Raw genomic sequence first — 55,921 nt, forward strand, 5'->3', positions numbered from 1 at the left:
TTGTCCGATGTCGATGAGCCGGATCTGTGGCAGAAGGACCTGACCGGCGCGATCGACCTCTGGATCGACGTTGGCCAGCCGGATGAACGTCGCATGCTCAAGGCCTGCGGCCGCGCCAGCCAGGTGGTGGTGTACAGCTACAGCAGCACCAGCGCGATATGGTGGGGACAGATGGGTAGCCGCGTGGAGCGGGCGCGCAATCTGTCGGTCTACAACCTGGCCAGCGAAACCAGCCTGGCGCTGGAGGCCATGGCCAGCCGCAGCATGCAGTTGCAGTGCACGGTACAGGATGGCCAGATCTGGATCAGCAACGGCAGCGAGCCGCTGCAGGTCGACTTCACGCTGCTCAAGGCGCCCGGCTAGCTTGCCCGCGCCGCCTGGTGCCGAGCCAGATGCAGGACAGCGCCGGAACCCCGAGCGCGATGGCGGCCAGCAGATCCCAGCCGCCATCGCCGACCAGGCCTGCGATCAGGCCTGCGAGCGTCGAGACCGCGATCGCAATCGGCCAACCCCACATTTGCAGGAACGAGCGCTTCATCGGCTTTCCCTGGAAAGCAGCGGCGATTGCGCCGGCGCGCCGCGCGGCATGCTCCCCGGCTGTGCTTGCCTGCTGTTTTCTGCCGTACGGGTGCCGCGGCGCAGCCAGAGATACAGCCCGCTGCCGAGCACGATGATGGTGGCGAGATCGAGCAGCGCCCAGAGTATCTGCATAGTCGTGCCGCCATAGTCGCCGAAGTGCAGCGGCTGGGACAGCAGCAGGGCCGTCACGTACCACGGCAGTGCGCGGCTGTCCGTCACCTGCGCGGTCTGGGCATCCACCAGTACCGGCTTGAACAGGCGTGCGGTCAGCGGCGATTCGCCGCGCAGGAAAACGCCGTAATGGTGCGGGCTGGAAAACGAGGTGCCGGGGAAGGCGATGAAGCGGATCTTCATTTCCGGCTCCAGCGCCATCGCCGCATCGACCGCCGTCTGCAGCGAACCCATGCGCGCCGGCGGCGGCAGCCCCTTGTACTGCGAGGTCATCTCGCTGACCTGGTCGGAACGCCACAGGTCGATCAGCGGGTCGGCCAGGGTGTTGATGATGCCGGTCAGCGTGACCACCGATGCCCACGCCAGCGTCACGATGCCCAGCATGTTGTGCATGTCCAGCCAGCGCGTGCGCGGCGTGCGGTCGCGCCGGACCGTGCCGAAGTCCAGCTTGCGCATGAAAGGCGCGTACAGCACCACGCCGGACACGATGGCCACCATCAGCAGCACGCCCATGAATCCGAGAAACAGGGTGCCGGGCAGTCCGGCGAACAGGTCCACATGCAGGCTGTGCATGACGTGCATGAAGCCTTCGTCCAGCTTGGGTTCGGCCAGCGGCTGGCCGGTGCGGGCGTCAACCGCCACCTGTTTCAGGTCCTTGTCCGAAGTGGGCGTATCGGCCAGCGTCACATACCAGACCCGGTCATCGTCGGGCTCCTGGGAAACAAACATGCCCTGCTTGCCGGGATGGCGGGCAATCGCCGTTTCCATTACCCGGTCCAGGCTGATGCGCGGCGTGGCTGCCGGCAGTTCAGGCGCTTCGACCTCCGTGCCCAGCAGATGGCCGATTTCATGATGGAAGATCAGCGGCAGGCCCGTCAGGCAGAGCAGGAGCATGAACAGGGTGCAGATCAGGCTGCTCCATTTATGGATCCAGGACCAGCGGCGGATGGCGGTGGGTGTCATTGGGTTTTGGAAATTTTATGTGCGTTCACCGCAACATTGGCGATAGAAAGTGATTGCCAACATCAAATGCGTTCATGCAATAATAATCATTCTCATTTACATTTACAATTGTTGCATTATTAACCAGGTCAACTTTTCATGTCCGCTTTTCAATTCCAACGTTCCAGAATCAGCCTGGCCGTATTGATGACGCTGTGTGCCAGCGCGCATGCCCAATCGCAGGAAACCGCCGCGACGCAGACCCTGCCCACGGTCAATGTCAATGCCTCCGCCGATGCATCCGCCGGCGGCCTGCCGGCCGAGTACGCCGGCGGCCAGGTGGCGCGCGGCGCGCGTCTGGGCCTTTTGGGCAACGTCGACCAGATGAACGCGCCGTTCAGCAGCACTGCCTACACCCAGGCGCTGATCCAGGACCAGCAGGCGCGCAGCGTGGCGGACGTGCTGCAAAATGATCCGACGGTGCGGGTAGCGCGCGGTTTCGGCAACTACCAGGAGCTGTACATGATCCGCGGCTTCCCGGTCAATTCCGATGACCTGGCCTACAACGGACTGTATGGCCTGTTGCCGCGCCAGTTCGTGGCGACCGAACTGCTGGAGCGGGTGGAAGTCCTGCGTGGCGCGAACACCTTCATCAATGGCGCAACGCCGGGCGGCGGCGGCATTGGCGGCGTGATCAACCTGGTGCCCAAGCGCGCACCGAACACGCCCCTGACCCAGGTCACTGCCGGCGTCGACAGCGGCGGCCAGGGCTACCTGGCAACCGACCTTGCCCGCCGGTTCGGCGAGGACAATGCCACTGGGGTCCGCCTGAACCTGGTGCGCCGCGACGGCAATACCGCGATCGAACGGGAAAAGCGTGAACTGAGCGTGGCTTCGCTGGGCCTGGATCACCGCGGCCGGGATTTCCGCCTGTCCGCCGATGTCGGCTTCCAGGAACACAACCTGAAGCAGGCGCGCCCCAGCGTGCGGCTGGACGCCGGCGTGCCGGTGCCGGACGCACCGAATGCCTCGTCCAACTTCGCACAGCCATGGTCTTATTCGAACGAACGTGACACCTTTGGCACGGTGCGCGGCGAATTCGACCTGTCGCCGGATGTCACCGCGTGGGCCGCCGCCGGCGCACGCCACGGCACCGAGCGCAACAGCCTGGCCAATCCCACGGTGATCAACGCCGCCGGCGACACCAGCACCTACCGTTTCGACAATGCCCGGCGCGACACGGTGCGCACCGGTGAAATCGGTATCCGCGGCAAGCTGCGTACCGGCGACATCGGCCATACGCTGAGCGCCACCGCCTCTAGCTTCGACCAGAAGGCGCGCAATGCCTATGGCCTGAGCGACTTCAGCGGCTTTGCATCCAGCCTGTATGCACCGGTAGCAGTCGGAGCGCCGGCATTGAACCTGCCTACCGCTGGTGCGTTCGGCAATCCCTTGCTCACGCAGCGCACCGAGTTGTCCAGCGTTGCGCTGGCCGACACGATGTCGTTCGCGCAGGAGCGGGTGCTGGTCACCGTCGGCGCACGTCACCAGAACATCAAGGAACGCACCTACGACTACGCCACCGGCGCGCAGAACGGCAGCTACGACAAGAGCGCGGTGACGCCAATCGCCGGCCTGGTGGTCAAGCCGATGCAGAACCTGTCGCTGTATGCGAACTATGTGGAAGCCCTGACGCGCGGCGCGGTGGCGGGCGGCTCCGTGCGCAACGCCGGTGAAGTGTTTTCCCCGTACCGTTCGCGGCAAAAGGAAATCGGCGCGAAATACGATGCCGGCCAGTATGGCGTGACCCTGGCGCTGTTCTCCACCTCGCAGCCGATGGGCATGATCAACAACGCCACCAACCTGTTCGGCATCGATGGCGAGCAGCGTAACCGCGGCGCCGAACTGACGGTATATGGCGCGCCGATGCGCGGCCTGCGCCTGCTGGGTGGCCTTACCCTGCTCGACGCGGAACAGAGAAAGACCGCCGACGGCGTCAATGATGGCCGCGACGTGATCGGCGCGCCCAAGCTGCAGGCCAACCTGGGCGCGGAATGGGATGTGCCCGGCGTGCGTGGCCTGGCGCTGAATGGCCGCATGCTGCATACCGCTTCGCAATACGCCGATGCGGCCAATACGCAGAAGCTGCCGTCCTGGAACCGTTTCGATGCCGGCGTGCGCTATGTGACGAACTGGGGCAAGCAGGCAGTCACGCTGCGCGGCCAGATCGAGAACCTGACCGACCGGGATTACTGGGCATCGGCCGGCGGCTATCCGGGCCAGGGTTACCTGGTGCTGGGCGCGCCGCGCACGCTGACGGTGTCGGCGACGATCGATTTCTGATCGCTCATGTGAATCCGCCCCGCCATGGCAATCCATGGCGGGGCGGGCTTGGTGTGTTTCAGTATTTGCCTTGCCGGTGTCGTCTCCGCGGCGCCGGCAAGGCGGCATCGATATCAATCTTCCTTCTCGCCCATCTGCGATTGCAGGTAGTTCTGCAGCCCGATGTCCTGCATCAGGCGTTCCTGGGTTTCCAGCCAGTCGATCGCGTATTCGCAGTGTTCCAGCAGTTCTTCCAGCAGGTCGCGGGTCACGTAGTCCTGGGTGGATTCGCACAGGGCGATCGCCTGGGTCAGCACCGGATGGAAGCTGCGCCCGTATTGCAGGTCGCAATTGAGGCATTCGGCCGGGTCCTCGCCGATCAGCAGCTTGCCCAGGTCCTGCAGGTTGGGCAGGCCATCGAGGAACAGGATGCGCTCGATGAGCTTGTCGGCTTCCTTCATCACCCGGATCGACTGCTTGTATTCATACTTGTCCAGCCGCTCCAGCCCCCAGTTGCGGAACATGCGCGCATGCAGGAAGTACTGGTTGATGGCGGTGAGTTCGTTCTTGAGGACCTGGTTGAGCGTGCTCAGGACCTGGGGATTGCCTTTCATGTTCTTTTCTCCTGTTTAAGTGGGGGAGGACGCATCCATCTGGCTCTGCTGGTAATTCTGCAGGCCGACCAGCCTGATCAGTTCCATATGCTGTTCCAGCCAGTAGGCATGGTCCATCTCGGTGTCTTCGAGTTGCACCAGAAGCATGTCGCGGGTGACGTAGTCCTTCACGCTTTCGCAGGCGGCGATGGCCTTCCTCAGTGCGTCGGCGACATGGTATTCCAGGTCGAGATCGGCCTGCAGCATGTCGGGCACGGTGCGGCCGATGTTGAGCGGGTCGCGCTTGCTCAGGTCGGGCGTGCCGTTGAGAAACAGGATGCGCTGGATCAGCGCGCGCGCATGCTGGCGTTCATGGTCGGACTCATGCAGGCTCATGTCGGCCAGGCGGTTCAGGCCGAGATGCCGGTAGATCTCGCCATGGATCAGGTATTGATCGACCGCGGTGAGTTCGCCGGTGAGCAAACTGTTCAGGATACCGATGATTGCTGTATCACCCTGCATAACACTCTCCACCTTGAAATGACGACATGGACATGTTGCGGCCGATCCAGGATCGGGCAACGCCGGTATTGTAATTGCTGGAGCGCGGCGCATTGCGCCAAAGCGCAAGGAAGCTTGCGTAAGCCCGTGCGTTTGCGATCTTGAGGCACCGCGCAATACCGCTTATCGCTTCAGATAATTAAAATTTCGCACGTATGTACAGGAAATTCTTTTGAAGCAATTTCTTTGGTGACGGCCCTGGCGACGCTGTTCAAATACCGCGCGCGGTGCGGACTGCCCGCCCCAAGTCGATGACCGACATCGCGTAAAAGAAGCTGCGGTTGTACTGGGTAATGGCAAAGAAATTGTTGGCGCCCAGCCAGTATTCGGTAGGCGCGGCGCCATTTTGCAGATCGACCAGGCCGAACAGCATGTCGCTGGGCGGCTCCACCGGCGTCTGGACGCCGGCCGCGCGAATCTCATCCAGGCGGAACTTGGCCTGCAGTCCCTGGTTCAGGAACATTTCCCAGCCGCTTCCCGATGATGCGTCGAGCGCGGCCGGGAACACGGTGGGTTCGCCCCGCTTCCAGCCATGCTGGACCAGGAAGTTGGCAATGCTGCCGATGGCGTCGACGGGTGAATTGCGCAGATCGATTCTGCCGTCGCCATCGAAATCGACCGCGTACCTCCGGATGCTGCCCGGCATGAACTGCGGCCAGCCTACGGCGCCGGCATAGGAGCCGCGCAGCGAAAACGGATCGATGCCGCTGTCGCGTGCAAACAGCAGGGTGTTGGCGAGCTCGCCGCGGAAATAGTCCATGCGGGCTTGCCGGGTGGGCGTGTCCGGATAGGCAAAGGCCAACGTGGTGATGGCGTCCATCACGCGGAAATTGCCAGTGTTGCGGCCATAGACGGTTTCCACGCCAAGGATGCCGACGATGATCTCGGCCGGCACGCCGAACTGTTCTTCCGCGCGCTGCAGCGCGTCGGCATGCTCGTTCCAGAAACTGACGCCGGCATTGATGCGCACCGGTTCGACGAAGCGGGCGCGGTAGGCCGCCCAGTTCTTCGGCTTGCTGGCCGGCGCCGGCTTCATCAGCTGGATGGCGCTATCGACGAAGCGCACTTTCGACAGCGTGCCTTCCAGCTCGGCGCGGGAGTAGCCGTGCCGGGCCACCATGTCGTCGATGAAGGCGCTGACTTCGCGCCATTGGGCAAAGCTGGCGAACTCGCCGGCGTCGTCCGCTGCGACGGCCGGCTTGCGCGCCTTGGCCGCGCGCTGCGCGGGTTCTGCAGCCATGGTGTGGCAGCCGCTGAGAAAAGTGGAAGCAAGAAACAGGGAAAGAAAAAGCCGGGTGCAAGTCATCTGGATTGAATCAGTAAGTTCTTGAGTTGTTGGATCGGTGTGCCATAGCCAGTGCGACGCAGCGCATCGACCGTGGCTGGAGAGCCGTAACGTATTGTCTCGTAAAGTTCGAGGAAGGCCAGCACGGCAAGCCGGCGCTCCGCCGACAATCCGCTCTGCTGCAGGCGTTTGCGGTATGCCAGTGGCCCTTCGTGGGCTGCGCGCGGCAAGCCCTGGCGCGCCATTTCCTCGCACAGCCTGCGATACAGCATGTCGGCCGGGTCAGTCTTTTCACGGTGGCGGATCAGGGGCAGCGCAACCAGCGCGGTCACTGCCGCGCCCAAAGTCAGCACCAGGATTGCCAGCGTGCTCCAGTCGGGGTTGTCGATGCCCAGCGACTGCAGGAAACCGCGCTGCTTCGCCGGGGTGTAGTTCAGCACCCACTGGTTCCAGGCATTATCGATCGCGTCCCGGTTGTCGCGCAGCTTGCGCAGCGCCGTCAGCCAGGGACCCTGCGGCCCTTGCAGGGACCAGAAATTGCCGAATGCTCCCGGCGCCAGCGCCGCCGACAGATTGCGCTCGACGCGGTCCGGCGCCACGGCGGCGGTAGGGTCCACGCGAACCCAGCCGCGTCCGGCCAGCCAGACTTCGGTCCAGGCATGCGCGTCCGATTGTCGAACAGTCAGATAGCCATCGACCTTGTTCAGTTCCCCGCCCTGGTAACCCGTGACGACCCGCGCCGGGATGTCGAGGATACGCATCAGCACCACGAAGGCGCCGGCATAGTGTTCGCAGAATCCAGCCCGGGTGGCAAACAGGAATTCATCCACCGCATGCCGGCCCAGCGTGGGCGGACGCAGGGTATAGCGGAAATTCTGCTCGCGAAACATCTGCAGCACCGCGTTGACCATTTCCATGTCGCTGGAGGACCGTGCCCGCAGACGGGTAGCGAATTCATGGGTTTGGGGGTTGTAGCCTGGCGGCAGATCCATCCAGTCGCGCAGCGTCACCGGCGATTCATTGGCCTGCAGCCGGTAGGTCAGTGAGGAAACGGCGTCGTAGCGTACGCGCTGGCCGATCGGCTGGCTGGCCAGCAGTTGGAAGTCCGGCTGTATCCGTACCGGATTGTTTTCCAGTTGCGGCGGTCCGGCCGGCAGGTCGAGCGCGAACAGCGAACGCCGGCCGCTGGCTTCCAGGGTGACCTGGTAACGCACCGGCTTGCCGCGGCCAAGCACCTGGCGCGAGGAGGGTGATGCGTTCGTCAGCGGCGTCCAGCGGCGTCCGTCGTACTGGCCCAGCACCGGACCGCGCCAGTACAGCGCGGACGGAGGCGGTGCGGCGTCGTCGAAGCGTACGCGAAAGGCGATTTCCGGCGACAGCGTCAGTTCGGAAATGCTGCCCGGCTCCATGCTGTCGGAAAGGCCGGTTCCGTTGCGCACCGCATCCTGCGGCATGCCCCAGAGCGGCCCCTGTATGCGCGGGAAAAACACGAACAGCACCACGGCCAGCGGCGCGGCCAGCAGGAACAGCTGGGATGCGGCCGCCAGGCGCTTGCGCAGCGGTGGATGAACGCCCGTGTACTGGAAGGACATCAGCGCCATCAGGATTGCAATCACGCCGGCGCTGGCCAGCAGTGCGCTGGCGATGGTCTGCGAATAGAAGAAGGTGGTCAGCAGCACGAAAAAGCTGAGGAAGGTGACCACGAACAGATCGCGCCGCGCCCGCATCTCCAACAGTTTCAGCGCCAGCAGCAGCACCAGCATGCACACGCCCGCCTCGCGCCCTAGATAGGTGCCGTAGCTGCCATACACGCCCAGCATCAGCAGCGCCACCACCGGCAGCAGCAGGAGGCGCGGCGGCATGCGGTTGCCGTGGAAGGTGATCCAGCCGCGCCACAGCAGCAACGCAGCCGCCGCCAGGCTGGCCCAGGCCGGCAGGTGCCAGGCATGCGGCATCATCACCAGCGCGCAGGCGCCGAGCAGCAGCAGGGTGTCGGACTTTTCGCGCGGCAGGCCGCGCATCAGGCGTTCGTGCCATGTGCCCATGCGCGCAGCGGGGCGGTTCATGATTCCTGCCCGTACAGCGCAAGCGCGCGCAGGCAGCTTTCGCGGTGCGCGCCGCCCAGCGCGGACGGATGGCTTGCCGCTCCCAGGCGAAATGCGTAGGGCAGGCCGCGTGCCTCGGCTTCCAGCACCCAGCGCGTCATGCGGGAAAGCCTGGCCTCGGTATCCATGGCAACGGGCAGGGCGGCGAAGTCGATGCGCATCTCGCTGGCGGCGCCGCCTTCGAAATGCTTGCTGACCAGTGCGCCGTCATTGCCCAGGCGGGCAATCTGGCGCCATGCCAGCCGCTTCATCGAGTCGCCGGTCTGGTAGGCGCGCACGCCGGCAAAATCGTCCTCGCCGCCGACGCCATGGCCCTCGTTCAATAAGGCTTCGGCAAGCGGCAGCGGCGGCGCATGGTCTTCCGGGCGCGGATAGACCAGCACCTTCTGTTCCGGCTGCCAGTAGCTCCAGGCGCGCAGCAGCCCGAGCGGAAAGCTGGTGTGCAGCCGCATGCGCGGCGCGGCCAGCCAGCCGCGATGGGTGGCCGGCGCCTGCAGTGCGATCACGCAGTCGCCCTTGGCCGGGATGTCGCAGGGCTGTTCGCGCGCCGGCAGGCCGTCGCCGGTAAAGCCGATCCAGATCGCATGGCGCCAGTAGGGGCGGCGGTTGGACAGGTGCAATTCGAACTGCGCTTCTTCTCCGGCGAACACCGGGCTGGCGCGCCCGGGGTTCAGATGCAGATAGGCCAGGTTGCGAAAGCTCAGGTGCATGGCGATCAATGCACAACTGAGCAGCAGGAAAGTCAGGCCATAGCCCATGGCCAGGTTGTAGTTCAGCGATCCGACGAACAGCAGCATCAGCAGCACTGCGAACGCCAGGCCAGGCCTGGTTGGCAGGATGAAGACCCGGCGCTGGTTCAGCACCACTTCGCCGCGTTCGGCGCCGTGCAGCCTGAACAGCCAGCGCTCGGTGGCGCCGCGCAAGGTTTGCGTCATCGTCATGCGCATGCGAACCGTCAGACGGGAACGGTTTTCATCAGTTGCAGCACGAGGTCGCGGCTGGACGCGGCGCTGCCGCCGGCCGAGCGCAGCGGCCGCAGCCGGTGCGCCGCAACCGGCAGCAGCACTGCCTGCACATCCTCGGGCAGCACATGGTTGCGGCCTTCCAGCGCCGCCCAGGCGCGTGCCGCCTGCAGCAGTGCGATGGCCGCACGCGGGCTGAGGCCTTCGGCGAACAGGCCGCCCTGGCGCGACGCCTGCACCAGCGACTGCACGTAGCTCACCAGCGCCGCCGATGCATGCACATCGCGCAGCCCGGCACGGGCATCGGCCAGTTCGCCCGGCGTCATCGCGGGACGCATGGCCTTGACCATCGCGCGCCGGTCCTCGCCCATCAGCAGCGCCCGCTCCGCCGCCGCATCCGGATAGCCAAGCGACAGGCACATCAGGAAACGGTCCAGTTGCGACTCGGGCAACTGGAAGGTGCCGATCTGGTGGGTGGGATTCTGGGTGGCGATGACGAAGAAGGGGTCGGGCAGCTCGCGGGTCATGCCGTCGGCCGACACCTGGCGTTCTTCCATCGCCTCCAGCAAGGCTGACTGGGTCTTGGGCGTGGCGCGGTTGATTTCATCGGCCAGCAGCACCTGGGTGAATACCGGGCCGGGGTGGAAGGAGAAACCGTTCTTTTCGCGGTCGAACACCGAGATGCCCACCACGTCGGCCGGCAGCAGGTCGCTGGTGAACTGTACCCGGTTGAACTTGAGCCCCAGCGACGTTGCCAGCGCATGCGCCAGCGTGGTCTTGCCCACGCCCGGCACATCCTCGATCAGCAGATGCCCACCCGCCAACAAACAGACCAGCGCCTGCCGTATCTGCATTTCCTTGCCAACGATGACTTCTCCGACCTGCGCGGCAACGGCATGAATTCTGGAATACATAGTGTTCCTGTTGGGAGGTGAGGCGAAATGGAAAACGGGATGCAGGACCTTATTGTAGTATGGCAACGCCCTGTTTTATTGCTTTGAATAAACCATTTGTTCCCGCAGCAGTGAATAAAATGGCATGCAAAAACCGGTTTTTCGTTAAACTAGGGGCATTCTATGCGAGAACGTGCGTGCAGCGTTCCTCAACATGACCACTGCCATTTACTGTCACACCGACTGCCTGGCCCATGAAATGGGCGGCTGGCATCCCGAGTCTCCAGCCAGGTTGCAGGCGATCGAAGACCAGCTCATCGCCAGCCGTATCGACAGCTGCATCGACCACCGCGATGCGCCGCTGGCCGACGTCGAGGCCATCGCCCGGGTGCATCACCAGGACGCCATCGCCAGGGTACGCGACAACGTGCCGCCGCCCGGCAGCCCCGCCGACGCCTATTACCCGATCGACGGCGACACCCTGCTCAATGCGCACAGCTGGAAAGCGGCGCTGCGCGCCGCCGGCGCCGCGATCGCCGCCACCGACGCGGTGATCGCAGGCGACCTCGACAATGCCTTCTGCGCCGTGCGTCCGCCCGGCCACCATGCCAGGCCGTCTGAACCCATGGGCTTCTGCCTGTTCAACAATGTCGCCATTGCCGCCCGCCATGCGCTGGAAATGCATGGCCTGGAGCGGGTGGCGATCGTCGACTTCGACGTCCATCACGGCAATGGCACCGAGGAAGCCTTCGTCTACGAGCCGCGGGTGATGATGGTGAGCTTTTTCCAGCATCCGTTCTACCCGTACAGCGGCGTTGGCGGCGAGTCGCAATTCAATCCCAACATGGTCAATGTGCCGGTCGCTGCCTACAGCGGCGGCGAAAAGGTCAGGCAACTGGTCACCGAGCTATGGCTGCCGGCGCTGCGCGCTTTTCGGCCGCAGATGATCTTTATTTCCGCCGGCTTCGACGCCCACCGGGAAGACGACATGGGGCAGATGGGCCTGGTCGAGGCGGATTACGCCTGGATCACGCGCCAGATCATGGAAGTGGCCAAAGAACATGCAGAAGGCCGGATCGTCAGTTGCCTGGAAGGCGGCTACAACCTGTCGGCGCTGGGCCGCAGCGTGGTGGCGCACCTGAAGGCGCTTGCCGAACTTGAGTAAGCGCGGCCGGCAGAGTCGCTGCGGGTAGAATACGGCCTTCATTTTCAGAGAAGCGCCCTATGTCTATTCAATGGTTCCCCGGTCACATGAACGCCGCCCGCAAGAAGGCGGAAGAATCCATGGAGAAGGTCGACATGGTGATCGAAGTGCTGGACGGGCGCATACCCCAGGCCAGCAGCAATCCCATGATCGAAAGACTGCGCCTGTTCCGGCAGCGGCCCTGCCTGAAAATCCTGAACAAGGCCGACCTGGCCGACCCGGCCGCCACCAGCGCCTGGATCAAGCATTACAACCAGCAGAAGGACGTCAATGCGGTGGCCCTGAGCTGCAAGAAGCCATCCGACGTCGCGAAAATCCCGCAACTGTGCATCAAGCTGGTGCCCAACCGCGGCACTGCGTTGAAGCCGCTGCGCATCATGATCATGGGCATACCGAACGTCGGCAAGTCGACGTTGATGAATGCGCTGCTGAAAAAACGCGTCGCCAAGGTCGGCGACGAGCCGGCGGTCACCAAGACCCAGCAGCGGCTTTACTTGGGCAACAACATCGTGCTGATCGACACGCCCGGCATGATGTGGCCAAAAATCGAGCATCCGAGCGATGGCCTGATGCTGGCCGCCAGCCATGCGATCGGCAGCAATGCGCTGATCGAGGAGGAGGTAGCCACTTTCCTCGCGGAGATGTTGCTGGCCCGTTATCCGGCGCTGGTGAGCGCCCGGTATGGCTTTCCAACCGAGGGCATTGATGGCGTTGCCGTGATCGAGGGTATTGCCAAGCGTCGGGCTTATCGCCTGAAAGGCGGCGAGCCGGATTTGGAAAAGGCGGCGCATACCTTGCTGCAGGATTACCGCAGCGGCGCGTTGGGCAGAGTCAGCCTGGAGACGCCGCAGAGCAGGGTGGAATTGCTGGCTTCCTATCAGCCGCCGCCTTCCCTGTCGCTGGGTGAGGCACAAGACGATCCAGACATTACGGACGAAATGTAAATTAATCTTAGGGCTATTTAATTTACATTCATTCCGCTGTCGAGTTAAGGTTTGGTTTTGGGGTTGTTAAGGAACGAACATAAAGCCATCGATACTCATTTTTCAAACAATACGCCGATTTACCAGCAATCAGTATTGGATTGAAAAATGGAGACACCATGGCGGCATCCGAATTTCAGCAGATTGTAAAAAGCTTTTGTAAGGACGCTTGCTTGCAAGATCATGAATCGATTCTTGCCGGCAAACCGTTCATCATCCATCAGTGTCCCACTTGGTTGTGGTTTATCGAAATCGCTGACTTGTGCAGGATCGTAATCGATCTTGGCATGCCTGCCGACGGCATTTCTCCCAGACTTGGAAAAATGATGCTGGAGTCGAATTGCTCCAGCAAATCAAAATATCTTCCTTTCTTTGGTATTAGCGAAAAAAACGGCCATGTGCTGTTAATGCTGCACATTTCCCTCTCTATTCTGCGTGAAGAAATAAGCTTGTATTTTATTCTTGATCAGCAATTATTGCCTGTTATTGCAGCTTGGCGAAAACGCTTAGAGCACGAAGGTAAGTTTTTGGATGAAATGGGAAAAGCCTTGGTAAGTTTTAATTTTGCGTAAGGAATGAAAATTGGGAACTCCAAATATTGCTTTTTTGAAAAATGGCATAGGTTGTGGGCCTCAGTACGGCGGTTATAGCGAACGCAATGAGAAAGACTTAGAAAATTTCAAACGCCTTTCGGAACTGCCTTTGGAGCAGGGAGATTCAGAAATTCAACGCGGCCTGAATCCTGATAATTGTATGAAGAGGACAACAGGATCGGAAGTAGAGGAAGGATTGCAGTCTGTTGATACCTATTCCGGGGTAAACGCCTCTACGGAGACGGTAAAAACCACTACGAGTAACCCCAGCATTTTCGACAAAACTGCATCAAGGCAGATTTGGGGAGGAAGCCAGGCAGCAATTAATGTGCTCCGCACAGTAAGCACTGTCCTTAATGAGGTCGACGGAATAGATAGTGATGTCAGGTTTGCGTTAAACCTTGCTAAAGTAGCGCTCGGCTTATTTCTGTCAACTTATGACTTGGCCAATGGTGTCCACGTCACTGAAAAATTTGAGAGGAATCAGGATTTTTATAGAAAGCAACTTGAAGATTCTATCGAAAAAGCATCACGTGCGCTCGACCGTATTAAACCTCGCAATAATGCGGCTTCGGCTTTGGGTGGAACCTTGATTTTAAGTGGAGCCTTGAATTCAACGACTACCGAAGCCACTTTGCTGGACGAAATTAACGGATATGTCGAATCTCGTGAGGCATTGGAAAAACTTGCAAAGTACTCACCGTCAGACAAAGGCCAAGACTTAATTAATAAATTGGGAAACGCAAAAGACGTCATGTCACTCGTTTCCTCATTAAGTAATATTTTTCGCTCCTTGCAAGGCTGGGTTCCCGTTCTTGCTACCGGCGCTGGCGCAGCGGTTGCTGGGACAGTTGCTGCAGGATTGACGCTTGGGATAGGCGTTGTATTCAGTTCTTATGAGATCGTTCAGGGCTTTACAGCAATAGAGAGTGCAACTAAAGAGCGTTCAAAATTTTCTGAAATTAAAGCGAGATTAGAAATTTCAGAAAATTTTGCCAATCTCTCAGAAGGCTTCAAGGCGGGATTAAGTAATTTTTTTTCGCGTAAAATTGAAAATGCCAATGTCAGTTTAGCGAGTGCCGTTTCGCGTGTTATAAGAGGCGTAGTTGGAATTGTGGTTGCTGTTGTCGGAATTGCTGCCTTGGTCGCGAGCGTGGGGAATGCAGGTTTTGTGGCTGCCATTGCCGGCGGGATATCCTCTGCGTTGTATTTCGTTGGAATAGTGCTTCGTATTAATAGGGATATTGGTCAGGCTGAGGCGAATAAAGCTGAAAAAGCCGCGGCGGAAAATCTAAAGTCGAATTTTGGTAATGCCGTTATATTTCGCAATCTAACAAGTTTGGATAATCCGAATGATAATGACGCTGACCATGTTCCAGGTTCAATCGGATTGGATGATGCTTACCAAAACAAGTATTTCATGGCATGGTGTTTGGCGAAGCAGTTCAATAAAGAATGCATTGATTCTGTCGCTGACGCGAGCGCTGGGGATGGTGGTCAAATCGAAGTTTTGTTGACGTCTTTGGGTCTAACCGACGACGACATCAATGTGATGAAATTGCTTCCTAAAGGCGAATCGGGGAATGCTGCTGTGATCGAAAAGTTGATTGGGTTACGAATCGGTATTTATTAATTACTCTTAATCCAACCCATAAAAAAGCCCTCGAAAATATCGAGGGCTTTTTGTCGAGTGCGTCACCAAAATCTGCTGACGCATTCAGTACAAGGTCGACAGCAATTACATCATGCCGTCCATGCCACCCATGCCGCCCATGCCGCCCATACCGCCCATGCCCGGGCCGCCGGCCGGCTTGTCTTCAGCCAGTTCGGTGACAGTGCAGTCGGTGGTCAGCATCAGGCTGGCGATCGATGCCGCGTTTTGCAGCGCGGTGCGGGTTACCTTGGCCGGATCCAGCACGCCTTGCTCAACCAGGTCGCCGTAGGTGTCGTTGGCGGCGTTGTAGCCGAAGTTGCCGGTGCCTTCCAGCACCTTGGCAACCACCACCGATGCTTCCTCGCCGGCGTTCTGAACGATCATGCGGAGCGGCTCTTCGATGGCGCGCAGAACGATCTTGATGCCTGCGTCCTGGTCGCTGTTGTCGCCCTTGATGTTCAGGTTGGCGCGGGCGCGCAGCAGAGCTACGCCGCCGCCAGGAACGATGCCTTCTTCCACTGCGGCGCGGGTAGCGTGCAGCGCATCTTCCACGCGTGCCTTCTTCTCTTTCATCTCGACTTCGGTGGCGGCGCCAACCTTGATCACTGCAACACCGCCTGCCAGCTTGGCAACGCGCTCCTGCAGCTTTTCACGGTCGTAGTCGGAAGTCGCTTCTTCGATCTGCACGCGAACCTGCTTGACGCGGGCTTCGATGGAAGCGGTCTGGCCTGCGCCGTCGATCACGGTGGTGTTTTCCTTGCCCACTTCGACGCGCTTGGCTTGGCCGAGGTCGTTCAGCGTGACCTTTTCCAGGGTCAGGCCGACTTCTTCAGCGATGACTTGGCCGCCGGTCAGGATGGCGATGTCTTCCAGCATGGCCTTGCGACGGTCGCCGAAGCCAGGGGCCTTGACTGCGCAGGTCTTCAGGATGCCGCGGATGTTGTTCACCACCAGGGTTGCAAGCGCTTCGCCTTCGATGTCTTCGGCGATGATCAGCAGCGGACGGCCAGCCTTGGCGACTTGCTCCAGCACCGGCAGCAGGTCACGGATGTTCGAGATTTTCTTGTCGAACAGCAGGATGAACGGGCTTTCCAGGATGACGCTTTGCTTGTCCGGATTGTTGATGAAGTACGGGGACAGGTAGCCGCGGTCGAACTGCATGCCTTCCACGATGTCCAGCTCGTCGTTCAGCGACTTGCCGTCTTCCACGGTGATCACGCCTTCCTTGCCGACTTTTTCCATCGCTTCGGCGATGCGGTCGCCAATGGAGCTGTCGCTGTTGGCGGAGATGGAGCCGACCTGGGCGATCTCGCGGGTGGTGGTGCAGGGACGTGCCAGCTGGCGCACTTCATCGACCAGGGCGGTGACAGCCTTGTCGATGCCGCGCTTCAAGTCCATCGGGTTCATGCCGGCGGCAACGTACTTCATGCCTTCGCGCACGATGGCCTGGGCCAGAACGGTTGCGGTGGTGGTGCCGTCGCCGGCGTTGTCGCTGGTGCGGGAAGCCACTTCCTTGACCATCTGGGCGCCCATGTTCATGAGCTTGTCTTTCAGTTCGATCTCTTTCGCGACCGACACGCCGTCCTTGGTCACGGTCGGGGAGCCGAAGGAGCGCTCCAGAACCACGTTGCGGCCTTTCGGGCCCAGGGTCACCTTGACCGCGTTGGCCAGGATGTTGACGCCTTCGACCATCTTGTGGCGAGCGCTGTCGCCAAATACGACTTCTTTAGCAGCCATGTTCATTACTCCTTGAGTATTCTTGGATAGGATTGCAGGGGAGGGCCTATCGCCATGGCCTGCGGCTTGCGCGGCGCATGGCGGTCCGCATTACTGCTGAACGATGGCGAGAATGTCTTCCTCGCGCATGACCAGCAGTTCTTCGCCATTCATTTTGACCGTCTGGCCGGAATACTTGCCAAACAGCACGCGGTCGCCAACCTTGACGTCCAGAGGACGCACCTGGCCGCCTTCGAGGATTTTGCCGTTGCCCACAGCCAGGACTTCACCCTGATCCGGCTTCTCAGCCGCGGTTTCAGGGAGAACGATGCCGGACGCAGTTTTGGTTTCCTGGTCGAGGCGCTTGACGATGACGCGATCGTGCAAAGGACGAAGTGCCATACAAACTCCTAAATGTTGTCAGTAATTAATATAAAAACGGTTGACTTCAGCGTTTTTCGGCTGCTTTCAACCGCGGGGATTCGACGGTCCGAGGAAATTATTAGCACTCTCCGTCGGCGAGTGCTAAGTATAGGGGCGGTTACACCCCTTTTCAAGACCGGCAATTGTCGAAAATGGAAGACTCGGGGTCGGAGAGGCCGGCGAGTCGACCGTTCAAAGACCGATTTCATCAATTCGATCGCATAACTGCCGGGATTCCTACAGTCTTTCAAGCTGTTCTCCGACCTGTACCCCAGCCCGGCAATGATTACGATGAAATGCTTTACTGCCCTGTTCTGCAGAAACCGCGGACAGCGTACCTTTTCCTTTCCGGAGCCAAGCACCATGAATAGTCCCGATGACCGCGCCAGGTCGGCGCAGAAGGCGTCCTATGCGCAATCTTGCACAATCAGCCTGACCCTCAATGGCGTCCCGCGTGAAATTCGGACGGCGCCCTGGACCACGCTGCTCGACCTGCTGCGTGAGGAATTGCAGCTTACCGGCACCAAGAAGGGTTGCGACCACGGCCAATGCGGCGCCTGCACGGTGCTGGTGGACGGAAAGCGCGTCAATGCCTGCCTGACGCTGGCGGCAATGAAGGACGGCTGCGAGATCACGACCGTGGAAGGGCTGGCGCAGGGCGAGGCGCTGCATCCGGTGCAGCAGGCATTCATTGACCAGGATGCATTCCAGTGCGGCTATTGCACCCCAGGGCAGATCTGCTCGGCGGTTGGGCTGATCGGCGAAGGCCGGGCGAAGAGCGATGACGACATCCGCGAACTGATGAGCGGCAACCTGTGCCGCTGCGGCTGTTATCCCAACATCGTCGCCGCCGTACGCCAGGCAATGCCAACGGACGGGAAAGGCGGCCAGCCATGAACCAGTTCGAATTGTCGCGCGCTTCCAGCGTGGCCGATGCTCTTGCCATGCTTGCCGGCGACAGCCAGGCCCGCTTCATCGCCGGCGGCACCAATCTGCTGGACCTGATGAAGGAAGACGTCGCCCGTCCGACGCGCCTGATCGACATTACCCATCTCCCGCTGGCAGCCGTGGAGGCCGGCAAGGAAGGCGGACTGCGCATCGGCGCACTGGTGTCGAATGCGGACCTGGCCTATCACGGCGAAGTGGAAAGCCGCTACCCCCTGCTGTCCCAGGCCATACTCGCGGGCGCCTCGCCACAGCTGCGCAACATGGCTTCGACCGGCGGCAACCTGTTGCAGCGCACCCGCTGCTATTACTTCTATGATGCCGCGATGCCGTGCAACAAGCGCGAGCCGGGTTCGGGCTGTCCGGCGCGGGAAGGCGTCAACCGCATCCACGCCATTCTTGGCGCAAGCGAACAATGCGTTGCGGTGCACCCCTCGGACATGTGCGTGGCCCTGGCCGCGCTCGACGCGACCGTGCATGTCAGCGGGCCGGCCGGCGACCGCGCAATTCAATTCGATCACTTTCACCAGTTGCCAGGGGATACGCCCGATATCGATACCAGCCTGGCGCCGGATGAAATCATCACCGCGGTCGAATTGCCGGCAGAGGGTTACAGCAGCCATTACAGCTACATCAAGGTCCGCGACCGCGCCTCGTATGCCTTCGCGCTGGTATCGGTGGCGGCCGGCCTGGTGCTGGATGGCGAGACGATCGGCAGCGCGGCCGTGGCGCTGGGCGGAGTCGCCCACAAGCCGTGGCGCGACCGCCAGGCAGAGCAACTGCTGATCGGCAAGCCGGCGAACGAAGCATCCTTTACCGCCTTTGCCGACGCGCTGCTGCAGCCGGCGCAGCCGCTTGCCCACAATGCCTTCAAAATCGGTCTAGCCAAGCGCACCATCGTCCGTGCATTGAGCCGGGCTGTCGCCATGGAAGAACAATCATGAGTACAGTGCAGAACAAACAACAGGGCAAACAACAGGGCCGCATCGGCAAGGCGACCAGCCGTGTCGACGGCAAATTGAAAGTCACCGGCCAGGCGCGCTATGCGGCCGAATTTCCGGCCGAGGACCTGCTGTATGGCGTGGTGGTTTCCAGCGGCATCGCGCGCGGCAGCATCAGCAGCATCGATACCGCGCGCGCGCTGGCGGTGCCAGGCGTGATCCATGTGCTGACCCATGAAAACCGGCCCAGCCTGCCGTGGTTCGACCGCAGCTACCAGGACGACGATTCGCCTTCCGGTTCGCCGTTCCGGCCGCTCTACGATGCCAGCATCATCTTCAGCGGGCAGCCGGTCGCGCTGGTGGTGGCAAGCAGCTTCGAGGCGGCCCGCCACGCATCGGCTCTGGTCGACATCCGCTACAAGGCCGACAAGCACCAGACCGACCTCGATGCCGAGCGCGACGCAGCCTATGCGCCCAAGCAAGGCAAGGACGGCTTCGAGCCGCCGCCCAAGCCGCGCGGCGATGCCGATGCGGCCCTGAAGAAGGCCGAGATCAATGTGCTGGCCGACTATGCGACGCCGGTTGAACACCACAATCCGATGGAAATGCACGCCACCACGGTGCTGCGCGATGTTGACGGCAACCTGACGATCTATGACAAGACCCAGGGCGTGCTCAATACCCAGCAGTACGTGACCGGTGTCTTCGGCCTGAAGCAGGAGCAGGTGCGGGTGCGTTCGCCGTTTGTGGGCGGCGCCTTCGGTTCCGGCCTGCGGCCACAGTACCAGCTGTTCCTGGCCGTGATGGCGGCGCAGGAACTGAAGCGTTCGGTGCGCGTGGTATTGACGCGCCAGCAGATGTTCAGCTTCGGCCATCGTCCTGCCACGCGGCACCAGATCGCGCTGGGCGCCGACAAGAGCGGCAAGCTGCTGGCCATCAAGCATCAGACCGTATCGGAAACATCGCGCTTTGAAGACTATATCGAAGTGGTGGTCAACTGGTCCGGCTCGGCCTATCAGTGCGATAACGTCACGCTTGATTACAAGGTGGCGGCGCTGGATGTCTATACCCCTCTGGACATGCGGGCACCGGGCGCCACCCTTGGCGTCTATGTGCTGGAGTCGGCGATGGACGAACTGGCCCATGCCACCGGCGTGGATCCGCTGGCGCTGCGCATCCTGAACTATGCCGAGCAGGACCAGAATACCGGCAAGCCCTTTTCCAGCAAGGAGTTGAAGGCCTGTTATGAACAGGGCGCTGCAAAGTTCGGCTGGGACAAGCGCAATCCGGCGCCACGCTCGATGCGGCGCGGCAAGACCCTGGTGGGCTGGGGCATGGCGACCGGGTTCTGGGATGCAATGCAGCAACCGGCCAGCGCCAAGGCAGTGCTTTCGGTGGACGGCAAGCTGCAGGTGTCGTCCGCCACCGCCGACATCGGCACCGGCACTTACACCGCGATGACCATCATCGCGGCCGATGTGCTGGGGCTGGCAATCGAGGACGTGAACTTCACGCTGGGCGACTCGTCGTTGCCGCAGGCGCCGCTGGAAGGCGGCTCGTGGACTGTTTCTTCCGTCGGTTCAGCGGTCAAGATGGCATGCGAGGCCATCAGGGATGAATTGCTTTCAATCGCACGCGCCATGCCGGATTCGCCTCTGGCCGGCGCCAGCGCGGAAGACGTCGAGTGGACCGAGGGCCGGGTGCAGCGCGTCGGTCAGCCGGCGGCATCGCTGGAAATTGCCGACATCATGCGCAGCAAGGGCTTGCACAGCATCGAACATGCGGTGGACCAGAAGCCCGAGAGCAAGCAGAAGAAGTACACCATGCATACCCATTCCGCGGTGTTCGTCGAGGTCGAGGTGGACGAGGACTTCGGCACGGTGGCGGTCAAGAGAGTGGTCAGCGCCATCGCAGGCGGCCGCGTGATCAACCCGAAAGCCGCCCGCAGCCAGATCATCGGCGGCGTGGTCTGGGGCATAGGCATGGCGCTGCATGAGGAAACCATGGCCGACCATGCGATGGGCCGGTTCATGAATCACAGCCTGGCGGAGTACCACATCCCGGTCAATGCGGACATCCATGACATCGACGTGATTTTTGTCGAGGAACATGACGACATCGTCAACCCGCTGGGCGCCAAGGGCATGGGCGAGATTGGCATCGTCGGCGTTGCCGCGGCGATCGGCAACGCGGTGTTTCACGCCACTGGCAAGCGGGTGCGCGAACTGCCGATCACGCTGGACAAGGTGATTTAAGCCGCGGTGTCGCCATGCGGCCGCGCAGTGGCATGGCGGCAGTGGTGATCCCAGGCCAGGTCGGCGGCGCACAGGTCTTCCAGCGCGACGCCAACCGACTTGAACAGGGTTACCTGCCGTGCGTCGCTGCGTCCGGGATGTCGTCCTGCGCACAGGTCAGCCAACTCGGCCCGCAGCGCGGCCCGTTCCAGCTTGCCGGCTTCCATCGGCTGCACCAGGTCGCCAGCTTCCGCGAGTGCGCCATTCCAGGTGTCGACGAACACGGCTGCGCTGCACATCAAGGCGTCATCGGCTTCGCGCATGTTGGGACGGAAGCCGCCGACCAGGTCGACGTGCGTGCCCGGCCTGACCCAGCCGCCCTGGACGATGGGGGTGGTACTCGTGGTGGCGCAGGTAATGATGTCGGCGCTCCGTACGCCGGCTTCCAGGTCGGTCGTGATGCTTACTTCCGCCTGGCTGCCGTTTGCTTCCAGTTGTTGCCGCAATAAAGCAGCGGCGTGCGCCGCCTTGTCCGCCGAACGTCCCCACATGGTGACTGTGCTTATCGGACGTACCGCGCAGTGCGCGGCTGCCATGTAAGGCGCCAGCGAACCGGTTCCGACGACCAGCAGGTGGCTGCTGTCGGGACGCGAGAGATATTCCGACGCCAGCGCCGAGGCTGCCGCTGTGCGCCGCAAAGTCAGTTCCTCGCCATCCATCAGGCAAATCGGGGCGCCGGTGGCGCTGTCGAGCAGCATGAAAATGGAGTGCACCGAGGGCAGGCCGCGCTGCGGATTACGCGGCGCCACCGTGACGATCTTGACGCCGGTATGGCGTTCGGGCTGCCATACCGGCATCAGCAGCAGTACTGCGTCGTTGTCCGGAGAAATGGGATGAACATGACGCCGCGGGGCTTGCGCGCCGGTGCGGAATGCAAGGCGGAGTGATTCGACTAGCGTTGGGTAGGGAAGGGCAGCACTGATCTGCCCGGCATTCAGAAACGGAACCATGCTGCCTCCTGCTTGATGGAGGCAACAGGGTAAGCAAGAGGCCGCCTGCCGTCAATTCGACACAGGCCCCCGGCCGTCAGGCGATACGCAGGCCGACGTCGATATTGTTGCGGGTGGCGTTGGAGTAAGGGCAGACTTCATGCGCCTTGTTGACCAGTGCCTGTGCCGCGCCAGCTTCCATGCCCGGCAAGGCGACGTTCAGGCTGACAGCCAGCCCGAAACCGCCGCGGTCATTCGGTCCGATGCCGACTTCGGCACTGACGCTGGTGTCGGCCGGGAGCTGGGCCTTGGTGTGTGCTGCGACGAACTTCAACGCTGACAGGAAGCATGCTGCATAGCCTGCTGCGAACAGCTGTTCCGGGTTGGTACCCGCGCCGCCGGCGCCGCCCAGTTCCTTAGGGGTGTTCAATGGCACGTCCAGGCGATTGTCATCGCTGGCGGCACGACCGTCGCGGCCGCCGGTTGCCGTGGCATGGGCTGTGTAGAGTATCTGCATGTCGTTCATCCTTAAAAAAGTTGGCGGATCGCGGCGCGACTCCAAGGCCATCACGATAAGTCAGAATTAAATTGCGTGCAATTTAATTTTTCTACAATCCCGATTGATTTTCGTGCGATGGCAAGGTGGGATGCGGGCATGCCTGCCTATTCGTCCGCCTCGTCCACCTCGTCCGCTTCGTCTGCACCTGCCAGGCTGGCCCTCAGCTGCACAAGCTGATTGCGCAGCGTGCCCAGGGCCTGCGCCGATTGCCCGCTCGCACACATGACCTGACGAGGAATGTCTCGCGCGCGGCGCTTGAGGGCGCGGCCTTCCGGGGTCAGGGTAATGCGGACCTGGCGCTCGTCCCTTTCGTCGCGGGTACGGGCCACCAGCCCCGCTCCTTCCAGACGCTTGAGCAGCGGGGTCAGCGTGCCCGAGTCGAGAAACAGCTTCTCGCCGATATCCTTGACCAGCAGGTCATCTTCCTGCCACAGCACCAGCATGGCCAGATATTGTGGATAGGTCAGGCCAAGATTGTCGAGAAGCGGCTTGTAGGCCTTTGTCATGGCCAGCGAGGCCGAGTAAAGTGCGAAGCAGAACTGGTTATCCAGGGCCAGCATCTTGTCCGAGCTGGTGGAAGATCTAGACATCTTGATTCCTTGGGTTGAACGTCAGACAGGAGGCGGGCGCCAGCCACCGCCTGCGATGTCAGCGTTGTCATATTCATTAGCTATCGATCGTATGCGAATTATCCTCAGACTCCAAGTCAGTATCCTTCTCCTTGCCACGAGCGCCGTCTGCTGGGCGCAGGAATTGCCGGCCAGCGTAAGTCGCTCCTTGCGGCAGGCCGGCATCCCCGCCAGCGCGGTAGGGGCCTATGCGCAGGAAGTCATTGCCGGCCGCACGCTGGTGTCGATTAATGCGCTGGTGGCATTCAGCCCCGCTTCAACCATCAAGCTCGTCACCACCCAGGCGGCGCTGCAGGTGCTGGGGCCGACCTACACCTGGAAAACGGCCGCGTACGCAAGCGGCAGCCAGTCCGGCGATGTGCTCAACGGCGACCTGGTTCTGCGCGGCGGCGGCGATCCGCGTCTGACCATGGAAAGCCTGTGGCTGTTCCTGCGGCAGATCAGGGAGAAGGGAATCAGGCAGATCAACGGCGACCTGGTGCTGGACCGCAGCCTGTTTGCCGCGCGCGCATTCGATGCTTCGCTATTCGACGGCGCGCCGCAAAAGCCCTACAACGCCGGGCCCGATGCGCTGCTGCTGAACTATCATGCCTTCGCCTTGCGGCTGGCACCCGACCAGTCGAGCGGCACGGCCCGCGTCAGCGTCGAGCCGCCGGTAGCAGGCCTTGCGGTGCAGGGGCCTGCACTGGTGGACGGCGAGTGCGGCGACTGGAAGGCCGGGCTGGCACCCGATATTACCGATAACGGCATCGTTGTGGCTGGCAATTATCCGTATGCCTGCGGCGAGAACACCCTGTACGTGCATCCGTACCAGATGAGCCGCGCCGCTTATTTCGGCGCCGTGTTTCGGCGCCTGTGGGGTGAACTGGGCGGCACGTTGAAAGGGCAGGTGCGTGACGGTGCGCTGCCCGAGCAGGCGCGCCTGCTGGCACAGTGGCAGTCCGCGCCGCTGACGCAGGCGATCCAGGACATCAATAAATTCAGCAATAACGTGATGGCCAGGCAATTGCTGCTGACGCTGGCCAGCCAGAGTCCGGGCGTGCCGGCCACGCCCGAAGACGGCGAAGCGGTAGTGCGTTCATGGATGCGGGAACGCGGCATCGATGCGCAGGAGATGGTGCTCGACAATGGCTCCGGCCTCTCGCGCAGCACGCGCATTGCCGCGCTGACGATGGCGCGTGTGCTGCTGGCAGCGTACAACTCGCCGGTGATGCCCGAATTCATCGCTTCCTTGCCCCTGGCCGCCTATGACGGCACCATGCGCAACCGCCTCCGTGAAAAGTCGGTTGCGGGACGGGCCCATATCAAGACCGGCAGCCTGGAAGGCGTACGGGCATCGGCCGGCTATGTGATGGCAGCCTCAGGCAAGTGGTATGCGGTGGTCTGCATGGTGAACCATCCCAAGGCAGCGGCGGCCGGCCCGGCGCTGGACCAGCTGGTGCAGTGGATTTACGAAAACGGCTGAGTCCTGCTACAGGATGATGGGCTTGTCCGACAGCTGGTTCGGGCGCTGGCCGTTTGCCGGCAGCTTCATATGGAGCAGCGCATTCAGTTGTTCCAATGCGGCGATGGCGCCATCGCGGTAGGCGCCGCGCTGCAATTGGCCAATCATGGTGTCGCAGATTGCCTGCCATTCGCCAGCCTGCACCAGTCGCCCGACGCCGCGGTCCGCGATGATTTCGACCTGGTGGTCGGCCAAGTCGAGATAGATCAGCACGCCCGAGTTTTCCTCGGTGTCCCACAGGCGATAGTCGGAGAACAGCTCGCGGGCGCGGGCGCGGGGATGCATGCCATCGAGAATGTCGCCAAGCGAAAGCGCCGGTTCAATGATCATGCGGACTTCCGCGCGATGCAGGGTTTCGCCTTGGGCGATGGTTTTCTGTATCTCGTCGAGAACCTTCCTGGGGAAAGCGCGCTGGCCGGATGCGCGGGTCGTGGTCAGGTGCCGCCAGAATCGTTTAAGCTTATTCATTACCAGTTCCCCGAGGCACCGCCGCCGTCAAAGCCGCCACCGCCACCTGAAAATCCGCCGCCTCCGCCTCCGCCAAATCCGCCACCGCCGAACCCCCCGCCGCCGAAGCCGCCCCGGCTGCCTAAGCCGCTGCCAAGGATGATGCCGGCATTGCGGCCCCAGTCATTGCCGCCGAGCCGGCTGCGACGACGGCCGCGGCGCGTGAACATGGGCAGCAGGATGAACAGCGCGAAAAACAGGAAAGGCAGCCATGATCCCAGGTCGTCCTCCTGCTGGCCCGATGGGCGAGCCGTTGGCGCCGGCAAATTTTCCTTGTCGATCAGGGCGGCGATGGCGGAGACGCCGGCAGCAAGTCCGCCATAGAAGTCGTTCTGGCGGAAGTGCGGCGCAATCACGTCCTGCAGGATGCGCTTGGACTGCGCATCCGTCAGCGAACCCTGAACGCCGCGGCCGGCTTCGATGCGCAGGCGCCGCAGCGAACTGGAGTTGTCGCGCGCGACCAGGAGTATCACGCCGTCGTCGATGCCCTTGCGCCCGAGCTTCCAGGCGTCGGCCACACGGATGCTGTACTGTTCGATCGCTTCCGGCGCGGTCGATGCCACCAGCAGAATCGCAATCTGGTTGCCGGTACGGTCCTCATGCTCCTTCAGCACATTTTCCAGCGCATTTCGCTGATCCGGCGTCAACATGCCGATGGTGTCGGTGACACGGCTTTTCAGCAGTGGAACCGGCGTGAAATCCTGCGCGCTTGCCTGCAGCGCGCCGGCCAGGAGCAGCAGGGCGAGCAGCCAGCGCAGCGCTCGCACAACGCTATTTGCCAAAATTGACGGCAGGCGCATTGGAAATGGCTTTTTCATTGTCCACGGTAAACGACGGCCTGACCGGATAGCCGAACATCATGGCGGTCAGGTTGGTCGGGAAACTCCGCGCCAGCACGTTGTACTCTTCCACCGACTTGATATAACGCTGGCGCGCCACGGTGATGCGGTTTTCCGTGCCTTCCAGTTGCGATTGCAGATCGCGGAACAGGCCGTCAGCCTTGAGCTGCGGATAGTTTTCCGACACGGCCAGCAAACGTGAAAGAGCCTGCGTCAGCTGGCCCTGCGCCTGCTGGAAGCGCTGGAATGCCTGCGGATCGTTCAGCACCTCAGGCGTTACCTGGATGCTGGTGGCAGCGGCGCGCGCCTTGGTGACGGCTTCCAGGGTTTCCCTTTCATGCGAGGCGTAGCCCTTGACCGTATTGACCAGATTGGGCACCAGGTCGGCGCGTCGCTGGTACTGGTTGACCACTTCGCCCCAAGCGGCCTTGACCGCTTCGTCCCTGGCCTGGAACTGGTTATAACCGCAGCCCGACAGCAGCAGGCTCAGCAGGCCGAGCGTCATCCACGATAACCATTTTTTCATTATCTTTCCCTTCCATATAAGTTTGATCCGCCGTTCGGCTTGCTGGCTCACATTGATATGCAGCGCATTCTCCGGAGATGCAGCCGATGCCGGCAAGGTGCAATCCGACCAGTACCGACGCAGGCGCGAGCAGCGATGCCTGAAACATAACATGGCAAGTTACAATATGTTCGCCTGATGCATTAAAGCTTGATCGCACACATTTTTTCTCTTTCCACAAGGTTTCCCCGTGAGTTTCACAGCAAAGCTGGCGTCCGCATGGCGCACCCAACAATCCCTGTTATGTGTAGGCCTGGATCCCGACGTCTCGCGGTTTCCACCGCATCTCCAGTCCCAGCCGGATGGCATCTTTACATTCTGCAAAGCCATTGTCGACGCCACTGCCGAGGCTGCGTGTTGCTTTAAACCGCAGATTGCCTACTTCGCCGCCCTGCGTGCCGAAGACCAGCTGGAGGCCCTGTGCGCCTATATCCGCAATACCTATCCCGCGCTGCCCATCGTGCTGGATGCCAAACGTGGCGACATCGGCGCCACTGCCGAGCAATACGCGCGGGAAGCCTATGAGCGTTACGGCGCCGATGCAGTAACGGTCAATCCCTATATGGGATCGGACTCGATCGCGCCTTACACGGAGTGGCAGGACAAGGGCGTGATTGTGCTTTGCCGAACTTCCAATCCCGGCGGCTCCGACCTGCAATTCATGCAGGTCGACGGCGTGCCGCTGTACCGCCATGTGGCAAGACTGGTTGCCGAAAAATGGAATCGCAACGGACAGTGCGGATTGGTGGTTGGCGCGACATTCCCGGAAGAGCTGGCGCAGGTAAGAGCCATTGTCGGCGATATGCCATTGCTGGTGCCGGGCATCGGCGCGCAGGGCGGTGACATCGCCGCGACTGTGGCTGCCGGGCGTAGCATCGACGGCACCGGCATGATGATCAATTCATCGCGTGCCATTCTGTATGCACAACCGCAAGGTGAAGCCGAAACGCATATCGAAGCAGCGCGCAGGGTAGCCTGCGAAACGCGCGACGCGATCAACAGCCATCGCGGCCTTGCAGGCTGAGCGCCATACCGTCTTGGTCTTACTGTTCAAGAAAACGCAGGAGGCCTGCCAGTGAGTGCGCAACTGTCTGTTGTCTCACCGCGTGCCGGTCTCCCTGAAATACCAGCCTTTCGCTGAAAGTGCGGTGCGCCATCGCCCATGCGAAACAGATGGTCCCCACCGGTTTGCCAGGGACTGCACCGCCTGGACCGGCGATGCCAGTGGTGGACAAGGTAATCGTCGCATTGCTGTTAGCCAGGGCACCTTCCGCCATTGCTTGAGCGACTTCGTCGCTCACCGCACCATAACGTACGATTAGCGCTTCCGGAACGTCCAGCATGTCTGACTTGGATGCATTCGAGTAGGTGATGAATCCGCATTCGAACCACTCCGACGAGCCGGCAACTTCGGTGATGGCTTGAGCGACGCCGCCTCCGGTACAAGACTCGGCCGTAGCCAGAATGAGGCCCTGCGACTTGAGCACACTACCGACCTGCGTTGCCAAATCATTGATATCTCTCATGGCGTCTCCTCTCGTTAAATTTGTTTGAACAGCGGTTCCGTCCCGGACTTATACCTAGACTTACTTTACCACCCAGGGGAACAAGCATCCACAGGCGTGATGCGATGTCATCACATTCGGGCATGTTCGTCACTGCGCTGAATTGTTACTAAATTGTTTTAAAAACATGGTTGTAATCTCGATAAAAGCTTCTATAATTCGAGGCTTCTGTAACTTTTGGTTAACATGAAATTTAACCTTTGCGAGCCAATGACCAAGCTAACAGTATTCCTGTTGCCTCATCTTCGCCGCGTGATCGTGCTGGTTGCGATGAGCTTGGTTTGCATTGTGTTTACAGGACAGCTTCTTTTTGTTCATGCGGCTGCGCCAGCGATTGACATTGACCTAGCGACTGGTTATGCGGCGGATAACTTTCAAACTCGTAACATCCAGCAATTTGCGGAAGATGTGAAGGTAGCAACGGACGGGCGCGTCAACATCCGTGTGCATTCGGGCGGACGTCTCCTAAAGCCGGCGGAAATCTTTGCGGGGGTGCGTGAAGGCAGGGCAGAAGCAGGTGAAGTCATCATGTCCAGTCTGGAAAAGGAAGAACTGCTGTTTGGGCTGGACTCGCTCCCTTTCATTGTTTCGGGCTACGAGGATGCTAGGCGTATGTGGCAAGCCTCGCGGCCGGCAGTCGAGAAGGCACTGGAAAAACGCGGATTAGCTGTTTTGTATGCTGTTCCATGGCCTCCTCAAAATCTTTACTCGTCCGATGAGGTCAACACGATTCGTGATTTCAGCGGACGTGCGATGCGGGTCTACAACCCAACTACACAGCGTATTGCAGAGTTGATCGGTGCAAGGCCAGTAACGGTGCAGGTCCTTGATCTTGCCAAAGCCATTTCCGCAAGGCGGGTGGAGTTAATGCTGACCTCAAGCTGGACAGGGGTAGATACCAAATCCTGGCGGGCGATGAACTATTACTACAAAGTAAATGCCTGGCTTCCCAAGAACATGGTCTTCATCAGGGCAGACACGCTCTCGCGGATAGCTGAGGCCGACCGCAAGGTGTTGATGGATGCCGCCCGTGTAGCAGAGGCAAGAGGGTGGCAGCTCAGCCAGGAAAGCGATCAGATTTACGAAAAGCAGTTGAGCGCCAATCACGTAAAGGTATTCGGCATGGATTTCATGATCCGCAGCTATCTTGACCGGATAGGCGAAATTGTTGCGCGCGAATGGCTAAAGAAGGCCGGTGTTACCGAACTGCAGGTGCTTCTGAAATACACGACAGACAGATCGATTAAATAAGTCAGCGTAACCACATAAACACTCTCAATGGCGGCATTAGTCGCTCTGCTGGACACACGGTAGTCATAGTTATTTGTCGACTTTGCGAATGACTAAAGGATCTGCCGTTTGCGTGATGCGTCTTGAAATTCAGGCTAAACCTCAGGCAAGACGGTAATGGAATTTGGGTCAGCATTTGCCCCAAGAAGGGTCCAATTGGGCGTCGCGTGACGCAGGTTTGGCATGAAATAGTCATTCGTCTTAACTGGTTCGGCTGTCGTTGTACAAGCAAACTTGGTTGAAATATTGCTCTTTATGCATCTTGCATGGAGCGCATTCCCCACACTTAAAGGAGATGCCCAATGCGGTTTCCATTGAAAGCGTTAAAACGAACGACCTTTTTTCTGACCGCATTCACTCTCAGTGGCGCGGCCATGGCGCAGCAGGAAATCAAGATCGGTGTTCTTTATCCGCTTACCGGAGCTGCGGCATCGACTGGCGCGGAACTTAAAGGTGCACTCGAATTAGCCGCTGACATCGTGAACAACGGAGCCAAAGATATACCAGACCTCCCTTTCTCCGGCGGAGGCGGATTACCTAACCTCAAGGGCGCAAAAATCAAGTTGGTATTTGCGGATCATCAGGGCAATCCTCAAATCGGCGCTACAGAGACAGAACGGTTGATAACGCAGGAAAAAGTTGCTGCAGTGGTTGGGGCGTATTTCAGCAATGTGACCGCAACCTCGAGCCAAGTCGCGGAGCGATACAAGATTCCTTACCTGAACCCAGACTCATCATCAACATCCTTAACCGCAAGAAACTTCAAATGGTTTTACCGCATCACGCCGCATGATGATTTATTTGTTCATAACTTTTTTGAGTTCTTCAAAGATCTGGAGGCCAAAAAAGGAATAAAAGTGGGGCAGGTCGCACTGTTTAACGAGAATACCCTGTGGGGTAATGAAACTTCTAAACTAGAAAGTAAACTTGCAGAAGAGCGTGGCGTAACTGTCGTAAAGTCAATATCTTATCCTGCAAAAAGCACTCAGCTGACATCGGAAATTCAATCCTTGAAATCCGGGAAGCCACAAGTCGTACTGCAATCTTCCTATTTGGGAGATGCGATTCTGGCAATGAAAACATATAAGGAGCTTAATTTTTCACCCGATATGATTTTGGCCAATAATGCCGGCTTCACGGATACCGAGTTCATTCGGACTTTAGGTCAAGACGCCGACCATATCATCACGCGAGAAGTATGGTCATTAGATCTGGCGAAGAACAAGCCTATTATTGGACAAGTTAATGAACTATTCCGCAGCCGTTATAAAGTTAATTTCACTGGTAATTCTTCACGTACATTTACAGGATTGCTAACGCTTGCTGATGCTATAAACCGTGCAGGCTCCACTGAGCCGGAAGCGATCAGGAAAGCCCTTTCAGAAACCAATATTGACGGCAAAAACACTATTATGCCGTGGAAGGGCATAAAGTTTGACCAGCAAGGTCAGAATGCTTTGGGTTCGGGAATTCTGGTGCAGATTGTCAACGGAAAATATCACACGATCTGGCCCTTTAATTTGGCTACACGTGAAGTGATTTGGCCCATGCCAAAGTGGGTGCAGTGATAAATTATTGATCTTTTAAGTCTAACAGTGGCGCCTTGGCATTTAAAAAAACCAAGGCGCCACTTGTACAGAAAAGCTGTTATAGATTTTTGCCAGGAGTATAAATGACGTCAGAAATTATCATCCAGACTCTCGCCTCGGGGCTACTAATTGGCCTAATTTACGCATTGATTGCCATAGGACTAACGCTGATTTTCGGTGTTATGGATATCGTGAACTTTTCACATGGCGAGTTCTTGATGCTAGGGATGTATTCCAGTTTCTGGCTCTATGCGATTTATCACTTGGATCCGATTTACACCCTTCCTCTTACGGCTGTACTTCTTTTTGGCGTCGGCGCCATGGTCTATCGGGTAGTTATCAAGAAGATTATAGATGCTCCCATGCTTGCTCAGATTTTTACTACATTTGGCTTGATGATCCTGTTTAGAGGTCTGGCTCAATTTCTATGGAAACCTGACTTCAGGACGGTAGGGAATTCAGTCGTCAGCGGCACGGTTTCCCTGTCGGGAATTCAAATCGGATTGCCCCAGCTTACCGCCGGGGTAGGTGCAATATTGGTAACCCTCGGGATTTACTTGTTTTTAACCAAAACAAGAACCGGCGCAGCCTTGGAGGCTACTGCAGCAGACAAAGAAGCCGCGCGTCTGATGGGAATAGATTCACAGCGCATGTTTACGTTGGCATGGGGTGTAGGCGCGGCCTGTGCAGGCGTCGCCGGCGGATTACTATCCACTTTTTTCCCCATCTTTCCTGAAATTGGTGCCAATTTTATTTTAACTGCCTTTGTTGTAGTAAATCTTGGTGGATTTGGTAGCGTCGTAGGTGCTTTGCTAGCTGGCATTTTGGTTGGAGTAATTGAAGTAATGGGCGGGTTTTTTCTTGGTCCGCAATACAAAATGGGGATAGTGCTTTGTCTCTTCCTTGCAGTATTGATGTTCCGACCACAGGGTCTGATGGGAAAAGTTTAAACCGTTAATAAAGGCCTCAGGGAGAATTATGAATCAGTTGAATCAACAACCGGTCGTCAGCGCCTCGTATGGATCGGCAGGATATAAATGGCCTACCCGCCTTTTCTTCGTCGTTTTGCTCGCCGTTGTCATTTTTTTTCCATTTTTTGAAAAATCTCCATCGCATCAGAACTTTGTAATTCTTGTACTCATGGCCGCGCAGCTTGGCGTGGCATGGAATATTATTGGTGGATATGCTGGGCAGATATCATTGGGGCAGGTGGCGTTTTATGGGCTGGGTGCCTATACTTCGACTCTTTTGTTTACAAAATTTGGTATTAATCCCTGGTTTGCCATTCCTATCGGTGGACTGCTTGCTGCCTGTATTAGTCTGGCTGTTGGCTGGTCCTGTTTTCGTCTGAAAGGACATTATTTTGCAATGGCCACTATAGCCGTTGCTGAAATTATCCAAATTGTCTTCACTAACTGGGATTTCGCAGGCGGTGCAGTTGGTCTCAACCTTCCTATGGAAGGCGGCTGGAAATTTCTTATCTTTGCAGACAAAGAGCCATATTATTATCTCGCTCTTGGATTGTTATTGCTGACATTGGGAGTCAATTACGCGATTGAAAAAAGTTATTTTGGATATTATCTTAGAGCAATAAAGGATGAGCCTGATGCTGCCCAAAGTCTGGGTGTTAATCTTAGTCTCTATAAACAGATTGCCTTCGCCATCAGCAGCTTTTTCACGGCATTGGGTGGCAGCCTATATGCGCATAAAGAGCTTTACATCGATCCCGGGTCAGTTCTACATACAGGCCTCTCGATAAAAATGGCTCTCGTATCTATTCTCGGCGGTGTCGGCACGTTATCAGGGCCTGTCATTGGTGCGGCCGTGCTGACGTTTATCGAGGAAGGTACGCGCATGCTATTCGGCGGATCCGGAAAAGGCACGGACCTGGTCATTTATGCCGCCCTGATCGTAGTAATTGCCGTCTATTATCCGGCCGGGGTTGTCGGCTGGATCCGCGGATACTTGTCCAGGCGGACTGCGATTCGCCAGATGCGATTGGAAGGGAGAAGCGCATGACTCTTCTTCGGGTGGAAAACGTATCCAAGCATTTCGGCGGGATCTGCGCCAATGAAGATATTTCATTTGAACTGGATGCGGGACAGATAGTTGGATTAATAGGTCCGAATGGCGCAGGAAAAACGACGATGTTCAATTGCATTGCCGGCTATTCTCACCCTAGTTGCGGGAATATCTGGCTCGACGGGAAGGAGGTCAGTGGCTTGCGACCGGACCAATGTGCTCGCATTGGAATAGGCCGGACTTTCCAGGTGGCACGCACTTTTCACAGTATGAGCGCACTGGAGAACGTGATGGTCGGCGCGGTACTAGGAAACAGGAGCATCCCAACTGCACGTGAATATGGCTGGCAATTACTCGAATTGGTTAGCCTTGCAAAATTTGCTGATAAACCGGCCGCAAGCATGACGATCAGCGAACAGCGCCGATTAGCCGTAGCCCGGTCTTTGGCGATCAAGCCCCGTCTTCTGTTAATGGACGAAGTCATGGCTGGCCTTAATCCGTCCGAAGTAAAGGAAATGGTGGATACGGTAAAGAAGATCCGCAATCAGGGCATATCTTGCCTGATCGTCGAACATGTTCTTGAGGGGATCATGCCCATTGCTGACAAAATCGTTGTTCTTGATTATGGAAGAAAAATCGCCGAAGGCCCGCCGCAGGTCGTTTCAAATGATCCCGTGGTGATCGCGGCTTATCTGGGAGACGAATAATGCTCCAGCTTCGGAATTTGAAAGTCAGTTATGACGGGGTTCTTGCTGTTTCCAAGGTGGATCTAGATGTACGTGCAGGTAGCATCGTTGCGCTCGTAGGGGGCAATGGAAACGGAAAATCGACAACGCTGAGAGCAGTCGCTGGCTTGAACGCCGTTGACCAAGGCTCGATTTTTTTCAAAGGCGAAGACATTTCAAAAGTTCCTGCCCACAAGCGCGTAGGACTTGGCTTGTCGCTCGTTCCGGAAGGGCGGCGCATCTTTGCGAGACTGACCGTTGAGCGCAATTTGGAACTGGGCGCTTACAGCCGCAGCAACAAGGAAGAAATCGCAGAGTCCATCGACACGATGTATAACCTGTTTCCGATTCTCAAGCAGCGGCGAAAACAGCTAGCCGGCACAATGAGCGGAGGCGAGCAACAAATGCTTGCCATTAGTCGCGGACTCATGGCGAAACCGGAGATGCTGCTGCTAGACGAGCCCTCATGGGGTATTGCGCCCAAGTTTGTCACCAAGGTGCTCGACACAATCCAGTTGATTAATGCCCAGGGCGTTTCGATATTGCTGGTAGAGCAGAGTTTGCATAAGGCGCTTGCAATCGCGCATTACGGTTATGTTATCCAGACCGGCCGCATTGTCATGGAGGGCACCGGGACAGAATTGCTGAATGACCCTGATATCAAGAAAGCGTATCTCGGATTATGAACATTTCTATTCAAAGCGCCGAGCCTGCTGAAATACGGGCGCTATGTCGCACCGGCGCGTTTGCGGGGCAAACCGCAGGTCTGGCAAATGGCTACGTTCAAACGAATCTGATGATTGTGCCTGCCGAGTATGCATTCGATTTTCTTTTGTTTTGCCAGCGCAATCCGCAGCCGTGCCCGCTAGTTGAAGTACTGGAGCCAGGCTGTTTTGCGCCTGCCTGCGCAAAAGGTGCTGACTTGCGCACGGATGTGCCTGGCTATTGCGTGTACAGGAATGGCGTGCTTACCGAACAACCAGAAGATATCCGCGCCTATTGGCGAGACGATCTGGTTGGCTTCATGCTGGGATGCAGCTTTTCATTTGAAAATGCGTTGATGCGTGAAGGCATTGCACTGCGCCATGTCGATCAAAAGACAAACGTTGCAATGTATAAAACCAATCTCGCATGTCATTCAGCGGGATGCATGCGAGGGAATATGGTCGTAAGCATGCGCCCTATAAAAGCTGCGGATGTGTCGCGTGCGGTCCAGATTACTGCCCGTTATCCTCGCGTGCACGGTGCCCCTGTCCATATTGGTTTTCCGCAGGGGTTGGGAATTGCCGATTTATCCAAACCAGATTTTGGCGACCCCGTGCCCCTGATGGATGATGAGCTGCCAGTATTTTGGGCATGCGGTGTCACCCCGCAGTATATTGCCGAGTTGAGCAAGCTACCTTTCTGTATCACTCATTCACCGGGGAAGATGCTGGTAACTGATTTGAAGAATGAAGAATTTGTTTAGGCAGCCTCGGTTTGCTCGTTTTATCTTGTTTTGCTTCCACCGGCTTCTAGCCGGCAAGTCAAGTGGCGGCGGGCGATAGAGCCACCTGACAAAGTTTTTGGGTCAGGTGTTTCCGCTCTGCAAAATTAAAGCAATCGCTATCCCGCGACACCAGTTTAAGCAGCACGCCAAAAAGCAAATAGCAGCAATGTGTAGAACGCTGCCACGATGTCATCCCACATCACGCCAAAGCCGCCCTTGACATGCCTGTCGAAGAAACGGATAGGTGGAGGCTTGACCATGTCGAAGAAACGGAACCACAGGAAGGCCGCGCACTGGGTAGAAAAGTCGGCTGGCGTCAGGAAAAGCATAACCAGCCAGAATGCGATTATTTCATCCCATACCATGCTGCCGTGGTCGGCGACACCCATGTCGCGCCCGGTCCGGTCGCAGGCCCAGATACCGACCGCGAAACCCGCGAGTATGGCGACTACCCAGAATAACGGTGTAAAGATGGCGGGCCAGAGACCGGTCGGTACGGCGAACAGAGCCCAGCCCATCAAGGTGCCTGCCGTGCCAGGCATCACCGGCGACAAGCCGCTGCCGAATCCCTGGGCCAGCCAGTGCGCGGGATGGGCGAGCATGAATTGCGTCAGAGCGGCGGTGGACTGCGATCCGACTGGCGAGCGCAACGGTGCAGTCATGGGGTGGAAAAATGGTCGAAGGACTGGAGCTGCAAGGACAGCGGCATGCCCGAGTGATCAGTAAGTCGCAGCCCTGGCACGTCCTCGATGGCGCCGATCCGTGTGACTTCGCACGCTGCGCGTTGCGCGGCCGCGTGGACTTCAGCGCGTGCCGCCGGTGGCGCGGTGAAGCATAGTTCATAGTCGTCCCCACCCGCCATGACGTAATTTCTACGTATGGCGCTTGCCTGCGTGCGCAGCACAGGGCCGGCGGGGACTGCATCCACGTTCACGGTTGCGCCAACGCCGGAACGTTGCAGGATATGCCCGAGGTCGCCGACAAGGCCATCGGAAATATCGATGGCGGCATGGGCGATGCCCCGCAGCGCCAGGCCAAGCGGAATGCGCGGCGTGGGCGCATGCATGCGAAGTCCGGCTGCTGCAAGGTCGGCATCCGACAGGTTGCATTCCTTGCGGTAGCCAGCCAGGGCCAGGCGTGCTTCGCCCAGGGTGCCGGAGATCCAGATGTCGTCGCCTTCCCGGGCCTGGTCACGGCGCAGCGCGAGGCCGGGCGGGACATGGCCGAATACGGTGATGCACAGGGTAAGCGGGCCCTTGGTGGTGTCGCCGCCAATCAGTTGGCAGCCATGTTCTTCGGCCAGTGCAAACAGGCCGGCCGAGTACCCGGCCAGCCAGGATTCATCCAGGGTGGGCAGGGCCAGTGCCAGGGTGAAGCCGACTGGCTTTGCGCCCATGGCGGCCAGATCAGACAGGTTGACTGCCAGGCTCTTGTGTCCAAGCAGTTTCGCATCGGCGCCCGGGAAAAAATGGCGTCCTTCCACCAACATGTCGGACGAAATGGCCAACTGCATGCCCGGCGCGGGCGCCAGCAGCGCGCAGTCGTCGCCTACGCCGAGATCGACGCCGCTGCCTGCAGACGGCGCGCATGTGAAGTAACGGGAGATGAGGCTGAATTCGGAAAGCATGCCGGATTGTACTTGAGCTGCTTCCGGCCAGGCTATGCAGCAAGGCTGAAACGATGCCAGCCAAGTGGTTCACGCGGGCGTGGCGGGACGAGCTTGGGCACAAGCAGGGCAACGCGATGCGACGGCGCCACGGCAGTCAGAATCCATCGTCGGCGTCAATGCCTCCGGTAGTCATGAAGAAATCGAGCGGAGACCGCTTCGCCGCCCCTAAGCAAAAAACGATTACAGCACCGCACTAATCAGCGAAAATCGATCAGGGCATACCCCGCAAGACCACGCTGCAGGCCCCGCGGAGTAAAGGTCAGGACACATTCTTGCCTGCGATGGTGGCCCTGTTGACCGTAGTGGGGCTGAGGGTGCTGAAGCCGGCTGTCAGCCAGCGTTACCGGTTGCCAACGTCTTGCCGAGTTCTGCCATTAACACCTGGCGGCTCGCGGCCTCGTGATGCGACAGGCCGAATCCCGCCACCACGCCTTCCGCATCGATGAAGCGGCATACGGTGCGACCGCTTTCCTCGGTGGTATGCCATTTGCCGTCCTGCAGCGCCTTTTGCGGCGGCGGCACCAGTGCCAGCGGGTAGCAGGGCGTCTTGACGATGACAGCCGCCGGCTTGAGATCGATTGCGGTCGGGGTGCCGGTCAGCGTTTTGGCAATGGCGCGCCCGGCGTTGAGCAGCGGTGCGATATACGGCAGGATGCGGGTGGCGCCATCGGCTTCCGTGTACTCGGCGCAATCGCCCAGTGCATAGACATCCGGCGCGCTGGTCTGGCCGTAGGCATCGACCACGATGCCGCGATTGATCTTCAGGCCGGCAGCCTGGGCCAGCGCGGTGCTGGGCCGCAGGCCGACAGCGGAAAGCACGATGTCGGCTTCCACCGTCTCGCCATTGGCCAGCGTGGCTGTGATGCCTTTTTCGCCGCGATCGATCCGGCTTGCCGTGGTGCCCAGGCACAGCCGCACGCCGCGGTCTAGCAGCGCCGCCTGCAAGCCTTCGGACAATGCCGGCGCGGCCAGCGCCGCCAGGGGCAGCGGATTGGGGTCGATCAGGGTGACGGCGTGGCCGCCGCTGGCCAGGTCGTCTGCGAACTCGCAGCCGATCAAGCCGGCTCCCAGGATCATCACCCGCGCCTGGCGTCCGGCTTCGGTCGCATCCAGCAGCGCGCGGAAGCGGGCATAGTCTTCCACGTGATTGACCGACATGACCTGTTCGGCGGCGTCGCCCTGCAGCGGCAGCCGGATCGGCTGGGCGCCGATGGCAAAGATCAGCTTGTCATAGTCCAGAACGCCGGCGCTGGTGGAAAGGGTCTTCGCGGCGGTGTCGATGCCGTCCACCTTGGTGGAAGTAAGGATGGTGGCGCCTATCTGCGTGGCGAGCTGGGTGGCGCTCTGCGTCACCAGCTGGGCCGGCAGCTTTTTCTGGGCATAGGCGTTGGACAGCATGGGCTTGGAATAGAAGCCGCCATCGTCCGCGGTGATGATGGTGATCGGCACTTCCTTGTCGAGCTTGCGCAGTTCGCGGGCGGCGGTATAGCCAGCCATGCCGGCGCCAATGATGATGATGGGTTTCATGAGCATCCTTGCAAAAAATGCGCGCCATGCCGGTAGCCGGGATGGCGCGCTTCAGTATCTTATTGTTTCGCAGCGAGAACGCAGGTTCGGCAACCGGCAACCTGCGTGTTCCGGAGCGCCAGTATAGCGGCTGCGTCAGGGGCTGGCTTCAGCCTGGCAGGCCACGCACTGTGGCTGGGCAGGCTGATGGCGGCCTGCGTCCGGCTGGCGTCAGATTTCCACCATTTCGAAGTCGGCCTTGGAGACGCCGCAGTCCGGGCATTCCCAGTTGTCGGGAATGTCGTTCCAGCGGGTGCCGGCGGGGATGCCTTCTTCCGGCATGCCGATGCTTTCATCGTAGACAAAGCCGCAAACGACGCATTGATAAGTTTTCATTGGATTCCCTTTCTTGAGATTAAATTCGGTATGCCGTCAGGCGGCCTTGTCGAGCGCGTTCAGCACGTCGCGATAGTGGTTGGCGTGGCGCTCCTCGACCTTGGCCAGCGCGGCGAAGCGCTTGGCCGCCATTTCCAGGGTGCGACGGAAATTCTCGGCATGTTCCTTGGATTCGGCAATCTGCTCGTCGAACTCCGCCACGGCCGCCTGGTTGCCTTCTTCCACGGCGAGGTGGCGGAACTTCGGATACATCTCGGTGTACTCGTAGGTTTCGCCCTCGATCGCGATTTCCAGCGCCTTCGCAGGGGTCATCTTCGCCTTTGGATAGAGCAGGTCGAGATGGCCGAAGGCATGCATCACTTCCTGATCGGCGGTGGCTTCGAAGGCTTGCGCGACATCTTCGGCGCCGGCAGCGCGCGCCAGCTTGGCGAAATAACGGTACTTGATATGCGCCATCGACTCGCCAGCGAAGGCGGCTTCGAGGTTTTGGACGGTAACGGAATTGTGGTCAGCCATGATGTACTCCCTTGGAAAATTAAATTGGCAAATCAGAATGGAGTGAATCATAGCGAAACTAAATCGATCTGCGAAATTGATTGTAGTTATCGAAGGGATAGCTTTCAAGAATATTCTTGGTAGAAATATATTGAACCTTATTAACCAACTCTTGATTCGTGAAAATACCTATTAGTTCAATGTCAAGCGTCTGCTAGAATCGTCAGCTTTCCGTAAGAATTCACAGGAAGGTTGCAATGGATACGCCGAACGACCAGAAAGAAGAAATTCGCCAACAATTGCGCCAGGCGGCGCTTGAATACCATGAATTTCCGACACCCGGAAAAATTAGCGTTACTCCCACCAAGCAACTGACCAACCAGCGCGACCTGTCGCTGGCCTATTCCCCTGGCGTTGCGGCCGCCTGCGAGGAAATCGTGGTCGACCCTGCCAATGCCTTCCGCTACACCGCACGCGGCAACCTGGTTGCCGTCATTTCCAACGGTACCGCCGTTCTCGGCCTGGGCAATATCGGCGCGCTGGCATCCAAGCCGGTGATGGAAGGCAAGGGCGTGCTGTTCAAGAAATTCGCCGGCATCGACGTGTTCGATATCGAAGTCAACGAAACCGATCCCGACAAGCTGTGCGACATCATTGCCGCGCTGGAGCCGACCTTTGGCGGCGTCAACCTGGAAGACATCAAGGCGCCCGAGTGCTTCTACATCGAGCGCAAGCTGCGCGAGAAGATGAAGATCCCGGTTTTCCACGATGACCAGCATGGCACCGCCATCATCGTCGGCGCCGCCATCCTGAATGGCCTGAAGGTGGTCGGCAAGGGCATGAAGGAATGCAAGATGGTGGTCAGCGGCGCCGGTGCGGCCGCGCTGGCCTGCCTGGACCTGATGGTCGACCTTGGCTTCCCGATCGAGAACATCTGGGTAACCGACCTGGCAGGCGTGGTGTATTCCGGACGCGTCGAACTGATGGACCCGGACAAGGCGCGCTTTGCGCAGCCGACCGAGGCCCGCAGCCTGAACGACGTGATCGCCGATGCCGACATCTTCCTCGGCCTGTCGGCCGGCGGCGTGCTGAAGCAGGACATGGTCATGAAGATGGCGCCGCGTCCGCTGATCCTGGCGCTGGCCAACCCGAATCCGGAAATCACGCCGGAAGACGTGAAGGCGGTGCGCAGCGACGCCGTGATCGCGACCGGCCGTTCGGACTATCCGAACCAGGTCAACAATGTGCTGTGCTTCCCCTACATCTTCCGCGGCGCGCTCGACTGCGGCGCCACCACCATCACCCGCGACATGGAAATCGCCTCGGTGCATGCGATCGCCGGCCTTGCCCAGGAAGAGCAGTCCGACATCGTCGCCACCACCTACGGCATCACCAATCTGTCGTTCGGCCCGGAATACATCATCCCCAAGCCTTTCGATCCGCGCCTGATGGAGCGCATCGCGCTGGCGGTGGCCAAGGCGGCCGAAGCGGGCGGCGTTGCCGCGCGTCCGATCCAGGATGTGCAGGCCTATACCGAGCGCCTGCAGCAATTCGTCTACCGCAGCGGCACTTTCATGAAGCCGATCTTCGCGGTGGCCAAGAAGGCGCCTGCGGAACTGAAGCGCATCGTCTATGCCGAGGGTGAGGAAGAGAAAGTGCTGCGCGCGGTGCAGGTGGTGGTCGACGAGACCCTGGCCAAGCCTATCCTGGTTGGTCGTCCTGCCGTGCTGGCGCAGCGCATCGAGAAGTTCGGCCTGCGCCTGCGTCCGGGCGTGGACTTCGAGGTGATCAATCCCGAGTTTGACGAGCGTTTCCGCAGCTACTGGGAGACCTACCTGCAGATGACGATCAGGAAGGGCATCAGCCAGCAGTACGCCAAGCTGGAAATGCGCCGTCGTCACACCCTGATCGGCGCCATGATGGTCCACAAGGGCGATGCCGACGGCATGATCTGCGGCACCTACGGCACTACCGACGTGCATCTGCGCTACATCGACCATGTGCTGGGCAAGCGTGAAGGCGTCAATGTCTATGCGGCGATGAATGCGCTGCTGCTGCAGGACCGCCAGATCATGATCGTCGACACCCATGTCAACGAGAACCCGAGCGCCGAGCAGATCGCCGAGATCACGCTGCTGGCCGCCGAGGAGATGCGCCGCTTTGGCCTGATGCCGCGGGTGGCGCTGCTGTCGCATTCCAACTTCGGCACCAGCAACAGCGAATCGGCCAGGAAGATGCGCCAGGCGCTCGCGCTGCTGCGCGAGCTGGACCCGCAACTGGAAGTCGATGGCGAAATGCATGGCGACACCGCGCTGAACCCGGCGCTGTTGAAGCGCACCATGCCCGACAGCAGCCTGAGCGGCGAAGCCAACCTGCTGGTGATGCCCAATATCGACGCCGCCAACATTGCCTACAACCTGCTCAAGACCACGGCCGGCAACGGCATTGCGATCGGGCCGGTGCTGCTGGGCTGCGCCAAGCCGGTACACATCCTGACGCCGTCAGCGACCGTGCGACGCATCGTCAACATGACGGCGCTGTGTGTGGTAGATGCGGTGTATCAGCGCTGAGCGCTTTAAGCTTTGATTAAAAACCGCTGCTGATGGCAGCGGTTTTTTTTCGGGTCGATTTATTTGGGGAGGAGGGCGGTCGGTAATTGCTGTGGCGGTTGCAGTTGCCGTTGCGGTTGCAGTTGCAGTTGCCGTTGCGGTTGCTTCTGAAGTTGCCTTTAAGTCCCGTTGAGCGCGCCGTGACGTCGGTGCGTGGAGCGGGAAAAGGTGCGGCGTCTGTCTGAGTCAAGCGCAGCTTGGCGAGTTTAGCCGCGCCCCGCTCCATGCACCGACGGCACGGGGACCCTCGCGCAGCGAGGGCGCGATCACCGGGTCGCCTTTTTTTGCCTACTTTTTTTGGCGAAGCAAAAAAAGTAGGTCGCCCGCCGGGGCGAACTCCCGGCCTGGTCATGACGATAGTGCAGTCGGCTTGTTTCACCAGGGGTAAGGCGTCACTGCGAAGCAGCAGTTGCTTTTGACGTTTGAAGTTTCAATACGAACGTCAACAACAACCCCGACAGTACTGCCCGTGCCTTGCCGGGTGACGCAATACGGCTGCACTACCGTGGAGACAAGCCGGGAGTCCGTCCCGGCAGCCGGGTTACTTTTTTGCTTCGCCAAAAAAGTAACCAAAAAAGGCGACCCGATGATCGCGCCCCCGCTGCGCGGGGGTTCCCGTGTCAGCGGTACCCGGAGCGGGGCGCGGCTAAACTCGCCAAGCTGCGCTTGACTCAGACAGACGCCGCACCTTTTCCCGCTCCGGGCACCGCTGACACGGCGCGCTCAACGGGACTTCACTGCAACGGCAACGGCAACGGCAACGGCAACGGCAACGGCAACGGCAACGGCAACGGTCACTTCAAAAGCAGCTGTAAACACATCAGCTGTCGCTACGGGTACTTCAAAGGCGGTTTCAACAGTAACGGTAACCGCGTCCGCCTCATTCGCCAGCCAGCTTCAAGCCAATGATCCCCGCCACAATCAACCCCACGCTGACCAGCCGTGCCGCGCTGGCCGACTCGCCGAACAGCACAATGCCGAGTAACACCGTGCCGACCGCACCCACCCCGACCCAGACCGCATAAGCCGTCCCCACCGGCAGCCCACGCATCGCAATGCCAAGCAATCCTATGCTGACCAGCATCGCGGCGGCGGTGCCGAGGCTGGGCCAGAGGCGGGTGAAGCCCTCGGTGTATTTCAGGCCGATGGCCCAGGCCACTTCGAACAGGCCGGCGATGATGAGGAGTATCCAGTTCATGGAATTGCAGGGCGACGGGCGCCATCAAACACAAAGCCTCAACACTACGCAGTCTGCGGCGTCCGGTGAAGAGCGCAAGCAAGGCTTTTGCTTGCACTGCGCCCAGACCTGCCGATCATGGCCAAAAAAATTAAAGATTTGGCATCGCTTGCCGTTAAAGCCGGGCCACCAAGGTCATCGAGTCTGCTGTCAAGTCTTTTTCAAAAAAACTTCAAAAAGTTCCTCAAGGTTTTTCAGGGCCCTCCGTTAAGTAACTTGTAACCCGCAGGGAACGCCGAACAGGGCACCGAACGGGCTGGCTGAGCGGCCAGATTTCTTAACCAGTTTCTTAGGAGAACAGCATGTCCGTTATCAATACCAACGTCGCTTCCCTGAATGCACAACGTAACCTGAGCAGCTCGTCGGCTGGCCTGACGACCTCCCTGCAGCGCCTGTCTTCCGGCCTGCGCATCAACAGCGCCAAGGACGACGCTGCCGGCATGGCGATCTCGGAGCGCATGACCGCCCAGATCCGCGGCTCCAACCAGGCAGCCCGCAACGCCAACGACGGTATCTCGCTGGCGCAGACCGCCGAAGGCGACCTCGGCTCGATCTCCAACAACCTGCAGCGCATGCGCGAACTGTCAGTGCAGGCAGCCAATGCTTCCAACAGCGATTCCGACCGCGCCGCGCTGCAGACCGAAGTCACCGCACTGAAGAGCGAGATCGATCGCGTTGCAAAGAACTCCTCGTTCAACGGCGTGAAGCTGCTGGATGGCTCGTTCAGTGCGCAAACCTTCCAGATCGGCGCAAACAATACTGAAAACGACCGCATCACTGTCGACAAGATTGGCAGCGCCAGAGCTTCCCAACTCGGCAGTGCCGGTGCGACGTTCAAGGCGGAAGCAAAAGGCGGAGCAATGACCGACGATACAAAGCTTGCTGCCGGTGACCTGACGCTGAATGGCGTGCAAGTTGGAGCAGCCCAAGCTGGCGCCGCCCCTGGCCAGAGCGCGACCAGCGCCTGGGCAAAGGCAGCTGCAATCAATGCCGTGTCTGCACAAAGTGGTGTAACCGCAACTGCACAGCCAGCAAAGGTTGAGAGCGATGAGACTGGCGTTACCGCAGGCGCTCTTGTGGCTGGCGCAAGTCTGATGATCAATGGCGTTGACATTGGCGACATAGCCGACGGTGGTGACGAAATTGGGCAGGGTGCAAACACGGCGGCAGCTATTAACAAGAAAAGTACCGAAACGGGTGTGACTGCGACCGCAGATGCTAAGACCGGCAAGCTGACACTGACTGCTGCCGACGGCCGCGATATCCAATTGGGGATTTCTGGCGATGCTGCTGACACTGACGCAACAAAAGTAGCTTCTGCAGCAGCGGTTGCATCGGTCACAGGTCTGACCGTAGGTACGCAGGCAGATAGCGCCACAAACGCCAAATCGGCACCTGTGACCACCCAGGGCACCATTAATCTGACCAGCACCAATAAGGATGGGATCGTTATTTCGGGGGGTAACGCCGCAGCCGCGACCGGCCTGGATCCAACCGGAACCTATGACGCAGACATGGTGTCCGAGGTGAACAGTGTCGAGAGCATCGACATCTCCACCGCCGCCGGCGCCCAGAAAGCCCTGGAAGCCATCGACGGCGCGCTGAAGTCGATCAACGACAGCCGCTCCGACCTCGGCGCCCTGCAGAACCGTTTCGGCTCCGTGGTCTCCGGCCTGGCGACCACGACCGAGAACCTGTCGGCATCGCGTAGCCGCATCACCGACACCGACTTCGCTTCGGAGACCGCGAACATGACCCGCAGCCAGATCCTGCAGCAGGCCGGTACCGCGATGCTGGCCCAGGCAAACCAGCTGCCCAACAGCGTGATGTCGCTGCTGAGGGGTTAATACCCGGACTCGCCCGGTAACGTTTCAGGACGTTCTCTCGAATAAAACGGAAAACGGGCGACTGTTTTCCGTTTTGTCATTAGCAGAAAGGGTGCATCATGAACATCGCTCCAGTATCAGGCGCCGGTTTATCGCCGCTCGCCGCGCAGGGAGTCAACAACAGTCAGGCGGATATGCAGCTGCGCGCAGCACGGCAGCCGGAGGCTGTGAAGCAGCAGGAAGCGGGGAGCCTTGGCGCCGAGGCGGCCGAGGCCGATCCGAAGGAAGTCAAGCAGCGTGTGGAAGAACTCAATGCCGCGATGAAGCAGCATGCCAGCAGCATCCTGTTCTCCATCGACGAGGAATCCGGACGCACCATCGTCAAGGTGGTCGATACCGATACCGATACCGTGCTGCGGCAATATCCGTCCAAGGAACTGCTGGCGATATCGAAGCAGATCGACAAGTTCCAGGGCATGTTCATCAAGACGCAGGCATAACACGCAAGGAGTATCGCAAATGGGCTTGTCCGCTCCCGGCATCGGTTCCAACCTGGATATCAATACCATCGTCACTCAGCTGATGTCGGTGGAAGGACGCAAGCTGACCACGCTGCAGACGCAGGAAGCGTCCTACCAGTCCAAGGTGTCGGCCTTCGGGCAGGTGCAGAGCGCATTTTCGAGCTTCCAGACCGCGGTCAATTCGCTGTCCACGGTGCAGCAGTTCCAGGCCGCCACCGCCACGGCGTCCGACACGGCCGTGCTGTCGGCCAAGGCCACCTCCACGGCCACGCCCGGCGCCTATGCGCTGGAAGTGAGCAAGCTGGCGCAGGCGCAGAAACTGGCGACGGCAGGCCAGGCGTCGACCACCACGACGGTCGGCACCGGCACCATCACCTTCCAGTTCGGCACCATTGCCGGCACCGTTGAAACCCCAGCCGGTTCCGGCATCTATCCCGCGCCGGCCAGAAATGCCGACGGCACCTATACCGGCGCGACCTTCAAGCCCGGCACCGCCGAAAGCAAGACCGTCACCATCGGCGCCAGCAACAATTCCCTGGCAGGCATACGCGATGCCATCAACGGCGCCAAGATCGGCGTGACCGCCACCATCGTCAACGACGGCGGCGCCCAGCCCAACCGGCTGGTGCTGACCAATAGCGCCACCGGCGAAGCCAGCAGCATGAGGATCTCGGTGTCGGACGATCCGGACGGCGGCCTGTCGGGGCTGCTCAACCACGATCCCGCAACGGCAACGCAGAACCTGAAGGAGACGGTGGCCGCGCAGGATGCCGAATTCACGCTCGATGGCCTGAAGGTGAAGAAGCCATCCAACACCGTGACCGACGCCATCGCCGGCGTGACGCTCAACCTGACCAAGACCAATGCCGGCAGCCCGACCACGCTGACGGTGGCACGCGACAGCGCCTCGGTGGTGTCGGCGGTGAACAAGTTCGTCAGCGCCTACAACGCCATCGCCAAGACGCTCACCGATGCCTCGGCCTACAACGCCACCACCAAGACCGGCGCCATCCTGAATGGCGATTCCTCGATACGCGGCGCGCAGAACCAGTTGCGCGGCCTGCTGTCGAGCTCGATCGGCGGCGGCTATGGCGCTTACAGCCGGCTGTCAGATATTGGCGTGACGATGCAGAAGAACGGCACGCTGGAACTCGACACCACCAAGCTGACCAAAGCGCTGGAGACCAACTTCAATGACGTCGCCGGCCTGTTCGCCGCGGCCGGCAAGGCCAGCGACAGCCTGGTGTCCTATACCACCTCGACCGCAGCGACCAAGGCCGGCGCCTATGGCCTGAACATCAGCCAGATGGCCAGCCAGAGCACGGTCACCGGCGCAGGCGTACCGACGCAGCTGACGTTCGCCGCCCCGGACAACAAGCTGTCACTGGGCCTGAACGGCGTGCAAAGCGAGATCGCGCTCAATGACAGCTATGCCGACGCCGGTGCGCTGGCACTGGACCTGCAGTCGAAGATGAATGCCAGCAAGGCCTATGCCGGTTCGCCGGTGAAGGTGGCGGTGGTCGACGGCAAGATTGCGATCACGTCCGACGCCTATGGCAGCGGCTCGATGTTCTCGGTGTCGGGCGCCGCCGCGGCACAGGTGTTCGGCGGCAGCCCGGTATCGGTGGCGGGGCAGGACGTGGCCGGCACCATCAATGGCGCCAGCGCCACCGGCAAGGGCCGCATGCTGACCGCAGGCACGGGCGATGCCGAAGGACTGCAGGTCTCCATCACCGGCGGCACCACGGGAGACCGCGGCACCGTCAATTTCTCGCGCGGCTATGCGTCGCAGTTCAGCGCGCTGGTGGGCACCATCATCGGCGAGAACGGCAGCCTGGATGCGCGCACCAAGGGCCTCAATTCCTCGATCACCAGCCTGCGCAAGCAGCAGGAGGCGGAGCAGAACCGGCTGACCAACCGCGAGGCCGCCCTGCGCAAGCAGTTCACCGCGCTCGATACACAGATCAGCAAGCTCAATTCGGTGAGTTCCTACCTGACCCAGCAGCTGGCGCAGATTGCGTCGCTGTCCAGTTCGTCCAACTGAACATGATGCACCACGATCAGCCCATGCTCGACGACAACCAGCTGCTGGATGCCTACCAGCAGATGGCCGACCTGTCGGCCAGGATGCTGGCCGCCACAGGCGAACGGGAATGGGAGGCGCTGGACGAGCAGGAGCGGCAGCAGGATGCGCTGTTTGCGATCCTGCAGCGGGCCGATGCCGGACAGCGGCGTCCGGCCGACGTGCTGCGCAGGCAGCAGGCATTGATCCAGCAGATACTGGACAACCAGAGCAAGCGCCGCGAGCTGGCGCTGGAGTGGCGCGCAAGCGTCGGCGCACTGCTCGACAGCGTCGACTCGGCCCGGCGCATTGCCAAGGCTTACGGCTAACGCAATTTTCCATGACGGCCCGCTGCCATGGCGGGTGTTCTGCATGAGGCCACCGACTCTGCGCTGGCTTGCCCATGCTTTCTTTCCTCCCCTTCCCAAAGCAAAATTTTTATCAGAATTCCTCTACGCAAACGCTAATGATTAATGCGGATGTGCCGATAAAGAAAGTGAAATTGCAAACAGACCGCGCCGGCAAGGCAACGATGCAGGCGAGCGCAGGCGGCACGGCTGGCCATGGCTTCATGGCGCAGGGACTTCAAGGAGAAAGCAATGTTTGGTTCGATGAACAAGGGCGCAAACGCCTACGCGAGTGTGGGACTGGAAACCGGCGTGGCCGCAGCCAGCCCGCACAAGCTGATCGTGATGCTGTTCGACGGCGCGCTCACTTCGCTCAATATCGCGCTGATTGAAATGCGCGCCAACAACGTGGCAGCCAAGGGCCGCGCCATTTCCAAGGCGATACGCATCATCGAGGAAGGCTTGCGCGCCAGCCTGGACAAGTCGGCAGGCGGCGCCATCGCGGGCAGCCTGGATTCGCTGTACGAATACATTTCTGGCCGCCTGCTGCGGGCCAACCTGGAAAACCGCACGGAAGACATCGAGGAGGCGCAGCGCCTGCTGGGCGACCTGCGCGGCGCCTGGCTGGCGATCGATCCGGAAGCCGCTGCGCGCAACCGCGCCGCGGCAATCCAGCCGCCGGCAGCCGCTGCGCAAGGTTTGCGCGCCTACGCAGTCTGAACCGCGCCGACGCCGGGCTTGGCGGTTGCGCTGCACCATCGCCGCGCTTTTGCGCAGAGCCGCACCGGCGTTTGGTTCCGCTGCTGCAAGGCGCACAGCCATGCTATAAGACAGGCGTGCCGACTTGATGAAAGGTGACGCTATGGCCAAGAAAGAGGAACTCGACGAGGAAACCCTGGCGCTGATTCACTGGTGCATCGAAGTGGAAGGGTTTCTGGTGAAGGGCGGCGCCACGGTGGAAGAGGCGCAGGAGCATATCGAGGAACAGATCGAGTGGTTTACCGACCAGTTCTACGATGGCCTGACGCCCGAGGAAGCGGCAAAGGAAGCGCTGGCCTGACGGCCGGCATCGCCATACGGCGCCTTCATTGAAGGCGCCGTTTTTCTGTGACTTGCGATAACAAGGAAAATTCATGAGACAAACCGCATTCCACGCCGCCGCCGCGCTTGCCGCGCTGCTGGCAGCCGCTCCCCATCTGCATGCGCAGGACAAGGCGGAGAGCAAGGCCGAAGGCAAGACGGAGATCCAGTGGCTGGGCCAGGCCACCACCCGCATCACCACGCCGGGCGGCAAGGTCATCGTGATCGATCCCTGGGTCACCAGCAATCCGAAGACGCCCGAGCAGTTCAAGTCGCTGGAGGCCATGGGCAAGGTCGACCTGATCCTGGTGACCCACGGTCACTTCGACCATTTCGCCGATGCGCCGGCATTGTCGAAGCTGACCAATGCACCCGTCTACGGTCCGGCGGGACTGATGCAATCGGTGGCGGCGCTGGGCATTCTGCCGGCCAGCCAGGCAGTGCGCTTCGGCAAGGGCGGCACGGTGACGCCGATCGGCGCCGACATCAAGATCACCCAGGTCCACGCCGAGCACAGTTCGGAGCTGGCCCACAAGAATGCCGCCACCGGCAAGGACGAGGTGCATGTCGGCGGCGAGCCGGCCGGCTTCATCATCGAGCTGGAAAACGGCTTCAAGATCTACCACATGGGCGACACCGGCCTGTTCGGCGACATGGCCATGATCGGCTCGTACTACAAGCCGGACCTGGTGATGATCCCGATCGGCGGGCACTTCGTGATGTCGCCCAGGGACGCAGCCTATGCGACCAAGGAAATGATCAAGCCGCGCTTCGCCATTCCGATTCATTACGGCACCACGCCGCAGCTGAAGGGCACCACAGCCGAGTACATCGGCGCGCTGGGGCAGGGCCAGGCCAAGGTGTTTCCAATCAGCCCCGGCGAGAAGCTGACGTTCTGACCGGCGGGCAAGGGCGTGCGGCGCTATGGCCCGGGCTGCATCGCCTTAATCCGTCACCTTGCCGCGCAGCGCCTTGATCTGGCCGCGGCTGGACTTGGTTTCCAGCCGTTTCCTTTGCGAGCTGCGGGTCGGGCGCGTTGGCCGCCGCACCCGTTGCGGCACTGCCATCGCCTCGACAATGTCCTGCAGCCGCCGCAGCGCATCCTCGCGGTTCTGTTCCTGGCTGCGATGGGCCTGCGCCTTGAGCACCAGCACGCCGTCGCGCGTGATGCGCTGGTCGCTTGATGCCAGCAGCCTTTCCTTGATGGCTTCGGGCAGCGACGAGGCGCGGATGTCGAAGCGCAGGTGAATGGCGCTGGACACCTTGTTGACGTTCTGCCCGCCGGCGCCCTGCGCCCGCACTGCGGTGATCTCGACTTCGCTTTCCGGTATCGGCGGTGCATGCAGCATGCTCACTCCTTGCTGTCCGGGACGATGCCGCGGATCACATCCACCAACTCACGCGCATAGTGCGGCAGGCCCTCCAGCGTCTGCACCACCACGCTGCGCTCGCGCAGCGCCCACGGCTCGGTCAGCTCCAACAGCGACAGCCGCATGGTGCGGCTGTGCCGCAGCGCCGCCGACTGCGGCAGGATGCCGATGCCGACCCGGGCCTCGACCATGCGGCACATCGCCTCGAAGCCGCGCACCTGGATGCGCAATTCCAGCCGCTGGCCTGCCTCCGACACGATGCGGTTCAGGAAATGCCACAGCGTGCTGCCTTCATGCAGGCCGATGTGGGGATAGGCCAGGGTGTCGGCAAAGGCCACGCTGCCGGCATCGGCCAGCGGATGGTCCGGCGCGGTCGCCAGCACCAGCCTGTCGGTGGAGAAATTGATGATCTCCAACCCCTGGCCCTGCACCGGCCCGGCGGCGATGCCGATGTCGGCCGTGCCTTCCTGTATGCCGCGCACGATGTCCTGGTTCAGCCTTTCCTCCAGCGCCACATTGACCTGCGGATGGCGGGCCAGAAAGGCGCCCAGCACTTCGGGCATGAACTCGGTAACGGCGGTGGTGTTGGCGAAGATGCGGATATGGCCCTTGATGCCATTGTTGTACTGCTGCATGTCGCTCTTCAACCGTTCCACCTGCTGCATGAACTGTTGCGCATGGGCCAGCAGCGTCTCGCCGGCTGGCGACAGCTGCACGCCCTTGTTCTCGCGGTAGAGCAGGCGCATGCCGAAGCGCGATTCCAGCTCCTTGATGCGGTTGCTGGCAGCGGCCAGCGACATGTGGCTGCGTTCGGCCGCGCGGGTCAGGCTCTTCTGTTGGGCAATGTGGATGAACAAACGCAGGTCGGTCAGGTCGAACAGCATGATGGCTTCCAGGTGGGGCAGGCCGATATTTTACGGCGCGCGGCAATGCTTCACGAAAATGATAGCCCCCCTTAGAAAATTGCAGATTGCGCAAGACGGCATCAGACAGCACACTGGCCGCCATTCCGATATGACAGGGAACGCAATGACAGACCATGCTTTCGACCTGCCCCTGCTGCAGCAATGGGTGGGCAGAACCGAGGTGAAGGAAGACCTGATCCAGCCGGCCATGGCGTCGGCGCTGGCCGCCACGCTGGACCAGGCCGCTCCGGCCGCCGAACTGCCGCCGCTGTGGCACTGGATCTATTTCTGGACCGTGGCGCCGGCCTCCGAAGTGGGCGCCGACGGCCATCCGCAACGCGGCGGCTTCCTGCCGCCGGTGCCGCTGCCGCGCCGCATGTGGGCCGGCGGCCGCCTGACCTTCACCGCGCCGCTGGCCATCGGCCGTGAGGCGACCCGTACCTCGCGCATCCTCAATGTCGAGGCCAAGGCCGGCGCCAGCGGGCAGCTGGCCTTCGTCACGGTGCGCCACGAGATCGCGCAGGACGGTCGCATTGCCGTCACCGAAGAGCATGACATCGTCTACCGCGACCTGCCGCAGCCCGGCGCCGCTGCGCCGGCCGGCAAGCCCGCGCCGCAGGAGGCTGCCTGGACGCGCGAGATCGTGCCCGACCCGGTGCTGCTGTTTCGCTATTCCGCGCTGACCTTCAACGGCCACCGTATCCACTATGACCGCAGTTATGTGACCGGCGTCGAGGGCTATCCGGGCCTGATCGTGCATGGCCCGCTGATTGCCACGCTGCTGCTGGACCTGCTGCGCCGCAATATGCCCGAAGCGGTGGTGAAGGAATTCAGCTTCAGGGCAGTGGGCCCGCTGTTTGACATCGAGCCCTTCACGGTATGCGGCCAGCCCGGCGCGGACGGCCGCGTGAAGCTGTGGGCAAAGAACCAGCGCGGCGAACTGGCGATGCAGGCCGAAGCAGTCATCAGCGCATAAGCCCGGCAAGCATCGCAGGGCGCATTGCGCGCAGCGCAATGCGCCGCTCCCGCCGCAGCCCCACCGCGCATCGGCACCGCGCGTTGGCGTCGATAACGACAACAGGAATCCATCATGCACAAACATAACGACCCCTACCAGGACATCCGAGACGCGGTGCGCGCGCTGTGCGCGGAATTTCCTGCCGAGTACTTCCGCAAGATCGACGAGGAGCGCGGCTATCCGGAAGCCTTCGTCAATGCGCTGACCAAGGCCGGCTGGCTGGCCGCGCTGATACCGCAGGAATACGGCGGCTCCGGACTGGGCCTGACCGAGGCTTCGGTGATCATGGAAGAGATCAACCGCTCCGGCGGCAATTCCGGCGCCTGCCACGGCCAGATGTACAACATGGGCACGCTGCTGCGCCATGGCTCGGAGCAGCAAAAACAGTTCTACCTGCCCAAGATCGCCAGCGGCGAACTGCGGCTGCAGTCGATGGCCGTGACCGAGCCTTCCACCGGCACCGACACCACCAAGCTCAAGACCACCGCGGTCAGGAAGGGCGACAAATACGTGGTCAATGGCCAGAAGGTATGGATCTCGCGGGTGCAGCATTCCGACCTGATGATCCTGCTGGCGCGCACCACGCCGCTGGCCGAGGTGAAGAAGAAGTCCGAAGGCATGTCGATCTTCGTGGTCGACCTGCGCGAAGCGGTGGGCAAGGGTCTGAGCGTGCGGCCGATTCCGAACATGGTCAACCACGAGACCAACGAGCTGTTCTTCGAGAACCTGGAGATTCCGGCGGGAAACCTGATCGGCGAGGAAGGCAAGGGCTTCAAGTACATTCTCGACGGTCTCAATGCCGAGCGCACCCTGATTGCCGCCGAATGCATCGGCGACGGCTACTGGTTCATCGACAAGGTCACCAGATATGTTTCCGAACGCGAAGTGTTTGGCCGGCCGATCGGCCAGAACCAGGGCGTGCAGTTCCCGATCGCCAAGGCCTTCGTCAACATCGAGGCGGCCAACCTGATGCGCTACAAGGCCTGCGAGCTGTTCGATGCGCACCAGCCCTGCGGCGCCGAAGCCAACATGGCCAAGATGCTGGCGGCCGATGCTTCCTGGGAAGCGGCCAATGCCTGCCTGCAGTTCCACGGCGGCTTCGGCTTCGCCGCCGAATACGATGTCGAGCGCAAGTTCCGCGAAACCCGGCTCTACCAGGTTGCGCCGATCTCGACCAACCTGATCCTGTCCTACGTGGCCGAGCACATGCTCGGACTGCCACGTTCGTTCTGAGGAAACGCCATGCGACCCCTTGATGGCATCACCGTCGTTACCCTGGAACACGCGATCGCCGCGCCGTTCTGCACCCGCCAGCTGGCCGACCTTGGCGCCCGCGTGATCAAGATCGAGCGCCCCGGCGTGGGCGACTTCGCGCGCGCCTACGACGAGCGGGTGCGCGGGCTGGCCTCGCATTTCGTATGGACCAATCGCTCCAAGGAAAGCCTCACGCTGGATGTGAAGCACGAGGAAGCTGTGCCCATCCTGCACCAGTTGCTGGAGAAAGCCGATGTGCTGGTGCAGAACCTGGCGCCCGGCGCCGCCGCACGGCTGGGCCTGTCATATGAAGCGCTGAAGGCGCAATATCCGGGCCTGATCGTCTGCGACATTTCCGGCTATGGCGCCGATGGCCCGTATCGGGACAAGAAGGCCTATGACCTGCTGATCCAGAGCGAATCGGGTTTCCTGTCCATCACCGGCTCGCCGGATGAGCCGGCGAAGGCGGGCTGCTCGGTGGCTGACATCGCCGCCGGCATGTATGCCTATACCAATATCCTTGCGGCGCTGATCCAGCGCGGCAAGACCGGGCAGGGCTGCAACATCGACGTGTCGATGCTGGAGAGCATGGCCGAATGGATGAGCTATCCGCTGTACTACGCAATGGACGGCGCCGAGCCGCCACCGCGCGCCGCCGCCTCGCATGCCACCATCTACCCGTATGGCCCGTTCCCGGCCGGCGATGGCAAGGTGGTAATGCTGGGCCTGCAGAACGAGCGCGAATGGACGGTGTTCTGCAGCAAGGTGCTGCAGCAGCCCGAGCTCGCCACCGATGCGCGCTTCAGGACCAATGCCTTGCGCAGCGCGTCCCGCAAGGAACTGTATGCGCTGATCGTCGGCGTGTTTGCCGGCCTGACCGCCGAGCAGGTGATCGAACGGCTGGAAGAGGCGCAGATCGCCAATGCCCACATGAACACCATGCACGACCTGTGGGAGCATGCGCAGCTGAAGGCGCGCCATCGCTGGACCGAAGTGGCTACCCCGGCCGGCCCGGTGCCGGCGCTGCTGCCGCCCGGCATGCCCAACGGCTATGCGCCGCGGATGGACCCGGTGCCGGCCTTGGGACAGCATACGGATGCGATTTTGGCTGAACTTGGGTTTGAGGCGGAGCGGATTGGCAGGCTGCGTGCGGAAAGGGCAGTGTAGGTTTTTTGGCGTGACTCAGTAGGAGAGTGGTAGATGTAATGGCAGTTGCAGTTGCAGTTGCAGTTGCAGTTGCAGTTGCAGTTGCAGTTGCGGTTGCGGTTGTCGTTGCGGTTGCGGTTGCGGTTGCGGTTGCAGTTGCGGTTGTCGTTGCGGTTGCGGTTGCGGTTGCGGTTGTCTTTGACCTTGCTTTTGAAGTTGCCGTTGCAGTTGGTCCCGTTGAGCGCGCCGTGACGTCGGTGCGTGGAGCGGGAAAAGGTGCGGCGTCTGTCTGAGCCAAGCGCAGCTTGGCGAGTTTAGCCGCGCCCCGCTCCATGCATCGACGGCACGGGGACCCTCGCGCAGCGAGGGCGCGATCACCGGGTCGCCTTTTTTTGCCTACTTTTTTTGGCGAAGCAAAAAAAGTAGGTCGCCTGCCGGGGCGAACACCCGGCCTGGTCATGACGACAGTGCAATGGCGTTGTTTCACCAGGGGTAAGGCGTCACTGCGAAGCAGCAGTTGCAGTTGCCTTCAGCAGTACGCTGCGATCACTGCTAAAGGCAACAGCGACAGTGCTGCCCGTGCCTTGCCGGGTAACGCAAGACGGGTGCACTGCCGTGGAGACAAGCCGGGAATCCGTCCCGGCGGCCGGGTCACTTTTTTTGCTTCGCCAAAAAAAGTAACCAAAAAAAGGCGACCCGGTGATCGCGCCCCGCTAACGCGGGGTGCCCGTGCCAGCGGTACCCGGAGCGGGGCGCGGCTAAACTCGCCAAGCTGCGCTTGGCTCAGACAGACGCCGCACCTTTTCCCGCTCCGGGCACCGCTGACACGGCGCGCTCAACGGGACTTCACGGCAACGGCAGAAGCAACGGCAACGGCAGAAGCAACGGCAACGGCAGAAGCAACGGCAACGGCAGAAGCAACGGCAACGGCAGAAGCAACGGCAACGGCAGAAGCAACGGCAACGGCAACGGCAATGGTAGAAGCAACGGCAACTGCAACCGTGGCTTCCGATGGGATCGACCTCGACGCGCACTACGCCATGTCTGCAAAACCGAAAGCTCACGCAATCAACGCGTTGATGCCTTGCCCGCACCGCGCACT

55 protein-coding genes (1 of these 55 running past the window's edge) are annotated in these 55,921 nt (G+C 60.3%); 30 read left to right on the plus strand and 25 right to left on the minus strand.

Translation table 11 applies throughout. The annotated features are described in order from the left end of the window. A protein-coding gene (locus ABC383_RS00250) for a YaeQ family protein (RefSeq protein WP_413010886.1) crosses the window boundary here: on the plus strand, window positions 1-363 show its 3' portion. 180 nt of this gene lie to the left of the window's left edge; only the last 363 of its 543 coding nucleotides appear in the window; its start codon lies beyond the left edge, outside the window; it ends in the stop codon at window positions 361-363. Here the strand turns inward: ABC383_RS00250 and ABC383_RS00255 are convergent. Both ABC383_RS00255 and ABC383_RS00260 read right to left on the minus strand, forming a co-directional pair. Continuing rightward, entirely contained in the window at window positions 347-538 is a 192-nt protein-coding gene (locus ABC383_RS00255; protein ID WP_413010888.1) for a hypothetical protein, read from the minus strand. The genes ABC383_RS00250 and ABC383_RS00255 overlap by 17 nt on opposite strands. Beyond that, window positions 535-1,713: a PepSY-associated TM helix domain-containing protein gene (locus ABC383_RS00260; protein WP_413010890.1), complete on the minus strand. Its 1,179-nt coding sequence runs from the start codon at window positions 1,711-1,713 to the stop codon at window positions 535-537. The genes ABC383_RS00255 and ABC383_RS00260 overlap by 4 nt, the downstream gene beginning before the upstream one ends. A 138-nt stretch (window positions 1,714-1,851) precedes the next feature. On the opposite strand from ABC383_RS00260, the gene ABC383_RS00265 reads away from it, so the two are divergent. Beyond that, entirely contained in the window at window positions 1,852-4,035 is a 2,184-nt protein-coding gene (locus ABC383_RS00265) for a TonB-dependent receptor (protein WP_413010892.1), read from the plus strand. 113 nt (window positions 4,036-4,148) lie between these two features. Here ABC383_RS00265 and bfr (ABC383_RS00270) read toward each other — a convergent pair whose 3' ends face one another. The 6 genes from bfr (ABC383_RS00270) to ABC383_RS00295 form a co-directional block, all read right to left on the minus strand. After that, window positions 4,149-4,628: a bacterioferritin gene (gene bfr / locus ABC383_RS00270; protein WP_413010894.1), complete on the minus strand. Its 480-nt coding sequence runs from the start codon at window positions 4,626-4,628 to the stop codon at window positions 4,149-4,151. Between the two features lie 15 nt (window positions 4,629-4,643). After that, window positions 4,644-5,129 carry a bacterioferritin gene (gene bfr, locus ABC383_RS00275; RefSeq protein ID WP_413010896.1) on the minus strand — a complete coding sequence of 162 codons (486 nt, stop codon included), beginning with the start codon at window positions 5,127-5,129 and terminating at the stop codon, window positions 4,644-4,646. Window positions 5,130-5,379: 250 nt separating this feature from the next. Next, window positions 5,380-6,408 (minus strand): lytic murein transglycosylase B, encoded by a 1,029-nt coding sequence (mltB, locus tag ABC383_RS00280; RefSeq protein WP_413010898.1) that lies wholly within the window; start codon window positions 6,406-6,408, stop codon window positions 5,380-5,382. Window positions 6,409-6,470: 62 nt separating this feature from the next. Further along, on the minus strand, window positions 6,471-8,519 hold the full coding sequence (locus ABC383_RS00285; protein WP_413010900.1) for a transglutaminase TgpA family protein: 2,049 nt from the start codon (window positions 8,517-8,519) through the stop codon (window positions 6,471-6,473). Further along, a complete protein-coding gene (locus tag ABC383_RS00290) occupies window positions 8,516-9,493 on the minus strand; it encodes a DUF58 domain-containing protein (protein WP_413010902.1) in 978 nt (325 codons plus the stop codon). Before ABC383_RS00290 ends, ABC383_RS00285 begins: the two co-directional genes overlap by 4 nt. A gap of 20 nt (window positions 9,494-9,513) precedes the next feature. Next, window positions 9,514-10,434 carry an AAA family ATPase gene (locus ABC383_RS00295; protein ID WP_413010904.1) on the minus strand — a complete coding sequence of 307 codons (921 nt, stop codon included), beginning with the start codon at window positions 10,432-10,434 and terminating at the stop codon, window positions 9,514-9,516. A 193-nt stretch (window positions 10,435-10,627) separates the two neighbouring features. On the opposite strand from ABC383_RS00295, the gene ABC383_RS00300 reads away from it, so the two are divergent. The 4 genes from ABC383_RS00300 to ABC383_RS00315 all read left to right on the plus strand — a co-directional run bounded on the left by ABC383_RS00300 (window position 10,628) and on the right by ABC383_RS00315 (window position 14,826). Next, entirely contained in the window at window positions 10,628-11,578 is a 951-nt protein-coding gene (locus ABC383_RS00300; RefSeq protein ID WP_413010906.1) for a histone deacetylase family protein, read from the plus strand. A 59-nt stretch (window positions 11,579-11,637) separates the two neighbouring features. Beyond that, window positions 11,638-12,561: a ribosome biogenesis GTPase YlqF gene (gene ylqF, locus ABC383_RS00305; RefSeq protein ID WP_413010908.1), complete on the plus strand. Its 924-nt coding sequence runs from the start codon at window positions 11,638-11,640 to the stop codon at window positions 12,559-12,561. A gap of 158 nt (window positions 12,562-12,719) precedes the next feature. Next, entirely contained in the window at window positions 12,720-13,172 is a 453-nt protein-coding gene (locus ABC383_RS00310; protein ID WP_413010910.1) for a type III secretion system chaperone family protein, read from the plus strand. 10 nt (window positions 13,173-13,182) lie between these two features. Further along, a complete protein-coding gene (locus tag ABC383_RS00315) occupies window positions 13,183-14,826 on the plus strand; it encodes a hypothetical protein (protein ID WP_413010912.1) in 1,644 nt (547 codons plus the stop codon). 105 nt (window positions 14,827-14,931) lie between these two features. On the opposite strand, the gene groL is transcribed toward ABC383_RS00315, so the two are convergent. Next, window positions 14,932-16,584 (minus strand): chaperonin GroEL, encoded by a 1,653-nt coding sequence (gene groL / locus ABC383_RS00320; RefSeq protein WP_413010914.1) that lies wholly within the window; start codon window positions 16,582-16,584, stop codon window positions 14,932-14,934. Window positions 16,585-16,674: 90 nt separating this feature from the next. Beyond that, the gene (gene groES, locus ABC383_RS00325) at window positions 16,675-16,965 is read right to left on the minus strand and encodes a co-chaperone GroES (RefSeq protein WP_217343991.1); all 291 of its coding nucleotides are present in this window, start codon (window positions 16,963-16,965) and stop codon (window positions 16,675-16,677) included. 384 nt (window positions 16,966-17,349) lie between these two features. On the opposite strand from groES, the gene ABC383_RS00330 reads away from it, so the two are divergent. The 3 genes from ABC383_RS00330 to ABC383_RS00340 are packed head-to-tail and all read left to right on the plus strand — an operon-like array spanning window position 17,350 to window position 21,127. Further along, on the plus strand, window positions 17,350-17,883 hold the full coding sequence (locus ABC383_RS00330; RefSeq protein WP_413010917.1) for a (2Fe-2S)-binding protein: 534 nt from the start codon (window positions 17,350-17,352) through the stop codon (window positions 17,881-17,883). Continuing rightward, window positions 17,880-18,875, plus strand: a complete 996-nt coding sequence (locus ABC383_RS00335; RefSeq protein ID WP_413010919.1) for an FAD binding domain-containing protein — start codon at window positions 17,880-17,882, stop codon at window positions 18,873-18,875. Before ABC383_RS00330 ends, ABC383_RS00335 begins: the two co-directional genes overlap by 4 nt. Then, window positions 18,872-21,127, plus strand: coding sequence for a xanthine dehydrogenase family protein molybdopterin-binding subunit (locus tag ABC383_RS00340; protein ID WP_413010921.1), 2,256 nt, complete (start codon window positions 18,872-18,874; stop codon window positions 21,125-21,127). The genes ABC383_RS00335 and ABC383_RS00340 overlap by 4 nt, the downstream gene beginning before the upstream one ends. Here the strand turns inward: ABC383_RS00340 and lhpI are convergent. From lhpI to ABC383_RS00355, 3 genes are all read right to left on the minus strand, one after another. Further along, complete coding sequence (lhpI, locus tag ABC383_RS00345; protein WP_413010924.1) at window positions 21,124-22,116, minus strand: bifunctional Delta(1)-pyrroline-2-carboxylate/Delta(1)-piperideine-2-carboxylate reductase; 993 nt, start codon at window positions 22,114-22,116, stop codon at window positions 21,124-21,126. The genes ABC383_RS00340 and lhpI overlap by 4 nt on opposite strands. A 76-nt stretch (window positions 22,117-22,192) precedes the next feature. After that, window positions 22,193-22,612 (minus strand): organic hydroperoxide resistance protein, encoded by a 420-nt coding sequence (locus tag ABC383_RS00350; RefSeq protein WP_413010926.1) that lies wholly within the window; start codon window positions 22,610-22,612, stop codon window positions 22,193-22,195. A gap of 146 nt (window positions 22,613-22,758) precedes the next feature. Beyond that, a complete protein-coding gene (locus ABC383_RS00355; RefSeq protein ID WP_413010929.1) occupies window positions 22,759-23,244 on the minus strand; it encodes a MarR family winged helix-turn-helix transcriptional regulator in 486 nt (161 codons plus the stop codon). Between the two features lie 163 nt (window positions 23,245-23,407). Here ABC383_RS00355 and dacB point away from each other — a divergent pair, with 163 nt between their 5' ends. Continuing rightward, complete coding sequence (dacB, locus tag ABC383_RS00360; RefSeq protein ID WP_413010931.1) at window positions 23,408-24,748, plus strand: D-alanyl-D-alanine carboxypeptidase/D-alanyl-D-alanine endopeptidase; 1,341 nt, start codon at window positions 23,408-23,410, stop codon at window positions 24,746-24,748. 6 nt (window positions 24,749-24,754) lie between these two features. On the opposite strand, the gene ABC383_RS00365 is transcribed toward dacB, so the two are convergent. Genes ABC383_RS00365 through ABC383_RS00375 form a run of 3 tightly spaced genes read right to left on the minus strand, consistent with a single transcriptional unit; the run spans window position 24,755 to window position 26,659 of the window. Next, the gene (locus ABC383_RS00365; protein WP_413010933.1) at window positions 24,755-25,255 is read right to left on the minus strand and encodes a TPM domain-containing protein; all 501 of its coding nucleotides are present in this window, start codon (window positions 25,253-25,255) and stop codon (window positions 24,755-24,757) included. Further along, entirely contained in the window at window positions 25,255-26,094 is an 840-nt protein-coding gene (locus ABC383_RS00370; RefSeq protein WP_413010935.1) for a TPM domain-containing protein, read from the minus strand. Before ABC383_RS00370 ends, ABC383_RS00365 begins: the two co-directional genes overlap by 1 nt. Further along, complete coding sequence (locus ABC383_RS00375) at window positions 26,066-26,659, minus strand: LemA family protein (protein ID WP_413010937.1); 594 nt, start codon at window positions 26,657-26,659, stop codon at window positions 26,066-26,068. Before ABC383_RS00375 ends, ABC383_RS00370 begins: the two co-directional genes overlap by 29 nt. Before the next feature lie 229 nt (window positions 26,660-26,888). On the opposite strand from ABC383_RS00375, the gene pyrF reads away from it, so the two are divergent. Continuing rightward, window positions 26,889-27,722 carry an orotidine-5'-phosphate decarboxylase gene (gene pyrF, locus ABC383_RS00380; RefSeq protein WP_413010939.1) on the plus strand — a complete coding sequence of 278 codons (834 nt, stop codon included), beginning with the start codon at window positions 26,889-26,891 and terminating at the stop codon, window positions 27,720-27,722. Between the two features lie 19 nt (window positions 27,723-27,741). Here the strand turns inward: pyrF and ABC383_RS00385 are convergent, their stop codons facing one another. Then, window positions 27,742-28,224 (minus strand): CinA family protein, encoded by a 483-nt coding sequence (locus tag ABC383_RS00385; RefSeq protein ID WP_413010941.1) that lies wholly within the window; start codon window positions 28,222-28,224, stop codon window positions 27,742-27,744. A 249-nt stretch (window positions 28,225-28,473) separates the two neighbouring features. Here ABC383_RS00385 and ABC383_RS00390 point away from each other — a divergent pair, with 249 nt between their 5' ends. From ABC383_RS00390 to ABC383_RS00420, 7 genes are all read left to right on the plus strand, one after another. Further along, the gene (locus ABC383_RS00390; protein WP_413010943.1) at window positions 28,474-29,514 is read left to right on the plus strand and encodes a TRAP transporter substrate-binding protein; all 1,041 of its coding nucleotides are present in this window, start codon (window positions 28,474-28,476) and stop codon (window positions 29,512-29,514) included. 341 nt (window positions 29,515-29,855) lie between these two features. Continuing rightward, a complete protein-coding gene (locus tag ABC383_RS00395; RefSeq protein ID WP_413010945.1) occupies window positions 29,856-31,121 on the plus strand; it encodes an ABC transporter substrate-binding protein in 1,266 nt (421 codons plus the stop codon). 104 nt (window positions 31,122-31,225) lie between these two features. Continuing rightward, window positions 31,226-32,092, plus strand: a complete 867-nt coding sequence (locus ABC383_RS00400) for a branched-chain amino acid ABC transporter permease (RefSeq protein WP_413010947.1) — start codon at window positions 31,226-31,228, stop codon at window positions 32,090-32,092. A gap of 28 nt (window positions 32,093-32,120) precedes the next feature. Continuing rightward, window positions 32,121-33,161, plus strand: a complete 1,041-nt coding sequence (locus ABC383_RS00405) for a branched-chain amino acid ABC transporter permease (protein WP_413010949.1) — start codon at window positions 32,121-32,123, stop codon at window positions 33,159-33,161. Continuing rightward, entirely contained in the window at window positions 33,158-33,871 is a 714-nt protein-coding gene (locus ABC383_RS00410; RefSeq protein ID WP_413010951.1) for an ABC transporter ATP-binding protein, read from the plus strand. The genes ABC383_RS00405 and ABC383_RS00410 overlap by 4 nt, the downstream gene beginning before the upstream one ends. Continuing rightward, window positions 33,871-34,575 carry an ABC transporter ATP-binding protein gene (locus ABC383_RS00415; RefSeq protein WP_413010953.1) on the plus strand — a complete coding sequence of 235 codons (705 nt, stop codon included), beginning with the start codon at window positions 33,871-33,873 and terminating at the stop codon, window positions 34,573-34,575. The genes ABC383_RS00410 and ABC383_RS00415 overlap by 1 nt, the downstream gene beginning before the upstream one ends. Then, on the plus strand, window positions 34,572-35,357 hold the full coding sequence (locus ABC383_RS00420; protein WP_413010955.1) for a putative hydro-lyase: 786 nt from the start codon (window positions 34,572-34,574) through the stop codon (window positions 35,355-35,357). The genes ABC383_RS00415 and ABC383_RS00420 overlap by 4 nt, the downstream gene beginning before the upstream one ends. A gap of 155 nt (window positions 35,358-35,512) precedes the next feature. Here ABC383_RS00420 and ABC383_RS00425 read toward each other — a convergent pair whose 3' ends face one another. From ABC383_RS00425 to ABC383_RS00445, 5 genes are all read right to left on the minus strand, one after another. Then, window positions 35,513-36,040, minus strand: a complete 528-nt coding sequence (locus tag ABC383_RS00425; RefSeq protein ID WP_413010957.1) for a phosphatidylglycerophosphatase A family protein — start codon at window positions 36,038-36,040, stop codon at window positions 35,513-35,515. After that, window positions 36,037-37,005 (minus strand): thiamine-phosphate kinase, encoded by a 969-nt coding sequence (thiL, locus tag ABC383_RS00430; protein WP_413010959.1) that lies wholly within the window; start codon window positions 37,003-37,005, stop codon window positions 36,037-36,039. The genes ABC383_RS00425 and thiL overlap by 4 nt, the downstream gene beginning before the upstream one ends. A gap of 372 nt (window positions 37,006-37,377) precedes the next feature. After that, window positions 37,378-38,574: an FAD-dependent oxidoreductase gene (locus ABC383_RS00435; RefSeq protein WP_413010961.1), complete on the minus strand. Its 1,197-nt coding sequence runs from the start codon at window positions 38,572-38,574 to the stop codon at window positions 37,378-37,380. 210 nt (window positions 38,575-38,784) lie between these two features. Then, window positions 38,785-38,949, minus strand: coding sequence for a rubredoxin (locus ABC383_RS00440; protein WP_194712833.1), 165 nt, complete (start codon window positions 38,947-38,949; stop codon window positions 38,785-38,787). A 36-nt stretch (window positions 38,950-38,985) separates the two neighbouring features. Then, the gene (locus ABC383_RS00445) at window positions 38,986-39,465 is read right to left on the minus strand and encodes a rubrerythrin family protein (RefSeq protein ID WP_413010963.1); all 480 of its coding nucleotides are present in this window, start codon (window positions 39,463-39,465) and stop codon (window positions 38,986-38,988) included. 236 nt (window positions 39,466-39,701) lie between these two features. Here ABC383_RS00445 and ABC383_RS00450 point away from each other — a divergent pair, with 236 nt between their 5' ends. Continuing rightward, on the plus strand, window positions 39,702-42,014 hold the full coding sequence (locus ABC383_RS00450) for an NADP-dependent malic enzyme (protein WP_413010965.1): 2,313 nt from the start codon (window positions 39,702-39,704) through the stop codon (window positions 42,012-42,014). Between the two features lie 919 nt (window positions 42,015-42,933). Here ABC383_RS00450 and sugE read toward each other — a convergent pair. Beyond that, window positions 42,934-43,251, minus strand: a complete 318-nt coding sequence (gene sugE, locus ABC383_RS00455) for a quaternary ammonium compound efflux SMR transporter SugE (protein WP_413010967.1) — start codon at window positions 43,249-43,251, stop codon at window positions 42,934-42,936. Between the two features lie 341 nt (window positions 43,252-43,592). On the opposite strand from sugE, the gene ABC383_RS00460 reads away from it, so the two are divergent. The 7 genes from ABC383_RS00460 (at window position 43,593) to ABC383_RS00490 (ending at window position 50,025) form a co-directional block, all read left to right on the plus strand. Beyond that, window positions 43,593-45,137, plus strand: coding sequence for a flagellin N-terminal helical domain-containing protein (locus ABC383_RS00460; RefSeq protein WP_413010969.1), 1,545 nt, complete (start codon window positions 43,593-43,595; stop codon window positions 45,135-45,137). A 98-nt stretch (window positions 45,138-45,235) separates the two neighbouring features. After that, window positions 45,236-45,616 carry a flagellar protein FlaG gene (locus ABC383_RS00465; protein ID WP_413010971.1) on the plus strand — a complete coding sequence of 127 codons (381 nt, stop codon included), beginning with the start codon at window positions 45,236-45,238 and terminating at the stop codon, window positions 45,614-45,616. 19 nt (window positions 45,617-45,635) lie between these two features. Further along, complete coding sequence (fliD, locus tag ABC383_RS00470) at window positions 45,636-47,681, plus strand: flagellar filament capping protein FliD (RefSeq protein WP_413010973.1); 2,046 nt, start codon at window positions 45,636-45,638, stop codon at window positions 47,679-47,681. Between the two features lie 2 nt (window positions 47,682-47,683). Beyond that, window positions 47,684-48,028 (plus strand): flagellar protein FliT, encoded by a 345-nt coding sequence (locus ABC383_RS00475; RefSeq protein WP_413010975.1) that lies wholly within the window; start codon window positions 47,684-47,686, stop codon window positions 48,026-48,028. A gap of 270 nt (window positions 48,029-48,298) precedes the next feature. Continuing rightward, entirely contained in the window at window positions 48,299-48,766 is a 468-nt protein-coding gene (gene fliS / locus ABC383_RS00480; protein ID WP_413010977.1) for a flagellar export chaperone FliS, read from the plus strand. A 142-nt stretch (window positions 48,767-48,908) separates the two neighbouring features. After that, complete coding sequence (locus tag ABC383_RS00485) at window positions 48,909-49,106, plus strand: hypothetical protein (RefSeq protein ID WP_194712824.1); 198 nt, start codon at window positions 48,909-48,911, stop codon at window positions 49,104-49,106. Between the two features lie 73 nt (window positions 49,107-49,179). Next, window positions 49,180-50,025 carry a metal-dependent hydrolase gene (locus tag ABC383_RS00490; RefSeq protein ID WP_413010979.1) on the plus strand — a complete coding sequence of 282 codons (846 nt, stop codon included), beginning with the start codon at window positions 49,180-49,182 and terminating at the stop codon, window positions 50,023-50,025. A gap of 45 nt (window positions 50,026-50,070) precedes the next feature. Here the strand turns inward: ABC383_RS00490 and arfB are convergent, their stop codons facing one another. Together arfB and ABC383_RS00500 are read right to left on the minus strand one after the other, a co-directional pair. Beyond that, window positions 50,071-50,475, minus strand: a complete 405-nt coding sequence (gene arfB / locus ABC383_RS00495) for an alternative ribosome rescue aminoacyl-tRNA hydrolase ArfB (RefSeq protein WP_413010981.1) — start codon at window positions 50,473-50,475, stop codon at window positions 50,071-50,073. A 2-nt stretch (window positions 50,476-50,477) separates the two neighbouring features. Further along, entirely contained in the window at window positions 50,478-51,380 is a 903-nt protein-coding gene (locus ABC383_RS00500) for a LysR family transcriptional regulator (protein ID WP_413010983.1), read from the minus strand. Window positions 51,381-51,525: 145 nt separating this feature from the next. Here ABC383_RS00500 and ABC383_RS00505 point away from each other — a divergent pair, with 145 nt between their 5' ends. From ABC383_RS00505 to ABC383_RS00520, 4 genes are all read left to right on the plus strand, one after another. Further along, a complete protein-coding gene (locus ABC383_RS00505) occupies window positions 51,526-52,377 on the plus strand; it encodes an HTD2 family dehydratase (protein ID WP_413010985.1) in 852 nt (283 codons plus the stop codon). A 114-nt stretch (window positions 52,378-52,491) separates the two neighbouring features. Beyond that, a complete protein-coding gene (locus ABC383_RS00510) occupies window positions 52,492-53,652 on the plus strand; it encodes an acyl-CoA dehydrogenase family protein (RefSeq protein ID WP_413010987.1) in 1,161 nt (386 codons plus the stop codon). A gap of 9 nt (window positions 53,653-53,661) precedes the next feature. Then, window positions 53,662-54,840 carry a CaiB/BaiF CoA transferase family protein gene (locus ABC383_RS00515; RefSeq protein WP_413010989.1) on the plus strand — a complete coding sequence of 393 codons (1,179 nt, stop codon included), beginning with the start codon at window positions 53,662-53,664 and terminating at the stop codon, window positions 54,838-54,840. A gap of 38 nt (window positions 54,841-54,878) precedes the next feature. Beyond that, on the plus strand, window positions 54,879-55,112 hold the full coding sequence (locus tag ABC383_RS00520) for a hypothetical protein (RefSeq protein ID WP_413010991.1): 234 nt from the start codon (window positions 54,879-54,881) through the stop codon (window positions 55,110-55,112). Window positions 55,113-55,921 lie beyond the last annotated feature (809 nt).

Origin of the sequence: Noviherbaspirillum phoenicis, from assembly GCF_047237965.1 — a bacterium.
GTDB lineage: Bacteria > Pseudomonadota > Gammaproteobacteria > Burkholderiales > Burkholderiaceae_D > Noviherbaspirillum_A.

Excerpts from the sequence above, each read along its gene's own strand:
- ABC383_RS00255 (WP_413010888.1), bottom strand. The coding sequence starts at position 538 with ATGAAGCGCTCGTTCCTGCAAATGTGGGGTTGGCCGATTGCGATCGCG.
- ABC383_RS00260 (WP_413010890.1), bottom strand. The coding sequence starts at position 1,713 with ATGACACCCACCGCCATCCGCCGCTGGTCCTGGATCCATAAATGGAGC.
- ABC383_RS00265 (WP_413010892.1), top strand. The coding sequence starts at position 1,852 with ATGTCCGCTTTTCAATTCCAACGTTCCAGAATCAGCCTGGCCGTATTG.
- bfr (WP_413010894.1), bottom strand. The coding sequence starts at position 4,628 with ATGAAAGGCAATCCCCAGGTCCTGAGCACGCTCAACCAGGTCCTCAAG.
- bfr (WP_413010896.1), bottom strand. The coding sequence starts at position 5,129 with ATGCAGGGTGATACAGCAATCATCGGTATCCTGAACAGTTTGCTCACC.
- mltB (WP_413010898.1), bottom strand. The coding sequence starts at position 6,408 with ATGGCTGCAGAACCCGCGCAGCGCGCGGCCAAGGCGCGCAAGCCGGCC.
- ABC383_RS00285 (WP_413010900.1), bottom strand. The coding sequence starts at position 8,519 with ATGAACCGCCCCGCTGCGCGCATGGGCACATGGCACGAACGCCTGATG.
- ABC383_RS00290 (WP_413010902.1), bottom strand. The coding sequence starts at position 9,493 with ATGACGCAAACCTTGCGCGGCGCCACCGAGCGCTGGCTGTTCAGGCTG.
- ABC383_RS00295 (WP_413010904.1), bottom strand. The coding sequence starts at position 10,434 with ATGTATTCCAGAATTCATGCCGTTGCCGCGCAGGTCGGAGAAGTCATC.
- ABC383_RS00300 (WP_413010906.1), top strand. The coding sequence starts at position 10,628 with ATGACCACTGCCATTTACTGTCACACCGACTGCCTGGCCCATGAAATG.
- ylqF (WP_413010908.1), top strand. The coding sequence starts at position 11,638 with ATGTCTATTCAATGGTTCCCCGGTCACATGAACGCCGCCCGCAAGAAG.
- ABC383_RS00310 (WP_413010910.1), top strand. The coding sequence starts at position 12,720 with ATGGCGGCATCCGAATTTCAGCAGATTGTAAAAAGCTTTTGTAAGGAC.
- groL (WP_413010914.1), bottom strand. The coding sequence starts at position 16,584 with ATGGCTGCTAAAGAAGTCGTATTTGGCGACAGCGCTCGCCACAAGATG.
- groES (WP_217343991.1), bottom strand. The coding sequence starts at position 16,965 with ATGGCACTTCGTCCTTTGCACGATCGCGTCATCGTCAAGCGCCTCGAC.
- ABC383_RS00330 (WP_413010917.1), top strand. The coding sequence starts at position 17,350 with ATGAATAGTCCCGATGACCGCGCCAGGTCGGCGCAGAAGGCGTCCTAT.
- ABC383_RS00335 (WP_413010919.1), top strand. The coding sequence starts at position 17,880 with ATGAACCAGTTCGAATTGTCGCGCGCTTCCAGCGTGGCCGATGCTCTT.
- ABC383_RS00340 (WP_413010921.1), top strand. The coding sequence starts at position 18,872 with ATGAGTACAGTGCAGAACAAACAACAGGGCAAACAACAGGGCCGCATC.
- lhpI (WP_413010924.1), bottom strand. The coding sequence starts at position 22,116 with ATGGTTCCGTTTCTGAATGCCGGGCAGATCAGTGCTGCCCTTCCCTAC.
- ABC383_RS00350 (WP_413010926.1), bottom strand. The coding sequence starts at position 22,612 with ATGCAGATACTCTACACAGCCCATGCCACGGCAACCGGCGGCCGCGAC.
- ABC383_RS00355 (WP_413010929.1), bottom strand. The coding sequence starts at position 23,244 with ATGTCTAGATCTTCCACCAGCTCGGACAAGATGCTGGCCCTGGATAAC.
- ABC383_RS00365 (WP_413010933.1), bottom strand. The coding sequence starts at position 25,255 with ATGAATAAGCTTAAACGATTCTGGCGGCACCTGACCACGACCCGCGCA.
- ABC383_RS00370 (WP_413010935.1), bottom strand. The coding sequence starts at position 26,094 with ATGCGCCTGCCGTCAATTTTGGCAAATAGCGTTGTGCGAGCGCTGCGC.
- ABC383_RS00375 (WP_413010937.1), bottom strand. The coding sequence starts at position 26,659 with ATGAAAAAATGGTTATCGTGGATGACGCTCGGCCTGCTGAGCCTGCTG.
- ABC383_RS00385 (WP_413010941.1), bottom strand. The coding sequence starts at position 28,224 with ATGAGAGATATCAATGATTTGGCAACGCAGGTCGGTAGTGTGCTCAAG.
- ABC383_RS00390 (WP_413010943.1), top strand. The coding sequence starts at position 28,474 with ATGACCAAGCTAACAGTATTCCTGTTGCCTCATCTTCGCCGCGTGATC.
- ABC383_RS00395 (WP_413010945.1), top strand. The coding sequence starts at position 29,856 with ATGCGGTTTCCATTGAAAGCGTTAAAACGAACGACCTTTTTTCTGACC.
- ABC383_RS00400 (WP_413010947.1), top strand. The coding sequence starts at position 31,226 with ATGACGTCAGAAATTATCATCCAGACTCTCGCCTCGGGGCTACTAATT.
- ABC383_RS00405 (WP_413010949.1), top strand. The coding sequence starts at position 32,121 with ATGAATCAGTTGAATCAACAACCGGTCGTCAGCGCCTCGTATGGATCG.
- ABC383_RS00410 (WP_413010951.1), top strand. The coding sequence starts at position 33,158 with ATGACTCTTCTTCGGGTGGAAAACGTATCCAAGCATTTCGGCGGGATC.
- ABC383_RS00415 (WP_413010953.1), top strand. The coding sequence starts at position 33,871 with ATGCTCCAGCTTCGGAATTTGAAAGTCAGTTATGACGGGGTTCTTGCT.
- ABC383_RS00420 (WP_413010955.1), top strand. The coding sequence starts at position 34,572 with ATGAACATTTCTATTCAAAGCGCCGAGCCTGCTGAAATACGGGCGCTA.
- ABC383_RS00425 (WP_413010957.1), bottom strand. The coding sequence starts at position 36,040 with ATGACTGCACCGTTGCGCTCGCCAGTCGGATCGCAGTCCACCGCCGCT.
- thiL (WP_413010959.1), bottom strand. The coding sequence starts at position 37,005 with ATGCTTTCCGAATTCAGCCTCATCTCCCGTTACTTCACATGCGCGCCG.
- ABC383_RS00435 (WP_413010961.1), bottom strand. The coding sequence starts at position 38,574 with ATGAAACCCATCATCATCATTGGCGCCGGCATGGCTGGCTATACCGCC.
- ABC383_RS00440 (WP_194712833.1), bottom strand. The coding sequence starts at position 38,949 with ATGAAAACTTATCAATGCGTCGTTTGCGGCTTTGTCTACGATGAAAGC.
- ABC383_RS00445 (WP_413010963.1), bottom strand. The coding sequence starts at position 39,465 with ATGGCTGACCACAATTCCGTTACCGTCCAAAACCTCGAAGCCGCCTTC.
- ABC383_RS00450 (WP_413010965.1), top strand. The coding sequence starts at position 39,702 with ATGGATACGCCGAACGACCAGAAAGAAGAAATTCGCCAACAATTGCGC.
- sugE (WP_413010967.1), bottom strand. The coding sequence starts at position 43,251 with ATGAACTGGATACTCCTCATCATCGCCGGCCTGTTCGAAGTGGCCTGG.
- ABC383_RS00460 (WP_413010969.1), top strand. The coding sequence starts at position 43,593 with ATGTCCGTTATCAATACCAACGTCGCTTCCCTGAATGCACAACGTAAC.
- ABC383_RS00465 (WP_413010971.1), top strand. The coding sequence starts at position 45,236 with ATGAACATCGCTCCAGTATCAGGCGCCGGTTTATCGCCGCTCGCCGCG.
- fliD (WP_413010973.1), top strand. The coding sequence starts at position 45,636 with ATGGGCTTGTCCGCTCCCGGCATCGGTTCCAACCTGGATATCAATACC.
- ABC383_RS00475 (WP_413010975.1), top strand. The coding sequence starts at position 47,684 with ATGATGCACCACGATCAGCCCATGCTCGACGACAACCAGCTGCTGGAT.
- fliS (WP_413010977.1), top strand. The coding sequence starts at position 48,299 with ATGTTTGGTTCGATGAACAAGGGCGCAAACGCCTACGCGAGTGTGGGA.
- ABC383_RS00485 (WP_194712824.1), top strand. The coding sequence starts at position 48,909 with ATGGCCAAGAAAGAGGAACTCGACGAGGAAACCCTGGCGCTGATTCAC.
- ABC383_RS00490 (WP_413010979.1), top strand. The coding sequence starts at position 49,180 with ATGAGACAAACCGCATTCCACGCCGCCGCCGCGCTTGCCGCGCTGCTG.
- arfB (WP_413010981.1), bottom strand. The coding sequence starts at position 50,475 with ATGCTGCATGCACCGCCGATACCGGAAAGCGAAGTCGAGATCACCGCA.
- ABC383_RS00500 (WP_413010983.1), bottom strand. The coding sequence starts at position 51,380 with ATGCTGTTCGACCTGACCGACCTGCGTTTGTTCATCCACATTGCCCAA.
- ABC383_RS00505 (WP_413010985.1), top strand. The coding sequence starts at position 51,526 with ATGACAGACCATGCTTTCGACCTGCCCCTGCTGCAGCAATGGGTGGGC.
- ABC383_RS00510 (WP_413010987.1), top strand. The coding sequence starts at position 52,492 with ATGCACAAACATAACGACCCCTACCAGGACATCCGAGACGCGGTGCGC.
- ABC383_RS00515 (WP_413010989.1), top strand. The coding sequence starts at position 53,662 with ATGCGACCCCTTGATGGCATCACCGTCGTTACCCTGGAACACGCGATC.
- ABC383_RS00520 (WP_413010991.1), top strand. The coding sequence starts at position 54,879 with ATGGCAGTTGCAGTTGCAGTTGCAGTTGCAGTTGCAGTTGCAGTTGCA.